This window comes from Nonomuraea sp. NPDC050663 (assembly GCF_044456985.1).
Classification (GTDB): Bacteria; Actinomycetota; Actinomycetes; order Streptosporangiales; family Streptosporangiaceae; genus Nonomuraea.
In genome coordinates this window covers 390,083-442,468 of sequence record NZ_JBITGL010000005.1, presented here as the reverse complement: position 1 = coordinate 442,468, position 52,386 = coordinate 390,083, and the positions used below count along the sequence as shown (strand labels likewise).

Here is a 52,386-nt window from a genome sequence, read left to right as displayed (position 1 = left end):
CGTACGGGTCATGAAGGCTGCTGGGTGGCGGTGACGAACTTCGCGATGAGCGGGGCGATCTCGGGGAGCCTGTCCTCCAGGGCGAAGTGCCCGGTGTCGAGCAGGTGGAGCTCGGCCGACGGCAGGTCGCGCAGGTAGGCGTGGGCGCCGGGCTCGGGGAAGAACGGGTCGTGGCGGCCCCACACGATGAGCGTGGGCGGGGTGTGGGCGCGCAGCCATTCCTGCCAGACGGGGTACCTCTCGACGTTCGAGTGGTAGTCGAAGGCGAGGGCGAGCTGGGCTTCCTGGCGTCCCGGCAGGTCGAGGAAGTGCTGGTCGAGGGTCCAGCCGTCGGGGGCGACGAGGGCGGGGTCGCTCACGCCGGTGAGGTACTGGCCGCGCGTGCCGTCCAGGGTGAGCAGCGAGCGCACCACGTCGGCGTCGCCCGGCACGTCGGGGCGCAGGGCGATGAAGGACCGGGCGGCCTCCGACAGGCCCTCGGTGTAGGCGTTGCCGTTCTGCACGATGAGCCCGGCGATCCACGACGGCCGGCGTACGGCCAGGCGGAAGCCGACGGGCGCGCCGAAGTCGAAGACGTACATGACGAAGCGCTCGACGCCGAGCCGCAGCACGAAGCCCTCGATGATGTCGGCCAGCCGGTCGAAGGAGTAGGTGAAGCCCTCCGGGGCGACGGTGTGGCCGAAGCCGGGATAGTCGGGGGCGATCAGGCGGTATCGCGTGCCGAGGGTGTCCATGAGGCGGCGGAACTGGTGAGAGGCGGAGGGGAAGCCGTGCAGGAGCAGCAGGACGGGGGCGTCGGCGCGGTCGGGGACGGATTCGCGGTAGAAGACGCGCACGCCGTCGACCTCGACGTGGCGGTGTGCGATGCGGGGTACGGCAACCATGACTAATGCCTCCAGATGCTCTGATGCGTTAGTCACATTACTAACGCATCAGAACACCTGCAAGCATTAGAATTTCAGGAGAGCCCGAGCTTCTCCCTGATGGAGGTCTGCACCTCGTCGACCGACTGGGCCGCGTCGACGGTGAAGACGTACTCCTTGCGCCGCAGCAGGTCGAGGATGGGATTGGTCTTCTCGTCATAGATGCGCAGCCGCTCCGCCAACGCCTCCTCCGTGTCGTCCGCCCGCTGGACGAGGTCGTGGCCGCACACCTCGCACACCCCCTCCTCGGCCGGGCGGTCGTAGATGAGGTTGTAGTCCATGCCGCAGTTGGGGCACAGCCGGCGGGCCAGCACCCGGCGCCGCACCTCCTCGTCGGGCAGGTCGAGGTGGATGACGCCGTCGATGTCGTAGGACTCCAGGAAGAACTCGGTCTGGCGCCGGTTGCGGGGGAAGCCGTCGATGATGAAGCCGTAGTTCCAGTCGTGCTGCTCCAGCCGGTCGCGCACGATCTTCTCCACGTGCTCGTCGCCGATCAGCTCTCCGGCGGCCATCGTCCGGCGGACCAGGGCGCCGAGCTTGGTGTGCTGCTGCACGTGCCAGCGGAAGATGTCGCCCACGTTGATGTGGACCAGGTCATACGCCTTGGCCAGCAACCCGGCCTGAGTGCCCTTGCCGCTGCCCTGGACGCCGATGATGAGGTACTTGCGCATGAACAAGAAGAGATATCAGAGCTCAGGCGACCCGCGCGATCCAACGCCGCTGCCACGGCATCTCGACGGCCCGCCGGTGGTAGTGGGCGCGTGTCCAGGTGACCGCGTCGGCCAGCGGAACCCCGGACAGGACCGCCAGGCACGCGATCACCGTGCCGGTGCGGCCGATCCCACCCCCGCAGGCCACCTCGACCTGCTGGCCGGCGAGCGCACGGGTGTGCAGGTCGCGGATGAGCGCCACGGCCCTGTCAGGGTCGCTGGGCACCCAGAAGTCGGGCCAGCGCAGGTAGGAGTGTTCCCAGGCGGGCTCGAAGGGGGCCAGGTAGAGGCCGTAGTCGACGGGCTCCACGGCGCCGCCGGATCGGCGCAGGCCGCGCCCGCGCACCCGCGCCCCATCGGGCAGTTCGACGACCTTCATGATCTGCAGGCTATGCCCGCCGTTTTCGCCGAGCCACCGCGTTCGCCACCCGCTTAAGGGCCGAGTCGCCCTATTTGCGCACGTGCACCCGTACCAGCGTGCCCAGCTCGTTGTCGCACACCTCGCGCCGGATCTTGCCCACGAGCTCGCGGTCGAGCTTGCCCACGACGGCCCCCAGGTCCGCCGAGGCCCGGCAGGTGATCCCGATCCGCAGCCGGTCCGCGTCCCCCACCACCCGCACGGAGGTGGCGCTCACGCCCTCGAGGTCCTTCAGCCCCACCGTGAGCATCGCCGCCCCGGTCTCGGTCCGCTGCCCGACCCGGCCCCACCCGAGCGACAGCAGCAGCCAGCGCAGGCACACGAGGGTCAGGAACACCAGCAGCAGCGCGAAGAGCCACAACATCCAGGACCGGTCGGCCACGCTGTCGGCCAGTCGTGGCGGAACCACCTTGGTCTTGGGCGCCAGGTGGGTGCCGCGCAGCCAGACGAAGCCGCCGAACAGCAGCAGGACGAAGCCGACGACCGTCAGCCCGATCCGGTTGCCCGCGTACTGCCGCATCAGATCCCCCTCCTGCGCAGCCGTACGACGACCTCGCCGCCGCACAGCGCGCCCAGCGCCGCCAGCCTGTCGCCCACCGCCGTGCCGACCTGGCGCAGCAGGGACCCCGGGCAGTCCTCCCGGGTGATCACGGTGACCTCGATCGTGCGCCGCCGCAGCTGCACACGCGCTTTGGTGACCCCTTCGACCTGCTGCGCGACGTCGCGCAGGCTGCGGCGCAGCCCGGAGCGCGTGATGCCGATGACGATCAGCGGATCGGCGGTCTCCAGCGGCGCGAGCCGGGTACGGCCGGGCAGCGCGGCCAGCAGCAGCATCCCCATCCCGGTCGCGGCGAGCACGAGCCCGGCGACGGGCAGTTCGGCCCACACGTGCCTGCCGCCCAGTTCGATGAGCTCGTCCAGCGGCAGCAGCCCGAGCGGGGATCCCATGAGCGCGCAGACGAGTTCGACGGCGAGCAGGCTCAGCGAGACGGTCAGGAGGGTGGCGAGCGCCACTCCGGCGGGGGTGCGCGCGGGCCGAAGTGCCCGGGTGGACCTGCGGCGCGGAGCTTCACCCGCCGTGCCCGTGCCGAGGAGTCTGTCCTGGAGTGTGGAGGTCACACCGATCAGAGCTACACCCGGCGCCTGTGCCCGCGCGCCCGCACCCGCCGCCGGTTTCCCGGATCATTACCAGACATGAATCCAACTCATATTCATTTGCCCCATATGTCGTTACGCTGCTCGTATGGATGACCGCCAGCGCTACGACCGTGCCACCGCCGCGCTAGAGCCGCCGTTCGCGATCGTCGACCTCGCGGCCCTGCGGGCCAACGCGGCCGACCTCGTACGGCGCGCGGCGGGCAAGCCGATCAGGGTGGCGAGCAAGTCCATCCGCTCCCGCTCCATCCTCGAACGAGTGCTGGCCACCGAGGGCTTCCAGGGCATCATGGCCTTCACCCTGCCCGAGGCGTTGTGGCTGGTCGAGCAGGGCTTCACCGACGTGCTCGTGGCCTACCCGACCGTCGACAGGACGGCGCTCCAGCGGCTCACCGAGGACCCCCGCGCGGCACGCGAGATCGCGATCACCATCGACAGCGCCGAGCACCTCGACTTCCTCACCGAGCTCGGCCTCAAGCACGAGATCCGCATCTGCCTCGACATCGACGCGGGCTTCCTCGCCTTCGGCGGCCGGTTCCGCGCCGGCGCGCTGCGCTCCCCCGTCCGCACCCCCGACGAGGCCGCCGACCTGGCCGCCGACATCGCCAAGCGGCCGGGCCTGCGCCTGGTCGGCCTGCTCGCCTACGAGGCCCAGATCGCGGGCGTCGGCGACAACCCGCAGGGCAACGCCGCCTTCACCCGGGTCGTCCGGGTGATGCAGGCGCGATCGCAGCGCGAGCTCGTCATGCGCAGAGGCCGCATCGTGAACGCGGTGCGCCACTTCGCCGACCTGGAGTTCGTCAACGGCGGCGGCACCGGCTCGGTCGAGAAGACCGTCCGCGAGAAGGCCGTCACCGAGGTCGCGGCCGGCTCGGGGCTGTTCCACCCGCGCCTGTTCGACCACTACCGCAGCTTCACCGGCCGCCCCGCCGCGCTCTTCGCGCTGCCCGTGGTGCGTCGCCCAGGCCCCGAATGCGTCACGGTGCTCGGCGGCGGCTACATCGCCTCCGGCTCCCCCGGCGCCAGCCGCCTGCCCCAGCCGTACCTGCCCGCCGGGCTGCGCTTCTCCCCCGACGAGGGCGCCGGGGAGGTGCAGACCCCGCTCATCGGCCAGCCCGCCCAGGACCTGGCCGTCGGCGACCGGGTGTGGTTCCGCCATGCCAAGTCGGGCGAGCTGTGCGAGCGCTTCGACACGCTGCACCTCGTCGACGGCGAGGAGATCGTGGAGCGCGCCCCCACCTACCGCGGCGAGGGCCAGACCTTCCTGTGAGCCGGCGCTCCCCTGAGCCGGCCCTTGCTGTGAGCTAGCGCTTCCTGCGGCGGCGCAGCAGCACGATCGCCGCACCCACCACCAGCACCGCGCCCACCCCGATCAGCACCGGCGCCAGGTTCGGCTGTTCTTCGTCCCACAACCCGTCGGGATCCTGGCCCAGCTGGACCGGCTTCTGACGCACCCCCAGCGCGTCGCCCACCGAGGCCACGAACGCGTTGGCACGCTCCTTGACGCTCTCCACGCTCCGCTCGGCGACCCGCTTGGGGCTCACCCGATCGGCGATGGCGTCGACGGTGTGCGCCAGCTCGGCCCGGGTCTTGGCGATCCGCGCCTCCAGCTCATCGGGGTCGGTCGTCTCGGCCATGACTCTCCTCTCGCCCAGGGTGATCAGTCTGTCAGCTCGTCACGGGTAGGTTAACCACATGACCGACACCAGACTCGAACCGGGTGACGCCGCGCCCGAATTCACGCTGACGGCCGCCGACGGCAGCAGCGTCAGCCTCGCCGACTACCGGGGCAAGCGGGTCATCCTCTACTTCTACCCCGCGGCGATGACGCCCGGCTGCACCAAGCAGGCCTGCGACTTCCGCGACAACCTGGCCCAGCTCACCTCTGAGGGCTTCGTCGTGCTCGGCGTGTCGAAGGACGCTCCCGCCAAGCTCGCCAAGTTCGTCGAGCGCGACGCGCTGACCTTCCCGCTGCTGTCGGACACCTCGCTGGAGGTGCACAAGGCCTACGGGGCGTTCGGGCTGAAGAAGCTGTACGGCAAGGAGATCGAGGGGGTGCTCCGCTCGACCTTCGTGCTCGACGGCGACGGCAAGGTGGAGCTGGCCCTCTACAACGTGAAGGCGACGGGGCACGTGGCGTCGCTGAAGAAGAAAATCGGCCTCGGATAGGGCGCTAAGCTAGCAACACCCGTAGCGGTGTAGCGGGCGTGGCGGAATGGCAGACGCGCCAGATTTAGGTTCTGGTGGTGAAAACCGTGGGGGTTCAAGTCCCCCCGCCCGCACTCCTGGGGTCACTCGACCGGCAGCGATTCCAGTCGGCCGCCGTCCTTGAACGGATTGATCGGCCCGCTGCACGGCACGCCGTTCGCGTAACACTCCACCGGCCCGTGCCACCGCACACTCGGATGCTCACGGTCGCCGCGGTCGTCGAGTGCCGCGACGAGCGAGCCGCCGAGCAGCACCCCCAGCACCAGCCCGGCCACGCCCGCGCCGATCAGCTGGAAGTCGCGCCGCCGTAAGACGCTGCGAGGCGCGGCGGGTTCAGGCTGGTCGTCGACGTGGTCCAAGGGCGCCTCCGGCGGTAACTCGCCGTAGGTCAGCCGCTCCGTGGAAGGAGCCGGGCCGCGCGGCGCTTCCTCTTCGCCGCGCGGCCCAACATTGCGATCATGATCTGCCGTCACGATCTTCCCCTTACTCACTCCCCTTGAGAGGAGCATGCCGGACGAGGGGTAAAACTCGCGTAAGACCGCAGTCGTACCGCATTCTCCGCCTGAAGGCGGACCCGACCACCCTCGCGGCTCCATATCGTGAAGAGGTGTTCGGCAGGGTACGCGCGTGGTCGAAGCGGCACAGCAGGGTGATCGATGCCATCAAGCTGTCGCCGCTGCTCTTCATATGCCTGATGTATCTGGAGTCGTACACGGCGATGCAGGGCTTCGCCCCGCAGCCGGGCACCTACGTCGGCGCGATCGGCTACCTGGCCCTCACGGCGGCGCTCATCACCCCGCTGGTCTGGCGGCGCGACCGCTACCGGCTCGTGTTCACGATCGTCTCGCTGCTCTGCTTCGCCCAGTGGCTGGCCCAGGTCCCGATCCTGCCCGCGAACTTCGCGGTCATCGTGGCGCTCTACTCCATGGCCCTGCGCGACACCTTCCGCTGGGCTCTGGCGGCGATGCTGGTGGCGGAGCTCGGGGTGTTCCTGGGGTTGTCGCAGTGGGACCGGGTCACCTTCAGCCAGTTCTTCAGCTTCTCGATCCTCGTGGTCACGGTGTGGCTGGCCGGGCTGTACTCCAGCACCCGCCGCCGCTACGTGGAGGGCCTGGAGGAGCGGGCCGAGCGGGCCGAACGGGAGCGCGACCAGCAGGCCAAGATAGCCGCGACGGCCGAGCGCACCCGCATCGCCCGCGAGCTGCACGACGTCGTGGCGCACAACGTCAGCGTGATCGTGGTCCAGGCCGACGGCGCCGCCTACGCGCTCGACCGCGACCCCGAGCTGGCCCGCCGTGCCGTACAGACCATCTCGAAGACCGGGCGCGACGCGCTGGCGGAGATGCGCCGGCTGGTGGGCGTGCTGCGCCAGGACGAGACGGCCACCGACTACCTGCCGCAGCCGGGCCTGGCCCAGCTCACCGACCTGGTCAAGGGTGCCGGGCTGCCGGTGGAGCTGCGGGTCGCGGGCACGCCGCGCGGCCTGCCGGAGGGCGAGCAGTTGACGATCTACCGCATCGTCCAGGAGGCGCTCACCAACGCGCTCAAGCACGGCGGTCCGGGAGTCAGGGCGCTGGTCGAGCTCGACTACCGGGGACCGGAGGTGATCGTGAAGGTCACCGACGACGGCCGCGGGGCGGGGGCGCCCGCCGGGGGCGGCGGCCACGGCCTGGTCGGCATGCGGGAGCGGGCCTCCATGTACGGCGGGGCGGTCACGGCCAGGCCGCGGCCGGGCGGAGGCTTCGAGGTGTGCGCCCGCCTCCCGATGACGGAGGCGGCATGATCAGGGTGATGCTGGTCGACGACCAGGCGTTGCTGCGCATGGGTTTCTCCATGGTGCTGGCCGCCCAGCCCGACATCGAGGTGGTGGCCGAGGCCGGAGACGGTCAGGAGGCGCTCGACCTGCTGCGGAGCGTCGAGGTCGACGTGGTGCTGATGGACGTGCGCATGCCCCGCATGGACGGGGTGGCCGCGACGGCCAGGATCACCGGCCCGAAGGTGCTCATCCTGACCACCTTCGACCTCGATGAGTACGCCTACGCGGCGGTCCGCGCCGGGGCCTCCGGTTTCCTGCTCAAGGACGTGCCGCCGGACGACCTGGTCAGCGCGATCCGCACCGTGCACGCCGGTGACGCGGTGGTCGCGCCGAGCACGCTGCGGCGCATGCTGACCGAGTTCGCCGCGCACTCTCCCGAGCCCGTGAAGGTCACCGAGGAGCTGACGGCCCGCGAGCACGAGGTGCTGCTGGAGGTGGCGCGCGGCCAGTCGAACCAGGAGATCGCGGCGATCCTGCACGTGGCGGAGGCGACGGTCAAGACGCACCTGGGCCGCATCCTGGCCAAGCTCGGCCTGCGCGACCGCGCCCAGGTCGTGGTGTACGCCTACGAGCACGGCCTGGTCACGCCTCGGCCGAAAGGCTGATCCGGGTAATCGCCAGGCGCACGCCAAGTCCCTCCTGCGGTCCCATGGTTACGGCAAAATGCGCTTCTACCTTGGGTCACATGACGAACGTGAGCACGACAGCAGTGACCGCGAAGGGGCTGTCCAAGGTGTACGGCAGGGGCGATGCCGAGGTGCACGCCCTGCGCGAGGTGAACGTGGCCTTCGACACGGGCGCCTTCACCGCCATCATGGGCCCGTCGGGTTCCGGCAAGTCCACGCTGATGCACTGCCTGGCCGGGCTCGACACGGTCACCGCCGGTACGGTCCACATCGGTGACGTGGAGCTGACAGGGCTGAGCGACAAGCAGCTCACCCTGCTGCGCCGCGACCGCATCGGCTTCATCTTCCAGGCGTTCAACCTGCTGCCGACGCTGAACGCCGAGCAGAACATCCGCCTCCCGCTCGACATCTCCGGGCGCCAGCCCGACCAGCTGCTGTTCGACAGGGTCGTGGAGACGGTGGGGCTGAAGGACCGCCTCAGCCACCGCCCGTCGGAGCTCTCGGGTGGCCAGCAGCAGCGCGTGGCCGTGGCCCGCGCGCTCATCAGCAAGCCGCAGGTGATCTTCGCCGACGAGCCGACCGGCAACCTGGACTCGCGTAGCGGCGCCGAGGTGCTGTCGTTCCTGCGCACCAGCGTGCGCGAGCTGAGCCAGACCATCGTCATGGTCACCCACGACCCGCTGGCCGCCTCCTACGCCGACCGCGTGGTGTTCCTGCGCGACGGCTCGCTGGTCACCGAGATCTTCCGGCCGACGCCGCAGAGCGTGCTCGACACGCTGATGAAGCTGGAGGCGTGAGGTGCTGAAGACGACCATGGCCGGGTTGCGGGCGCACAAGCTGCGCCTCATGCTCACCGCTCTGGCCATCGCGCTGGGCGTCGGCTTCATCGCGGGCACGTTCGTGCTGACCGACACCCTGGAGGCCGGGTTCAAGCAGGGGGTGACCGCTTCCGCCGAGAAGATCACCGTCGCCGTGATCGCCGGGCCGGACAAGCGGCTCACCGCCGCCGACCTGCAGCGGGTCAAGGAGACCGACGGCGTCGCCGACGCGCAGGGCCTGGCCGGCGGTGAGGCTCTGCTGCTCGGCAAGGACGGCAGGGCCGTCGGCGACTATCCCGCCCAGGCCCTGTCGGTCTCCACTGGTGATCTGAACCGCACCACCCTGGTCTCCGGCGCGCTGCCCGCGACCGGCGACCAGGCCATCGTCGACGAGAACACCGCGCGGGCCCAGGGCTTCAAGGTCGGCGACACCATCACCGTCCTGGACGCCAAGCAGGCCAAGCACGACTTCACCGTGGTCGGGATCTTCGATCCCGGCATCGACCAGGCGGTCACCGCCTTCGGCGGCGTCGGCTACACCCTGGAGACCGTCCAGAAGCTGACGGGCGTGAAGGGCTTCCACGAGATCGACGTCAAGGGCGCCGACGCGGCGGTGCTCAAGCAGCGCATCGAGAGCCAGGGCTACACGGTGCAGACCAGCGCCGAGCTGGCCGACAAGCTGGCCAAGAGCGCGGGCATGGGCACCGAGCAGATCGGCATGGCCCTGCTGCTGTTCGGCCTGGTCGCGATGATGGTGGCCGCCCTGGTCATCTACAACACCTTCAACATCCTCATCGCCCAGCGCACCCGCGAGCTGGCGCTGCTGCGCTGCGTCGGCGCGACGCGCGGCCAGGTCTTCGGCTCGATCCTGCTGGAGTCGGTCGTGGTCGGCCTGCTGTCCTCGCTGATGGGACTGGCCGTCGGGTACGGCCTCGGCGGCGGCGCTCTGGCCGTGCTCGACGCCTTCGACGCGCCCCTGCCCACCGGTGCGGCGGCGTCGCTGCAGCCGGCCACCATCGTGATCTGCCTGGTCCTCGGCCTGGTCGTCACGGTCGGCGCCGCGTTGCTGCCGGCGCGCACGGCCACCCGGGTGGCGCCGATCGCGGCGCTGCGCAGCCAGGTGGAGGAGCAGACCTTCAGGGCGGGCCTGCTGCGCACGCTCTCGGGCGGGCTGCTCCTGCTGGCCGGGCTGGGCCTGGCCGGATACGCGCTGACGATGAAGGTCGGCGAGGTGCCCACGCTCGTGGTCGCCATGACCGGCAGCTCGCTGATCTTCCTGGCGATCCTGGTGCTCGGCCCGATCCTGGTCAGGCCGCTGTCCGCGCTGGTCGGCTGGATCCCGCGCACCCTGTTCGGCGTGCCCGGCCGGCTGGCGGTCGACAACTCCTCGCGCAACCCGCGCCGCGCGGCGACCACGACCATCGCGCTGACCATCGGCGTGACGCTGATGACGCTCATCTCGGTGATCACGGCGTCGTCCCGCGCGTCCATCGGGGCCGAGCTGGACCAGCAGTTCCCCGTCGACTACATGATGGAGTCGCGCTCCGGCGAGGGCGGGATCCCGCGCAGCGTGGCCGCGGCCCTGCGGGAGACGCCCGAGCTGGCCGACGTCATCGAGATCCGTTCCGCCGAGGCGGGCAAGCGCATGGTGGGCGCCTTCGAGGGCCCTCTGCCATTCACCGTCGAGTCCGGCTCGATGAAGGAGCTGGCCCCCGGCACCGCGGCGATCGCCGCCTACCTCGCCAAGGACGAGGGGCTCAAGGTCGGCGACAAGCTCGAGATCACCACGAAGCGGTCAGGCGAGGTCGCGCTGGAGGTGGTCGCGGTGATGGGCGACGGCACGCCGCTGCCCGGCATCGTGGTCGGGGCGGGCGCCTTCGACGACTACTTCGGCAAGGTCGGCGACTCGATGCTCGCCGCGAACGTCAAGGCCGGGGTCGACCCCGACCAGGCGCGCAAGGCTCTCGACAACGCGCTGGAAGCCCATCCGGCGGTCCTCGTGCAGAGCACCACCGACATGCGCGGCGAGTTCGAGGACTCGCTCGACATGGCCCTGATGATCATCACCGCGCTGCTCGGCCTGGCCGTGCTCATCTCGCTGGTCGGCATCGCCAACACGCTGTCGCTCTCGGTCCACGAGCGCACCAGGGAATCGGCGCTGCTGCGGGCGCTCGGCCTCACCAGGCCGCAGCTGCGCGGAATGCTCTCGGTCGAGTCCCTGGTCCTCGGGCTCGTGGGCGCGCTGATCGGCGTCGGGCTCGGCACGGCATTCGGCTGGCTCGCGGTGCGGTCGTTGCTCGACAACGTCTCGTTCGTCCTGCCGTACACGCAGGTCGGGCTGCTGATCGTGGTCGCGGGCGTGGCCGGGGTGATCGCCTCGCTGCTGCCCGCACGGCGCGCGGCCCGCGCCTCGGTGGTGGGCGCGCTGGCCTCGGGCTGAGCCCGCGGCTAGCGCAGGGTCGGTCCCGGCCAGTGTTCGGCCACCGTCTCGGGTTCGAGCAGCGGCCGGATCGACACCTCGCCCGTCGTGCGGTCGATCACGATGCACCCGGCGCCGATCGTCTCGGGCAGGGCGCCGGGATCGCCGTCGTCGCGGGTCCAGGCCACGTATCCGCCGTCGAAGGCGTGCAGCCCGACCGGCAGGGCCTCGTCCCGCACGCCGTTGAAGTACTCCTCGGCCAGCGCCCTGGCCTGCTCCAGCCTCATCCGGCCCGCCCCCGCCGGTCGAGCACCGCGCAGAACAGCCCGGCCGCCGACGGGTAGCAGGGTTCCACGGCTGGCAGGCCGCGCTGCGCGTCGATCCAGATCACCTCGCCGCGGTGGTTGACGGCGTTCCAGGCATGCGAGCCGCCCGTCGACCACCGCCCGACCAGGACGGCCGAGGCCCCGTGTCCGGCCTCCGTCAGGCGGCGGGAGATCGACGGGTAGGCCTGCCGCCCCGGCCCTTCCGGGACCAGCGGCTGGCCGAGCCAGGCCTGCATGCGCGAGGCCGCGCCCGTCTCGCCGGTGAGCAGCGGCCTGCCCACCCGGTCGTACTCCGGCTGTCGCGGCGCGGCCACCGCGGGCTCGCCGTGCCAGGTGGAGATCACCGCCAGGGCGCAGTCGGCGGCGTTGCCCGCGCGGAACGGGTCGCCCGCCGGTCCCTCGGCGTTGATCAGCCGCACCCACGTGCTGCGCGGGTCGGCGAAGCGGGTGCCGGCCGGGAGCGCGCGGGCCAGGTCCTGCTCGGCCTGCGGGTCGGGCCTGGCCAGGCCGCCAGGGGTCCCGTACGGCCGGCAGCCGGACAACGCCGGAGGCCGGTCGTCACGATCGAACCAGTCGACCTGGCCGGGTTCCGGCGCGCTTGGCCGTCCATCCTGCTCCCCCGCGGCGGCCAGCTCGTAGTCGAGCCAGCGCACCCCGTCGGCGACCACCGGGTTGTAGGCGCCCTCGGCGGGCGTGCGGTCGCGAAACACGCCCCCGATGCTAGGGGCGGCAACCGCCACGCGCCCGGGGACTTGGCGCAGTCGTGAGGGATTCCCACCTGCCCTACCAGGATCAATCCACGGAAACCGTGACGGTGTGCCAGCCGGTCGCGCCGTCGGGAGCGGGCGAGGCACGCTGCTCGGTCTGGGTGTAGCCGGTGCTGTCGGTGGCGCGCACCTCGATGGTGTGCTCGCCCGCCGTGGCGTCCCAGTCGATCGACCACTGCCGCCAGGTGTCGGGCCCCGGCACCTCGGCCAGCCGCGCCTGGCGCCACGGTCCGCCGTCGACCCTGACCTCCACCGCGTCGACGCCCTTGTGCTGCGCCCAGGCCACCCCGGCGACGGTGGTGCGGCCGGGGGCGAGGTTCGCCCGGTTCCTGGGCAGGTCGATCCGCGACTGGGTCTTGATCGGCCCCTTCTCCGACCACCCGCGGGTCGACCAGTAGGCCTTGTCGGCGTCGAACCTCGTCACCTTGAGGTCCACCACCCACTTGGTGGCCGACACGTAGCCGTACAGCCCTGGCACGACCTGCCTGACCGGGAATCCGTGGGCGACCGGAAGCGCCTGGCCGTTCATGGCCACGGCGAACAGGGCGTCGCGGCCGTCGGTGACCACGTCGAGCGGGGTTCCGCAGGTCCAGCCGTCGTGGGAGGTCGACAGCAGCATGTCGGCGCCCTTCTGCACGCCGACCTCCTTGAGGATGTCGGCCATCGGCACCCCGAGCCACCGGGCGTTGCCCGCGTAGGGCCCGCCCACCTCGTTCGAGACGCAGGTGAGCGTGACGTCGGCCTCGGTGAGCGGGCGCTTGAGCAGGTCGTCGTAGGTGAGCTCGACCGGGCGGTCGACGAGCCCGTGGATGCGCAGCCGCCACTGGGCGGGTTCGATGCGCGGCAGCAGCAGGGCGGTGTCGACGCGGTAGAAGTCGGCGGTGGGAGTGACGAAGGGCGACAGCCCCGGCAGCTTGAGGTCGGCGCCCGCCGGGAGCGCCGGAGCGGGGCTGGCCGCCCGTGGCAGCGGGATCGCCTGCCTGGCCTGCTCCACCTGCGAGCCGCCCGACCAGGCGCGGCCCAGGGCGGTGCCGGCGCCGGCCACCAGCGTGCCGCCGACCGCACCGGTCAGGAACCTGCGCCTGTCGAAGACGCCCTGGTCGGTCGGGCTGGACAGGGCAGGCTCGCCGGGTGGGGACGCGCGTCGCAGGAGCCAGCCGAGTGCCCAGGTCGAGGCGAGGATGCCCACCACAGCGGGAAGCACGTCGAAGGGCCCGGCGGAGGGGCGGGTGAGCACCGCCCAGGCTCCCACGGCGCCGAGCGCGGCGAATCCGGCCCTGCCGTACCCGAGCCTGGTCCGCGACAGGACGCCGAGCGCCGCGGCGGCCAGGGCGAGGACGACGAAGACGCCGGCGACCAGGACGGTCTTGTCGTTTTCGCCGAAGGTCCTGATCGCCCAGTCCTTCAGCCACGCGGGCGACAGGTCGACGACGGCGTCGCCGACCGCCACCACGGGGAAGGAGGCCGGGTTGACGAATCCGGCCAGCACCTGGGCCGCGCCCAGGCCGACCGCCCCGGCGACGAGGCCCGTCACGGCGCCCGCCCAGGCGGGGACGGCAGAAGTGTCGTTCACATTCAGAAACTACGCCCGAGAGGCCCGCCCGGATCTTACGACGCGGTTACGTCAGGACTTCGCGCACCACGGGGACCAGCGCGCGGAAGGCGAGGCCCCGGTGGCTGATGGCGTCTTTCTCCGCCGCCGTCAGCTCGGCGGTGGTGCGCTCGGAGCCCTCGGGCACGAAGATCGGGTCGTAGCCGAAGCCGCCCGTTCCGCGCGGCCCGGAGATGACCGTGCCGCGCAGCACGCCCTCGACCACGCGCTCCTGGCCGTCGGGCAGCGCGAGCGCGGCCGCGCAGACGAAGGCGCCGCCGCGGTGCTCGGCGGGGACGTCGGAGATCTGCGCCAGCAGCAGGTCGAGGTTGGCCTGGTCGTCGCCGTGGCGGCCGGACCAGCGGGCCGAGAAGATGCCCGGCATGCCGTTGAGCGCGTCGACGCAGAGGCCGGAGTCGTCGGCGACGGCCGGCAGGCCCGACTGCTGGGCGACGGCGTGCGCCTTGAGCAGGGCGTTCTCGGCGAAGGTGAGCCCGGTCTCCTTGACGTCGCCGATCTCGGGGAAGGCTTCCAGCCCCACGATGTCGAAGTCGAGGATGCGCCGGAGCTCGGCGATCTTGCCGGCGTTGCGGGTAGCGAGCACGATCCTCATGGGCGCAGCGCCTCCTGCTGCAGCTCGGCCAGCTGGGAGCAGCCGGAGACGGCCAGGTCGAGCAGCTGGTCGAGGGTGCCGCGGTCGAACGGCGCGCCCTCGGCGGTGCCCTGCACCTCGACGAAGGCACCGGAGCCGGTCATGACCACGTTCATATCGGTGTGGGCGGAGACGTCCTCGGTGTAGCACAGGTCGAGCATCGGCACCCCGCCGATGACGCCGACCGAGACCGCCGAGACCGAGCCGACCAGCGGGTCGCCCGGGCACATCTTGCGCTTGCGCATCCACGCGACCGCGTCGGCCAGCGCGACGTAGGCGCCGGTGATGGCGGCGGTGCGGGTGCCGCCGTCGGCCTGGAGCACGTCGCAGTCGAGCACGATGGAGTTCTCGCCCAGGGCCTTGAGGTCGAGGCAGGGCCGCAGGGAACGGCCGATCAGCCGGGAGATCTCATGGGTGCGCCCGCCGATGCGGCCCTTGACCGACTCGCGGTCGTTGCGGGTGTTGGTGGCACGCGGCAGCATCGAGTATTCGGCCGTCACCCAGCCGAGCCCGCTGCCCTTGCGCCAGCGCGGGACGCTGTCCTGAACCGAGGCCGCGCAGAGCACCTTGGTGTCACCGAACTCCACCAGCACCGAGCCCTCGGCGTGCGCCAGCCAGTCACGGGTGATCGTGACGGGGCGGAGTTGATCGGGCGTGCGCCCATCCGTTCGAGACATGCTGATCAGCCTAGTCCCCTGACAGATCGCACTTGACCCGTTGCCTACGAACAGGGATCCTTACGCAATGACAACGGGGGTGTTGCGGAACCCCGATTTCCGCCTCTTCCTTACCTCCCACATATTGAACGAGACGGGAGCCAACGTGGCGAGGGTGGCCCTGCCGCTCGTCGCCGTGTTGTCATTGAACGCCTCCCCTCTCGAAGTGGGACTCTTAGCCGCCGCGCAGAGCGTGGCCACCCTGGTGCTCGGGCTGCCTTCCGGCGTCTGGGTCGACCGGTGGCGCCGCCGCCGCGTCATGGTGGTCAGCGACGCGTCGCGGTTCGTGTTGCTGTCGGCGATCCCGCTGCTGTGGTCGCTCGGTCTGCTCAATATGACGATCATGTACGGCATCGCGTTGCTGCTGGGGTGCGCCCAGGTCTTCAACGACGTAGCCGACCAGACCTATCTCCCCGACCTCGTGGCCAAGGAATCCTTGCCCGACGGCAACTCCAAGCTCCAGATGGTGCGCAGCGCCGGCTTCGGCATCGGCCCCACCATCGGCGGCGCGATCGTCCAGGCCGTCGGCGCCCCGCTGACCATGATGGCGATGGCGATCTCGGCGCTCGGCTCGGCGATCAGCCTGTCCCTCATCAAGTCGCCCGACCCGCGCCCCGAGCCCCACGAGAGCCGCGGCCTGGTCAAGGACGTGGGCGAGGGCCTGACCTTCCTGATGCGCGAGCCGGTGATGCGCATCAACATCCTCGTCAGCGCGGCCACCACGCTGTGCGTCAGCGGCGTGCTCGCCCTGGGCGTCATCTTCCTGGCCGACACCGTCGACCTCGCACCCGGCGTGATCGGCCTGGTGCTCGTCGGCGGCGGCATCGGCGGCGTGGTGTCGGGCCTGCTCGGCAAGCGGCTGGTCGACCGCTACGGCACCGCGCGCATCACGTGGATCCCGCTGATCGTCACCTCGCCCTTCGCCCTGCTGCTGCCGATGACCGAGGCCGACTGGCGGATCAGCTTCTACATCATCACGTCGGCGATGATCACCTTCGGCATGACGCTGTTCTCGATCGGCGCGCTGACCTACCGGCAGAACGTCACCCCGTCGCACCTGCTGGGCCGCGTCAACGCCGCCAGCCAGTTCATCACCTGGGGCATGGTCCCGCTGGGCGGGCTGCTCGGCGGCGTGCTCGCCACGCACCTGACCGTGCGTGGCGCGTTGTGGGTGCTGATGACCGGCAAGGTGCTGGCCGCGGTGCCGATCCTGTGGTCGCCGCTGGTGCACGTGCGCGACTTCGACCAGATCCAGGCCGGCTCCTGAGGCTCAGGCCAGCTCGTACACCGCTCCGCTCCTGGCCAGCTCGATCGGGCCGTCGTAGCCTCCGTGCGCGGCGTCGTCGAGCACCCTCGCCGTGTCGTGCCAGGGCACCAGGTGGGTGAGGACCAGCCTGCCCGCCCCGGCCTTGGCGGCGTGCTCGGCCGCCTGCCTGCCCGACAGGTGCAGGTCGGTGGGCAGGTCGGGCTGGTCGAGGAAGGACGCCTCGCACAACATGAGGTCGACCCCGTCGGCCAGCCGTACGAGCTCGTCGCTCTGGCCGGTGTCGCCCGAGTAGGCGATGGAGCGACCGCCGTGCGCGACGCGGAAGCCGTACGCCTCGACCGGGTGGTTGACCAGGCCGGCGGTGACGGTGAACGGGCCGACCTCGAACGTGCCCGGCGCCAGCGCGCGGAAGTCGAAGGCGGTCTCCAGGGCGGGCTCGTCGGGCATGCCGTACGCGTCGGCCAGGCGGCGCGGGGCGTCGGCGGGCGCGTACACGGGCACGCGGGGGTAGGGCGCGGCCGGGCCGTACGTCCTGACCACGTGGTATCCGCACAGGTCGAGGCAGTGATCGGCATGGAGATGAGACAGGCAGATGGCGTCCACGTCGTAGAGGCCGATATGGCGCTGGAGTGCTCCGAGCGCGCCGCTGCCGAAGTCGAGCAGCATCCGGAATCCCTCGGCTTCGAGGAGATAGCAGGATGCCGGGCTGTCGGGGCCGGGGAAGCTGCCCGAGCAGCCGACGATGGTTACCTTCATCGAATCCTCCCGTTAGGAGTACTTCCCCCCACAGGAGCGAATTCGACCGCGACGATCTCCGGGCCCAGGAATCGTCGCCCTAGCTGGGCGAAGAGGTCGGAATCGCCGGTGGCGCGGAAACGGTGCCGGGGGGTGGCGTCGCTTCCGGCCGCCAGGCCGCGATCATGCAGGATGCGGTAGACGTCCTTGGCCGTCTCGTCCGCGCTGGAGACCAGCGTGAGGCCGTCGCCGGCGACGTAGGAGATCGCGCCGGTGAGCAGCGGGTAGTGGGTGCAGCCGAGGATGAGCGTGTCGCACCCGGCGTCCCGGACGGGCGCCAGGTAGCCGCGCACGACGTCGATGAGCTCGTCGCTCATCGTCTCCCCGCGCTCGACGAACTCCACCAGGCGTGGGGCGGCCACGCCGGTGAGCTGGACGTCGGGGGCGGCGGCGAAGGCGTCGTCGTAGGCGAGCGACGCGATGGTGGCGCGGGTGGCGATGACGCCGACCCGTCCGTTCCTCGTCGCTCGTACGGCGCGCCGGGTGGCCGGCTGGATCACTTCGACGACGGGAACGTCGTACCGCTCTCGCGCGTCGCGCAGGACGGCTGCGCTGGCGCTGTTGCAGGCGATGACGAGCATCTTGACGCCCGACTCGACGAGGTGGTCCATCACCTCGAGCGCGTAGGCGCGCAGTTCGGCGATCCGCTTCGGGCCGTACGGCTGATGCGCCGTGTCGGCCACGTAGGTGATGGACTCGTGGGGCAGCTGATCGATGATCGCCCTGGCGACCGTCAGGCCGCCCACCCCGCTGTCGAAGACTCCGATGCTCGCATCTGGCACGACTCAGAGGGTAGGCGACCTTTCACCGCTGGTCAGCGTAAGAATGCTCACAACCACCGGGTGTCCCGGTGCGTATCGGGCGTTACTGTGGCACGCCGCCCACGGTTACGGGGTCAGCCCCTGCCGACCCTGGCGAGCTGGCGCGACTGGGCGACCAGCCTGCCCGCCGAGTCCCAGACCTCGACCTCCTCGTCGAACCAGCCGTCGGCGATCAGCCGTCCGCCGCCCAGCAGGGTCAGCCAGCCGGGGGCGGGCAGCGCGCGAAGGTGCCAGGTCAGGTCCACCGTCGGCGCCCAGCCGCGCAGCCCCGCCGAGAACACCACAGGGGGCAGGGCGTCGACCGCCAGGGCCAGGACGAACGGGTCGGGGTCCTGCGGCTCGGTCATGCGGAAGTGGGCGCGCGCCTCGGGCCGGCCGGTCGGCTCGCCCTTCAGCCAGCCGATCGTCGGCGGGTCGAAGCGCATCTCCATCTGGGCGTTGAGGGTCATGCCCGATTCCGGCTTGGGATCGGGCAGCCTGACGCAGTCGTCGGGCGGCGGCATCAGATGCTCGGGGCCGCCGGTGTAGACCACGTCCTGCTCGGCGGGCAGGGTCGCCGTGGTCACCAGGGCCTCCAGGTGGGCGACGTCGTCCTTCACCAGGGTGGCCCTGGTGAAGGCCGCCGTCCTTCCGGCCTTCAGCTGCTGCACGATCACGCGGGCGGGCCCCGGCGTGGGGGCCTTGAGGAACTGCGTGGTCGTGCTCACCGGATGCTCGTGCGGCGAGGCGTCCACCACGGCGCGCAGCAGCACGGCCATGAGATAACCGCCGTTCAGCGGACCACCGATGGAGTAGCCCGGGTCGAGACAGACGTCATAGGTGGTCTCGTCAACCCTGATGGCCTGCGTCGCCTCGTCGAACTTCGTCATGCACCCACTCCCGAATTATGTTCTAGTAAAGACATACTCTACGGCATCGGGTCATCCACCTGTCTACCTGGGGAAACGTGACAGAGTTCGGCACATGACGGGGGTTTCTGAGCTCATGGGGCAGTGCGTATGGGATCAGCACGGGGTGCTGGTCGGTCACATCGTGGACGTGCGCCTGGTCAAGAACAAGGAGGCCGCCACTCCCGCCCTGATGGGCCTGGTCGTCTCGACCAACCGCGCGCCCTGGCTGTACGGGCTCACGCGCGAACGCAACGGGTGGTTCTCGGACGTGCTGGCGAAGATCGTCTATGCGCGCAGCATCTTCGTGCCCTGGGAAAGCGTCAGTGAGTACGGGGAGGGCGAGGTGCACATCAAAGCGTCGAGAAAGGATCTTTCTCGCATATAGCGCTCTGCAAGCGCCTATAAAGCAACATCAGCTACCTTACATCTGGCCGAAAAGTCCAATTTGTGAGTTGAGTGATGTCTGCCAACACCCCCTCAGGCAACGGTCCGGAGTACGACCCCACCGTCGCTTACCGTTGGAACCAGGGGCAGGAGCCCGAGAACCCGCCCACGATGCCGCTTCAGAGCGGGCAGCAGCCCTATCCCCCGCAGCAGCCTGCTTACGGCCAGCCCTCGCAGTACGGGCAGCCGCCGCAGCAAGGGCAGGCTCCGCAGTATGGGCAGTCTTCGCAGTATGGACAGCAGCAGCCTTCTCATGGCCAGCAGCAGCCGTACGGCCAGGCCCCGCAGTACGGAGCCCAGCAGCCCCAGTACGGCCAGCAGGCCCCGCAGTACGGGCAGCAGGCGCAGTACGGCCAGCAGCAGGCCCCGCAGTTTGGCCAGCAGGCGCAGTACGGCCAGCAGGCGCAGTTTGGGCAGCCCTCCTCCGGCCAGGAGTCCCTCCAGTTCGGTGGCCCCGAGCCCGGCAAGAAGGGCCGCAAGGGCTGGATCGTGGCGATCGCCGCGGCGCTGGCCGTGGTGCTGCTCGGCGGTGGCGCCTGGGCGGTAGTGAGCGCGACCGGCCTGCTCGGCGGCGGCACCCAGCCCCACGACGTGCTGCCCGGCAACGCCATCGGCTACGTGCGCTTCGACATCAACCCCGACGCCGGGCAGAAGGCCGCCCTCCTGGCCCTGTCCCAGAAGTTCACCGTCACCAAGGGCAAGCTGTCCGGTGACGACCCTCGCAAGTCGCTCTTCGAGGCGATCCAGAAGGACAGCGAGGACCTCAAGGGCGTCAACTACGCCGCCGACGTCGAGCCCTGGCTCGGCGACCGGCTCGGCATCGCCGTCCTGCCCAGTGGCGGCGAGGAGCCCGGCGTGGCGGTGGCCGTCCAGGTGACCGACGAGACCGCGGCCAAGTCCGGCATCGCCAAGCTGGCCGGCAAGGACGCCAAGTTCGGCCTGGCCTTCCGTGACGGCTACGCGATCATCACCGACACCCAGGCCAACGCCGACAAGCACGCCACGGGGCCCACGCTGGCCGAGAACACCAACTTCAGCGACGACTTCGCCGCGCTCAACGGCGACGGGATCCTGTCCTTCTGGGCCGACTTCGGCAAGCTGATGGACCTGGCCAAGGCCGAGATCCCCGCCGAGCAGCAGCCGCTGGTCGACCAGATCAAGAACGCCCGCCTGGTCGGCGCGCTGCGCTTCGACAGCGCCTTCGCCGAGCTGACCGGCCTGATCCGCGGCTACAACGGCGGCGTCGAGGGCGACCTGGTCACGGCCGACCTGTCCAAGCTGCCCGCCAGCACCGCCGGCGCGATCTCCGTCTCCGGCCTGGACCAGATGGTCACCAAGTTCTGGTCCACCTACGAGAAGACCATCACCGCCGCCGACCCGACGGCGACCCAGATGATCGAGCAGTTCAAGCAGCAGGCCGGCATCCAGATCCCCGGCGACCTGGCCACCCTGCTCGGCAAGAACCTCACCGTCGCGGTCGACTCCGAAGGCCTCGACGGCGAGATGCCCAACGTCGGGCTCCGCCTGACCACCGACCCGGCCAAGGCGCAGGCGCTGCTGGACAAGATCCAGAAGCTGCTCACCGACTCCGGCCAGCAGGTGCCCCAGTTCGGCAAGGTCTCCGGCGACGGCGTGTTCACGGTGGCCACCACCGACGCCTACGCCAAGAAGCTCAACGAGGAGGGCACGCTGGGCGACAACGAGACCTTCACGACGGCGATCCCCGACTCGGGCAACGCCACGTACGCCATCTTCGTCGACCTCGACAAGATCGAGAAGTTCTACCTCGGCTCCCTGGAGGGCGACGACAAGGCCAACGCGGCGGCGCTCAGGGCGGTCGGCATCTCCAGCGCCCAGAACGGCGACACCACCACCTTCTCCCTGAGGGTGCTCTTCAACTAAAGGTCCTCCCGCGCAGCGGCCGTCCCCGGTTTCCGGGGGCGGCCGCTTCTCTGTGCGCGCACGTCAAGATGAGGAAATTTCTTGACCAGGGTTTATTACAGCTAGTTACTGATCACATTACTCCGTGTGCTGAGGATCGGCTGCTTCAAGGGCTGGGCCGGCTTCGCCCCCGTCGACGTGCTGGCCGCGGAGTGGTCCGTCCTGTCGATGGAACTGCTGGCCGCGTGTCTGGCGGCGCGGGTCAGGGTGCTCGTCGACGCCGCGGGCACGCCCCGGGCCAGGTGCGCCGAGACGGTCAAGCGCATCGGCGGTCGCGCCGCCTACGTCAGCGACGGCCCGGCCCGCCCCCGGCCGCTCGCCGAGGCGCTGACGCGCCGCGTGGACGTCGTCGTCACCGGCCCGGTCGAGGAGGCGGCGCCGGCCGCGGCGGGCATCTGGCACTACGGCTGGCGGCCCGGCCGGCTCCAGGAGCTGGCGGGCGCGGCCGCCGCCGGGCTCGTGCTCGCGGAGAGCACGGCCCCGCTGGTGGTGGAACTGCTCAGGGACGGCACGTCCACGATCAGCAAGCCGGACGACGCCCCGGGTGAGGTGCGTGCCGAGGAGGTGCGAGCATGTCTGACCGGCACGTTTACCACGCCCGGCATCGTGGTCGATCTGGCGGCGGTCAGGGTGAGCCAGACGGGGCAGGACCGGGTCAGGCTGGACCCCCCGGCGGGGCGCCGCCCTCCTCCGCGGGAGGAGAGACAGATGCTGATCATCGACGGGGCGGCCTACGAGGTCAGGGTCTGAGACGCTGGCAGGCCCTGCTCGGCGCCCTGCTCACCCAGATCGCCTTCATCCTCCTGCTGCGCCACAGCACGCTGCCGGCCTGGGCCGACGCGGCGATCGTGGTCACGCTCGCGCTGCTGTTCGCCCGCTTCGCCCTCACCCTGCTGCGCCGGGCCTTCCCGCTCGACGCTCTCTCGCGCGGCGACAACGACGTCATCAACGGCACCTTCGCCATCGTCGGCTCCGTCTACGCCATCCTGGTCGGCTCGGCGATCATGGTGGTGTGGCAGGGCTACACCCAGACCCAGGCCACGATCGTCAAGGAGAGCAACGCCGTCGTCATGCTCGGGCGCATGTCGCGCGGCTTCTCCGCGCCGATCCAGCGGCAGGTCCAGGGGGCGGCCCGCACCTACCTGCGGCTCGTCGTCCAGGAGGAGTGGCCCCTCATGGCCTTCGGCCGCTCCAGCGAGCGCGCCGACGCCACGCTCGTGGAGATCTGGAGCGCCTACACCGACATGGAGGACCGCGAGCGTGCCAGCCCGCTCTACAGCCACTCGCTGACCAAGCTGAACGAGCTCACCGACAGCCGCCGCCAGCGCATGCTCGCCGCCGGTGACCGGGTGCCCGGCCTGGTGTGGGTGATGTTGTACATCGGCGCCGCGGCCAAGCTCGCGACCGGCAGCCTGTTCGTGGTCCGCAGCCGGGGACTGCACCTGCTGCTGATCGGCGTGCTCGCCGGGGTGCTGATGCTCTCGCTCTACATCGTGTCCGCGCTCGACGGGCCCTTCGACCGCAACCTGCCGGTCTCGCCCGAGCCGTTCATCAGGGCGTGGACCGGCATGCCCCCGCTGGAGGTGTGATGCGCGCCGTCCTGGCGGTCGTCCTCGTCCTGGCCTCCGGATGCTCGCAGGCCGAGGTCCTGCGCCGCGATCCCGTCAAGGTCGGCATCTTGCACCCGCTGTCCGGCATCCTGTCCGTCCCGGAGCGCCCCGCGCACGACGGCGCGCTGCTGGCCATCGAGGAGCTCAACGCCGCCGGCGGCCTGCGCGGGCGCCAGATCAGGCCCGTCGTCCTGGACGCGGCCTCCGAGCCCGTGGCCCAGGCCACCCGCCTGCTCGCCGCGGAACGGGTCAGCGTCGTCTTCGGCGGCCACGCCTCCCCCGTCCGCAGGCAGCTGACCCCGCTCTTCGAGAAGCATCGCGGCCTGCTCGTCCACCCGGCCGCCTACGAGGGCATCGAGAACTCCCCGAACGTCGTGCACGTCGGGGCGACGCCCAACCAGCTCGTCCAGCCCGCCATGCGCTGGCTCAGGCAGCACCTCGGCCGCACCGTCTACCTCATCGGCTCCGACGACCTGGCCTCGCGCGCCGTCAACGCCATCGCCCGCGACCAGCTCACGCAACTGGGCGGGCGGGTCCTCGGCGAGGCCTACCTGGGCGCCGACGCGTCGGCCCTGCCGGTGCTGGTGCGCGAGATCATGACGTCACGTCCGCAGGCTCTCGTGTGCAGCATCGCCGGGCCGGTCGTGGTGTCGTTCCTCCACGAGCTCACCCGGTTCGGCCAGACCCCGCGACGCCTGCCGACACTCTGGCTCCCGCCCGCCGACCCCGACGCCGCCCCGCCCGGCGCCTACGTCGCCCGCTCCTACTTCCGGGAACTGCCGGGCACGGCCAACCTCTCCTTCGTGCACCGCTTCCGCCGCCGCTTCGGGCCGCAGGCCGCGATCACCGACGCCGCGCAGGCCGCCTACGCGGGAGTGCACCTGTGGGCCCAGGCGGTGCTGCGCACGGGCTCGGCCGAGCCGTCCGTGGTCTCCGCGGCCCTGCGCGGCCAGGGCGTGCAGGCGCCGGAGGGCATGGTGTGGGTGGACGAGGAGAACCTGCACACCTGGCGCACCGCCCGGGTGGGCCGGGTGCGCGCGGACGCGGGGGTGGAGGTGGTGTGGACCTCCGAGGCCACGCTGAGACCCGTGCCCTACCCGGTGTTCAGGCCGCATCGCGCCTGGACCGACCTGGTGTCGGCCCTGGCGCGACCGTGAACCGCGGTGCGTGGGCTCAGGCCCAGAGCTGGCCTTCGAGGCGGTCCTCCGCCTCGTCGAGCGTGCCCTCGTAGGCGCCGGTCGACAGGTACTTCCACCCGCCGTCGGCCACCACGAACACGATGTCGGCCCGTTCCCCCGCCTTGACGGCCTTGGCCGCCATGCCGAGGGCGGCGTGCAGCGCGGCGCCCGTGGAGATCCCGGCGAAGATGCCCTCCGCGGCCAGCAGTTCGCGGGTACGGCGAAGCGCGTCGCCCGAGCCCACGGAGAAGCGGGTCGTCAGCACGGACTCGTCGTACAGCTCGGGGATGAAGCCCTCGTCGACGTTGCGCAGGCCGTACACCAGCTCGCCGTAGCGCGGCTCGGCGGCGACGATCTGCACCCCCGGCACCTGCTCGCGCAGGAACCGCCCGACGCCCATGAGGGTGCCGGTGGTGCCGAGCCCGGCCACGAAGTGGGTGATCGCGGGCAGGTCGGCCAGGATCTCAGGGCCGGTGGTCTCGTAGTGGGAGCGCCAGTTGGCCGGGTTGCCGTACTGGTACAGCATCACCCACGAGGGGTTGTCGGCCGCGAGGCCCTTGGCGACGCGCACGGCCTCGTTGGAGCCGCCCGCGGCCGGAGAGGAGATGATCTCCGCGCCCCACATGCGCAGCAGTTGCCGCCGCTCCTCCGAGGTGTTCTCGGGCATGACGCAGATCAGCCGGTAGCCCTTGAGCTTGGCCGACATGGCCAGGGAGATGCCGGTGTTGCCGCTGGTGGGCTCCAGGATCGTGCAGCCGGGGGTGAGCAGGCCGTCCTTCTCCGCCTGCTCGATCATCCACAGCGCGGGCCTGTCCTTGATCGACCCGGTCGGGTTGCGGTCCTCCAGCTTGGCCCAGACACGCACGTCGTCGGAGGGCGAGAGGCGGGGCAGGCCGACGAGAGGAGTACGGCCGACCGAATCGATCAATGAGTCGAACCGCATGACTAGGCCATGCCTCCGGCGACCGCCGGAAGGACGGTCACGGTGTCGCCGTCGGAGACGGGCGTGCCGAGGCCGCCCAGGAAGCGCACGTCCTCGTCGTTGAGGTAGACGTTGACGAAGCGGCGCAGGGCGCCCTTGTCGACCAGGCGGTCCTTGATGCCGGGGTGGTTGCTCTCGAGGTTGGCGATGAGCTCGTCGAGCGTGGCGCCCTCGGCGGCGACGGCCTTGGCACCGTCGGTGTAGGTGCGGAGGATGGTCGGGATACGGACTTCCACAGCCATGATCAATCCTTGTGTCGTTGGTGATGGACCGGTCGCGAGCGCGGGCTCAGCGACAGTCGTAGACGACGACAGAAGGAGTGTGCGCGAAGAGGTAGCTCTGTACCACGGCGGCTGCGCTCCTCATGATGGTCAGTTTATCCGGACTTCTTCTTCGGTGATGACGCCGTCCACAATGCGGAAAGAACGCAGCTCCGCCCTGGTTTCATCCCGGGTGGACACCAGCACGTAGTGGGCGTCCGGCTCGCTCGCGTAGGAAACGTCGGTGCGCGAGGGGTAGGCCTCGGTGGCGGTGTGCGAGTGGTAGATGACCACCGGCTCCTCGTCGCGGTCGTCCATCTCCCGCCAGACCTTCAGCTGCTCCTTGGAGTCGAAGCGGTAGAAGGTGGGCGAGCGCTCGGCGTTCTCCATTTCGACGAAGCGCTCCGGCACGCCGTCGCGCCCGGCGATCACCCCGCACGCCTCGTCGGGGTGGTCCCGGCGGGCGTGCTCGATCATCTTGTCGACCAGCTCCTGCGAGATCTCCAGCATGTGCTGGAAATTACCACCCGGGCTACCAGAGGGCTCGGACGAGGGTGTCCTGCAAGTAGGTGAGCCAGTCGTACATCACGAACGCCGGATAGCGCGGATCGTCCTCCGACATGGTGGCGATCTCGTCGTGGACCTCCTCGGTGACCTCGAGCCGCGTGCCCAGCGTCAGCCGTACGTCGTTGAGCGCCCGCATCCACGCCTGCGCCTGCTCAGGGGTCAGCTCGGTGCGCCCGGCCTGGGCGGTGTCGAGCATGGTCTGGGCGTCGGCCCGCTTGGCCTCGCGCAAGGAGGTCTCGGTGTAGCGGCGGAACTCCGCCGCCTGCTCCTCGTCGCTGTAGGCGCTGGGGAACAGCCGCGCCAGCACCGGGTCGGAGGGCGCCTCGCTGGAGCCGATGCCCAGCGCGCGCTCCAGCGGGTCGTCGCTGACCTGGCCGGGCTCGACCATGCCGAGCACCATCGTGACGAGGGAGCGCAGGATCGACGCCTCGGCGGGCTCGAAGTGGGCGATCACCCCGCCGCCCTTGCGCGGCTTGAATCCTGAGCTCATGTCAGTGGACCGAGTCCTGCTGGAGTGTCGCCCACAGGCCGTAGGAGTGAAGAATCTGCACATCGCGTTCCATCTCTTCGCGCGTGCCGCTCGACACGACGGCCTTGCCCTTGTGGTGCACGTCCATCATCAGCTTCTCGGCCTTCTCCTTGGAGTAACCGAAGACGGTCTGGAAGACATAGGTCACATAAGACATGAGGTTCACCGGGTCGTTCCAGACGATGGTCACCCACGGCAGATCGGGCCGGACGTCCGATGACGGACGCTCGACGGCGATTGGAGCGGTGCTACCCACATCCCCGAGTCTGCCCTATCTGGGCCGTAGTCTCGACTCGTGACTATGACCATGAGCACTGCGTTGCTCACAGATCACTATGAGCTGACGATGTTGCAGGCCGCGTTGCGCAGCGGGGCCGCCCACCGGCGCGCGGTCTTCGAGGTCTTCGCCCGCCACCTGCCCGGAGGGCGGCGGTATGGGGTGGTTGCGGGCACCGGAAGAGTCCTGGACTCGCTGGAAAGTTTCCGATTCCGCCCGGACGAGCTGGAGTTCCTGGCCACGGCGGTGGATGCGCAGACTCTAGAGTTTCTCGCCGATTACCGATTTTCCGGGCATGTGTACGGCTACCGCGAAGGAGACGTGTACTTCCCCGCCTCCCCGATCATGGTCGTCGAGGGCACCTTCGCCGAAGCGGTCCTCCTGGAGACGCTGATCCTGTCGGTCCTCAACCACGACTGCGCCATCGCCTCGGCCGCCTCCCGCATGACCACGGCCGCCGCCGGCCGGCCGATCATCGAGATGGGCTCGCGCCGCACCCACGAGTGGGCCGCCGTCGCCGCCGCGCGGGCCGCCTACATCGCGGGCTTCTCCTCCACCTCCAACCTCATGGCCGGGCGCCTGTACGGCGTGCCCACGGCGGGCACGGCCGCGCACGCCTTCACCCTGCTCCACGACTCCGAGCCGGCCGCCTTCGAGGCGCAGGTCGCCACGCTCGGGGCCTCGACCACCCTGCTCGTCGACACCTACGACGTGCCGCAGGCCGTACGCACCGCGGTCGAGGTGGCGGGCACCAAGCTCGGCGCGGTCCGCATCGACTCGGGCGACCTGGCCGTGGCCGCCCAGGAGGTGCGCGCGCAGCTCGACTCGCTCGGCGCCTTCTCCACGCGCATCCTGGTCACCTCCGACCTGGACGAGTACGCCATCGCCGCACTCGCCGCCGCGCCCGTCGACGGCTACGGCGTGGGCACCTCCGTCGTGACCGGCTCCGGCGTGCCCACCGCGGCGCTCGTCTACAAGCTCGTCGCCCGCGAGACCGTCACCGGCAAGCTCGAGCCCGTCGCCAAACGCTCCGTCGGCAAGCCGTCGCGTGGCGGGCGCAAGGAGGCCTACCGCCTGCTCGACGGCGCCGGGCGCTACGAGACGGAGTACGTCACCACCTCGGGCACCGCCCCCGAGGGCGGGGTCCCGCTGCTGCACCAGCTCGTCCGCGACGGCGAGGTGATCGGAGCCGAGCCGCTGGAGGCCGCCCGCGCCCGGCACAGGGAGGCCGTCGCGCTGCTGCCGCAGGAGGCGTTGCACCTGGGACGCGGCTACGCGGCGATCCCGACGGAGTTCGCCTAGGGCGACACTCCGCCACAGCCCGGCTCGCCGGAACGACCCGGGCGGCGGCGTAAAGTCGGACTTGTGAGCACTGCGCTGATCATCGTCGATGTGCAGAACGACTTCTGCGAGGGCGGCAGCCTCCCGGTCTCCGGCGGCTCCGAGGTGGCCGCCGGGATCACCCGGCACGTCGCCGACCACCCCTACGACCACGTGGTGGCCACCCGCGACTACCACGTCGACCCCGGCACCCACTTCGCCCGGGAGCCCGACTACGTCACCACCTGGCCGCCGCACTGCGTGGTCGGGACGCCCGGCGCCGACTTCCACCCGGCCTTCGACGTGGCCGCCGTGGAGGAGGTGTTCAGCAAGGGCTCCCACGCCGCCGCCTACAGCGGCTTCGAGGGCGCCTCGGGCGACGGCCAGACCCTCGCCGAGTGGCTGGGCGAGCGTGGCGTGCACTCCGTCGACGTGGTCGGCATCGCCACCGACCACTGCGTGCGCGCCACCGCCCTCGACGCGGTCAAGCACGGCTTCGCCACCAGGGTGCTGCTCGGCCTGACCGCCGGCGTGGCCAAGGAGACGACCGACCACGCGCTGGCCGAACTGGACGAGGCGGGAGCCGTCCTCGAAGGGGCACCCATCCTCAGGTAAAGCACCCACATACACAGCGTTTCCGCGCTATGACGGTGAGTGACATTTTCGCTCCTGTGAGGTCTGCATGCTCACTACCGCTCTTGGCGCGGCCTGGCTCCTGCTCGCTCCCGTGGCCCTGTGGTTCCTCATCCGCGGCCGCGCCCTCGCCCGCGTCGCCGCGGTGCTCGGGCTCGGCCTGCTGGAGGCGGGCACCATCGTTCTCACCCCGTCCCGCCCCGCGCCGGTCGAGGTGGTCGCCTCGCCCGTCACGCCCGCCGTGCGGCCCGCGCCCGCGCCCGCCGTCTGCGCGGAACGCCGCCCGGTGCCCTCGCACGCCAGGATCGCCGGCTCCCACCTGACCCTCGCCTGGACGGCCGCCCCCGACGAGTGCGGCACCGCCCTCGTCATGCTCCGCCACAAGGGCAGGAAGCTGCGCGTCTGGGTCCACGAGGGCCCGCTCGACGGCCACCACACCGGCGTCAGGACCGCCCCCGTGCGCGTCACCGGCGGGCAGGCGACCGTACGGCTCGCCGTCGACGTGCCGCCGCGCACCCGCACCCTCGACGGCCGCACCGACGAGGTCATCCCTCACTGATCGCCCGCCCGGGAGCGGGTGAGCCCGGCCTGGCTGCGCCGCGGTTCGGTGGACGATCTTCACCCAGCGTGCACCCCCGCCCCCCATGGCCGCACAAAGACGCCCTTCCCTCACGCCTCCGTTCAGGTTACCGTTATACGTGTAAGAAGAATCTTTCAGGTGTAGGAGAGTTGTGACACCGACGGGCGGCGAGCTCCTCGCGATGTTGTCGGCGCTGGCCAACCCCCTGCGGCTGCGCATCGTCGCCCAGCTCGCCGGAGGACGCGACTACGTCAGCCACCTGGCCCGCGAGATCGGCATCAGCCGCCCGCTCCTCCACATGCACCTGCAACGGCTGGAGGCCGCCGGGCTGATCGTCGGCAGCCTGGAGCTGTCCGACGACGGCAAGGCCATGAAGTACTACGAAGTCGTGGACTTCGACCTCCACCTCACCGCCTCGGCGCTGGCCGAGGCCGTACGGACCCTTCCTCCCACGGACCTGGAGAAGACCTGATGGACCTCACGGCGGCCGAGCCGGCGACCTGGCCGGGCACGGTGCTCACGCTCGGCCTGCTCACCCTGGCGCTGGTGCTGCTCATCGCCATCGCCGCGACCGTCACCGAATTACGCAAGCTCAAGACGTCGGCCGCCACCCAGGACGACCTGCGCCAGCTGGTGCGCCGCTACGAACAGCTCGCCGAGCACCACCTCGACGCCCAGCAGCGCGTGGCCGCCGACCTCGCCGACCTGCGCACCCGCGCCGCCGCGATCGAGCAGATCCTCCGCACGGTGGAATGAGGCGACCTCCCATGAAGGCGATCACACAACGTTCGTACGGCCCCGCCGAGACGCTCACCCTCGACGACATCGACCCGCCCGTCGCCGGAGCCGGAGAGGTGCTGGTCAGGGTGCACGCCTCCTCCGTCAACCACGCCGACTGGGCCACCATGACCGGCGTGCCGTACCTGGGCCGCCTGGCCTTCGGCCTGCCCGGCCCCCGCGCCAAGGTCAGGGGCAGGGACCTCGCCGGAACCGTCGAGGCGGTCGGCGCCGGAGTGACCCGCTTCCGCCCCGGCGACGAGGTGTACGGCGAAGCGGAATCCGGCAGCTTCGCCGAACACGTCGCCGTCCCGGCCGGCAGACTCGCCCCCAAGCCCGCCCGGCTCACCTTCGAGCAGGCGGCAGCCGTACCCCTCGCCGGTTACACCGCCCTGCACTGCCTGCGCAAGGGCGGGATCACGGCCGGTCAGCACGTCCTCGTCAACGGCGCGTCCGGCGGCGTCGGCACCTTCGCCGTGCAGATCGCCAGAGCTCTCGGCGCGCACGTGACCGGCGTGTGCAGCACGCGCAACGCCGACCTGGTCACCTCGCTCGGCGCCGACCACGCCATCGACTACACCCGCGAGAACTACACGCGCGGATCGCGGCGCTACGACCTGATCCTCGACATCGCCGGCAACCACCCCCTGTCCGCCCAGCGCCGGGCTCTGACGCCCACCGGCACCCTCGTGCTCTCCAGCGCCACCGGCGGCCGCCTCCTCGGCCCCATGGGCCGCGTCATCGGCGCACTCGCCCGCGACCGGTTCGTCAGGCACACCCTGCTGTCACCCCTCGCCGTGGTCGACGCCCAAGGCCTGCACGACCTGTCGCAACTGCTCGAAGCCGGCCAGATGACCCCCTCCATCGAGCAGACCTACCCGCTGGACGAGACGCCCGACGCCATGCGCCACTTCGGCGTACGGCACGCCCGCGCGAAGATCGTCATCGCCGTGTCCCGGTGAAATGCGGCAAACACGCCTCCAGCCCTTCCACGTCCACCGCGACCGGGCTGGAGAACGCCGCCCGCTCCAACCTCAACCGCCTGGCCACCGCCCTGCTCCCGCGCACACTGTGCACCGACAGACCATCGGGCTCGTAGCCCAGCCTGCGGGAGACCGCCAGCGAGGCGGCGTTGTGCTCGAACGCCGACGAGATCGCCGACAACGCGCCCAGCCCGGCGAACGCCAGATGCAGGACCGCCGCCCGCATCTCAGTGCCCAACCCCCGCCCTTGGTAGCGCCGGCCCAGCCAGGAACCGGTGTGCACCTCGCGGGTGACGGCGAAGTCCGTCGCCGACAGGTCCTGCACGCCGATCGCCTCACCGTCGAGGACGACGGCGAAGTTGCAACACCACCGCTCGGGACGCCACCTGGCCATCTCGCCCAGTTGGGACAGGACGACGGTGCTGGGAAGGTCACGGGGCGCGGTGTCGGTCCAGGGAGGGATGAACGGCATCTCGGCCGGGTCGTGGATGCCCTCCAGGGCACGATCGGCCAGGTGATCCAGGTCGTCGTAGGTGGGGAGGCGGAGCAGGAGGCGCGGGGTGGTCAGGCGCAGGGAGAACAGGGGCCAGTGGCGGGGCATGGGGTAAAAGTCTTCTAGAGCGGCGGCACCTGGTAAACCCCATCCACCACGGGGCGGGCCACCTCCCAGGCCACCCGCCCGCGCCGCCACGTACACCCGCCACGAGGCCCCACTCACCGCGCCGGGTCGGCGAGACGAGGGACGGCGGGACTCGGCGCGTCCCGGACGGCGACCAGCCAACGCCAAGCGACGACGCCCAGCCACCAAGCCCGCCCCCAACGGCAACTGCCAGAGGCCCTCAGCCCGAGCAGGACCGGGGGCGGGCGGGTGGGCGGGCGGGGGGCGGGAAGGAGGGGGAACGGCTCAGCGAGACCGCTGGGTGGCCCAAGCCCTGATCTTGGCGATCCGCTCCTGGATCTGTTCAGCCGTGGCCTGCGCGATCGGCGGCCCTCCGCAGGCACGCCTCAGCTCCGAGTGGATGACCCCGTGCGGCTGCCCCGTGCGGTGGTTCCACGCTCCTACGAGGCCGTTCAGCTCCCGCCGCAGCTCCGCGATCTGCTCGTGCGGCGACAGTTCCACGGGTGCCGACACCGGCTTGGCGCGGCGGGCGGCCTGCTGGTCGGCCTGGCGCTTGCGTAGCAGCGTGGCCACCTGGTCGGGCTCCAGCAGCCCGGGAAGTCCGAGGAAGTCCTCCTCCTCGGCGGATCCCACTTCGGCTCCGGTGCCGAACTCGCCGCCGTCGAACAGCACCCGGTCGAACGTCGCATTCGTCTCCATCGTCTCGAACGGCAGCTCGTCGCCCAGGACGTCGGGGTTGTCCTGTCGGCGGTTGGCGTTCTCGAGCAGGGAGTCGTCGAGCCCGTCTTCCGGTTGGCGCTTGTTGAGGACGTGGTCGCGCTCGGCCTCCATCTCGTTGGCCAGCCCGAGGAGGTTGGGCACGCTCGGCAGGAACACCGAGGCGGTCTCGCCGCGTTTGCGCGCTCGCACGAAGCGGCCGATGGCCTGGGCGAAGAAGAGCGGGGTCTGGGTGGAGGTGGCGTAGACGCCGACGCACAGGCGCGGGATGTCGACGCCCTCGGAGACCATGCGGACGGCGACGATCCAGCGGTCCTGGGAGGCGGAGAAGCCCTTGATCTTCTTCGACGCGCCGGGGTCGTCGGACAGGACGATGGTGGCGCCCTCGCCGCTGATGTTGCGCAGGTGTTTGGCGTAGGCGCGGGCGGTCTCGTGGTCGGTGGCGATGACGAGGCCGCCGGCGTCGGGCACGCCTCGCCGTACCTCTGTCAGCCGCCGGTCGGCGGCCTGGAGCACCTGGCGGATCCAGTCGCCCTTGGGGTCGAGCGCGGCGCGCCAGGCCTGGGAGAGCTGGTCCTTGGTGAGGGGTGTGCCGAGGGTGGCGGCGATCTCGTCGCCGGCCCTGGTGCGCCACTTCATCTCGCCGGAGTAGGCCAGGAAGATGACGGGGCGCACGACGCCGTCGTTGAGGGCCGGGCCGTAGCCGTAGGAGTAGTCGGCGCGGCTGCGCTTGAAGCCCTCTTCGTCCTCCTCGTAGAGGACGAAGGGGATGGGCGAGTCGTCGGAGCGGAACGGGGTGCCGGTCAGCTGCAGGCGGCGGGTGGCGGGCTCGAAGGCCTCGCGGATGCCGTCGCCCCAGGACTTGGCGTCTCCCGCGTGGTGGACCTCGTCGAAGATGATCAGCGTCTTGCGCGCCTCGGTGCGGGCGCGGTGGAGCGCCGGGTGCATCGCGACCTGGGCGTAGGTGACCGCGACGCCGATGTAGTCGCGGGAGGTGGCGCCCTGGCTGTTCTTGAACTCGGGGTCGATGCTGATGCCGACCTTGCTCGCGGCGTCGGCCCACTGGCGCTTGAGGTGCTCGGTGGGGGTGACGATGGTGATCGCGCGGATGACGCCCATGTCGAGCAGCTCGCTGGCGATGCGCAGGGCGTAGGTGGTCTTGCCCGCGCCCGGGGTCGCGACGGTGAGGAAGTCGCGTGGCTGGACGCGGGAGTAGAGATCGAAGGCTTCCTGCTGCCAGGCGCGCAGCTTGGGGGCGGTGCCCCAGGCGGCCCGGTCGGGGTAGGAGGGCGAGAGGTGGGATGCCGCGAACGTGCTCACGCGGCCTCCTCGCGAAGCTGTGGGTGCCCCTGGGATCGGATGGGCACCGTCATCACCTCTGGGTCTTGTGGGCTCAGCTCTCTCACAGTGACCCAAGGGTAATCGGCGGCACCGACAAGACGTGCCGTGCACGACCAATCCTGGCCAAGATCTCCCCCGCGTGATATGAGCGTTATTTGACGGTGTTCATGAGGCTGTCGAGGGCCTGTCTGGCTGTGGGTTCGTCCGGCTGGAGCAGACCGACGAGCAGGATCTGGGCGGCGCCGCGGGTGACAAGAGTCACACGGAGGTAGGCGGGGCGGTTGACCACGTCGTCGTACTCGGCGCGGATCGAGCGGCTGGTGGGCGTGTCAGCGACGACGGCCATGCGGTCGCCCTGGAGGAGCAGGCCGGCGTAGTCGTCGGCCAGGGTCTTCACGTCGGCGCCGGTGACTTTTCTGATCATGAGCAGCGCTCCGCCGTCGTCGCGCGCAGCGGAGGTGAAGCCGGTCACCGGGGGTACGGCGGCCTCGCGCCAGCCGGGCGGGAGCTGGAGGGTCAGGCCCGCTTCCGGGTCGGCCAGGACGGTGTCGGGGGCGCTGGGGGCGGGCAGGCGCAGCAGGACGGTGGCCAGACCGGCGACGAGGCCGCCCGCGAGGGTCAGCGCCAGCAGCGCGCCGAGGCGGCGGCCCCACCGGCGCCGCCGGGCGGTGGGGGCGCGGTATTGCCTGGTGGGAGCGGTGGGGGTGCCGTGGATGCGGGCCGAGGGGGGTAGGGATTCCTCCCAGGGGAGGTGACGCTCCTCGAAAGCACCGGTGCCCTGCGAAGGGCGGTCCCAGTCGTCGTACGCCCCTCGGCCCCCCGTACGGTCCCAGTCCGTGTCGTATCCCGCCCCCCGGCCCCCCGTACGGTCCCAGTCCGCGTCCGGATCCCGCCCGTGTTCCGACGGCCGGTCGACGTCGCGAGAGGCCGTACGGCGAAGGCGCGGGTTCCACGGTGGATCGTCGCCGCCTTCCGCGGGCCAGACGCGATGATCGTCCTCCATGACACCTCCCTGTCCCGAGGTTTACCACTCGGAACGGCGCCGGTCAGGGAATCCGTGATCGCTGGGGCGACGGGGGCAAATGAGTCAGTCTTTGACCCGTCCGGCCACGCTGACGCCGACGACTCCGACGACTGCCATGAGCCCGACCACGACGACGAACCCGGTGGCGAGCTGGTCCGGCTGGTGCCCGATGACGTTGACGATGGCTCCCGCGATCCCGGTGGCCAGGGCGGAGCCGAGCATGTCGGTGACGGACAGGGCGGCGGAGTTGGCGCCCTGCTCGTTGGCGGGTGACTGCTTCATGGCGGTGACGCTGACGGTGGCCATGCCGAGGCCCATGCCGAATCCGGCGATGATCCACGCGGGCACCATGATCCACCCGGTCACGGCGGGGATCATGGCGGCGGTGGTGACGAGTGAGCCGAGGGTCACGAAGGCGGCGCCGCGCCGGATGCGGGTGTGGGCCGGGACGACCTTGCGGCTCTGCAGGTAGGAGCCGAGTGACCAGCCGAGCGCGCCGAAGGTGAGCGCCATGCCCGCCTGGACGGTGCTGAAGCGCTTGACCTCCTCGAGCACCAGCGGGATGTAGGTGTTGACGCCGAAGAACGCCGCCGACAGCAACCCGCGCATCATGATCGTGGTGGGTAGGCCGCGGCCGAAGCGCATCGCGCCGGGCGGCAGGAGTCTGGGCAGTCCGAGTACCAGCGCGACCAGGCCGACGGCGGCCATGATGATTCCGGCGACGGGTGAGGTCTGCAGGCCGGTGAGCCCGGCCAGGAGGAGGGCGGCGCCTCCGGCGGTCGCGGTGGCGGCGAGTGACATGGGCAGCGGCCTGGAGCGCGGCCCGGTGGACGGCTCGCCTGCCGTACCTGCGGTCTGGCGCAGGGCGGGCAGCAGCATGACGAGCGCGGGCACGACGAGCGGGATGATGCCGTAGAAGACCCAGCGCCAGCTGAAGGCCTCGGTGACGAATCCGGCGACGGCGGGGCCGACCATGGCGGGCACGACCCAGGCGGCCGACAGCGCCGCGAAGACCTTGGGCCGGGTGTCGGGCGGGTAGACGCGGGCGACCATCACGTAGATGGCCACGATCGTGGCTCCGGCTCCGAGGCCCTGGACGGCGCGGGCTCCGACGAAGACCATCGCGTGACCCGCCGCACCGGCCAGCGCCATGCCCGCGACGAACAGCCCGACGCCCACCAGGAACGGCACGGTGTGGCCGCGCCGGTCCGACCAGAGTCCGGCCACCACGTTGGCGAAGAGGCTGGCGATCAGGAAGGCGGAGAAGCTGATGCCGTACAGGTTGAGCGCGTTGAGCTCGGCGGAGACCTTGGGCATGGCGACGCCGACCGACATGCCCTCGAAGGCGATGAGGGTGACGACCAGCAGGATGCCCAGCGTGGCGGTGCGGTACTGGGGACCGAAGATGCGGGGAGGTACGTATGGAGCGTCAAGAGTCTTCGGTGCTGTCACCCATCTAGGGTAGGCGATCCGACATTTCCGGTGATGACCGGTATGCGGCCCACATTTCGTGCATTCGCGATCCCTGGCCCGCGGTGAACTCCTGCATGCACCGGTCGTGGGCGTAGTCCATGAAGTTGTGGATGGGATCGCTGCCGGGCGCCCTGCAGGTGTCCTTCGCCGGTGGGCAGCCCTCCGTCGGCGACCCTTCGTACGGGGTGTCGTCGACCCCGTCGCCGGGCGCCGCGCAGCCGTTCTCGAAGGTGTGGAAGAGCCCCAGCCAGTGCCCGATCTCGTGCACGCCGGTGTAGCCGAGGTTGAAGTTGCGCAGCGAGCCGCCCGGCAGGCTGCGCCAGTCGATGACCACGCCGTCGTTGACCGGCGCGCCCTTGTACCAGTGGGGATAGGTGGAGTACCCCAGCACCAGCTCGCTCAGCTGGGCGATGTAGAGGTTGAGCGTCTCGGGCCCGCCCTTGCGCAGTTCGCCCTTCATCGCGCGCTCGTGCAGCAGCGGGTCGACGAACCAGTCGGCCTGCTGCTTGACCGCGATGCCCTTCAGCTCGAAGCGCACCCCGGTGTCGGGCCCGCCGTACTGGCCGCTGTAGGCGGCGTTGAGCGTGGCGACCTGATCCTTGATCGCGGTGTCCGGCGGCCGCCGGCGGCCGTCGGTGAGCACGTGGACCCACAACGGCACGGTCAGCTTGGCGGCCGGTGCGGGCGCGCCTTCCATCCGCTCGGCCAGGTCGGCGAGAGCGTCGGTGACCTGGCCGGGCGTGGGTGCGTACGGCTCGGGCAGCCGCGAGGTGCGGGCCGCCACGCGACAGCCGGATCCGGGCTCGGCCTGGACGGCCACGGCGGGCCAGGAAGCAAGCAGGCACACCAAAGTGACGGCGGTCGCGCGCCGAGCCATGCGGATCCCCCGTTACGGCATGAGCAAGTAGGTACTGTGACCGTAGCTCCACCGAACGTGATCAGCCGTGAGCAACACTCACTCGTTGTCGGGCTCTCCGTCGGGCAACCCCTCGTAAATCTCCTTGCACTCCGGACAAACCGGGAACTTCTTCGGATCCCGGCTGGGCACCCACACCTTGCCGCACAGGGCGCGGATGGGCGTGCCGGTCACCATGGCCTCGGTGATCTTGTTGCGGTCGGCATAGTGGGCGAACCGCTCGTGGTCCCCGTCGCCGTGCGAGGTCTGCGGCGTGGTTTTCTGCTCGGGGAGGATCTGCGTACTCACCTTGACGAGTTTATGCCCGCTCGGGCCAAGGCCGGGATCCAGCCCAGGGCGAGTCCCCACAACAATCCCGCGAGCACCGCGCCCGCCAGCTGTCCGGCATACGCGCCCAGCGACGAATGCAGCGCCGCCGACATCGCCACGGCACGCAGCAGGTTGGCCGCGACGGCCGCCACGACGAAGACGCCCCAGGTGCCCCAGAAGCCGCGCCTGGCCCGCCACACCAGCACGACCAGCACCGCCGCTGCCACCAGGTCGGCGAGGAAGAGCCCCCACGGCGTCTCCCCCAGCGGCACGATCCGCAGCCCCGGCAGGCCGTACGGCGCGCCGACGGCCGACAGCACGGTCAGGTAGCCCACCCGCGTGGCCAGGACGGCGCCGAAGAGGCCGAACGCCAGGACGATCACCGCGGTAACGATCCCGGCGAGGCTATTGCGAACAATGCTCATGTTCGGCAGGCTAGCGGCCACCCGAATCGGAGGCAATGGTCGATGAAGCGCACCGGTCTGGCCGTCATGGCGGTCATCCTCATCGCGGGCGGCGTGGCGGCGGCCACCCGGTCCGTCCCCGAGCCGATGGCCCGCTTCATCACCGACGACCGGGGCCGCGCGCTGATGCTGCACGGTTTCAACACCGCCAGCAGCGCCAAGGGCACCCCCGACGGCCTGCCGAAGCTGACCGAGGCCGACGTCGAGCGCGAATACGCCGACATGGGCACCAACTTCGTCCGCTTCCTCCTGCAGTGGCGCGCGGTCGAGCCCCAGCCCGGCGTCTACGACATGAAGTACCTGGACCAGGTGGCCGAGCGGGTCGCCTGGTACGGCAAGCGCGGCTACCACGTGCTGCTCGACATGCACCAGGACCTGTGGGGCAACTCGATCACCCCCGGCGGCGAGGCGGGCAACGGCGCGCCGCGATGGGCCACCCACATGGACGGCCTGCCCGTCGCCACCGGCCACTGGACCTGGGAGATGTACTACCTGGAGCCGGGCGTCATCCGCGCCTTCGACCACTTCTGGAACACCACGGGCGAGCACCCGGAACTCATGGACCGCTACGCCGGAGCCTGGAAGGCGGTCGCCGCCCGCTTCAAGGACGACCCGGCGGTCATCGGCTACGACCTGATGAACGAGCCCTGGGGCGGCTCGCTCCAGGGCGCCGCGTTCGAGAGCGGCCCGCTGGCCGAACTCTACCGCCGGAGCATCAAGCAGATCCGCACCGTCGACCCCGCCAACTGGATCTTCGTCGAACCCCAGGCCGTCGGCGTCAACTGGGGCCTGCCCACCGCGCTGCCGTCCTTCGACGACGACCGCGTCGTGCTCGCCCCGCACCTGTACCCCCTCCCCCTCGACCTGGGCGACGGCTACGAGGGCGGCTCGCGCGAGTGGACCGACCGCACCGTCGGCTGGTGGAAGGAGAACATGCTCCGTACGGCGGAGCGGCTCCAGGCCCCGATCGTGCTGGGCGAGTTCGGGCTCGACATGACCAAGCCGGGCTCCTCCGAGATGGTGGAGTCCGTGCTCGACCTCAGCGACGAGCTCGGCATGGGCCGCGCCTACTGGTCACGCGACGACGGCTCGTGGGGACCGTACACCGGCGGCAGGCCGGGCCCGCTGGTCAAGGTCATGGATCGTGCCTACCCGCGGGCGATCGGCGGCAGGCCCACCCGGATCAGCGCCGAGCCGGGCAGGCTGACCGTGGAGTTCGAGGCCAACGGCAGCGGTCCGACCGAGATCTACCTGCCGGCCGACGAGTTCCCCGAGGGCGGCACCGCCTCCACGGGCACCGCGTCGTGGGATGCGGCCCGCCGGATCCTCACCGTCCAGACACCCGCCTCCGGGCGCGTGCAGCTCGTCGTCACCCCTGGTCGGACGTGAGGGCGCCGTAGTAGACCCAGGCCCCTTCGTGGCGGGTGAAGCGGCTGATCTCGTGCATCTCGCCCTCGGCGCCGCGCTGGTGGAAGCGGGCGCGGAACTCGACGGTGCCCTCGGTATGGAAGGGCGAGCCGCCTTCCGCGCGCTCAATGGTCAGGCCGGTCCACTCCAGGCCGCGCTCGAAGTCGATGCGCTCGGGGCGGGTCGACGGGTGCCAGGTCTCGCGCAGGTAGGCGGCCAGGCGCTTGGCGTAGGCGCTGTAGCGCGAGCGCATGAGCTGCTCCGCCGTACCGGCCTTGACCTGGCCGTCGTGCAGCCTGCCGCAGCAGTCGCGGTAGGCGGCGGGCAACCCGCAGGGGCAGTTCTTCATGCCTGTAATTGTGTACGGCTCCCGCCAGGGATCTGGCGGGAGCCGTACGAGAAGGTGTCGATCAGCCGATGTGGACGGGAGCGTCCTCGATCTTGCGGCCGGACTTCACCAGCAGGGCCAGGCCCGCGGTGATGACCATGACGACGGTGCTGACGATGAACGCGGTGTGCATGCCGTCCATGAAGGAGTTGTGCACGGCGTTGGTCAGCAGGTCGACCGCCTGCTGCGGCTGGCCCTGGGTGACCTGCGGCGGCACGGTGCCGAACGCGGCGGCCTTCTCCAGCCCCTCGATCGCTCCGGGCGGGAGCGCCTGGGTGACCTGCGGGCCGAGGTAGGCGGGCAGCTTCTCGGCGATGGTGCTCGACATGACCGCGCCCAGGATGGCGGTGCCGAGGGCGCCGCCGACCTGCATGGCCGACTGCTGCAGACCGCCCGCCGCGCCGGCGAGCTCCATCGGGGCGTTGCCCACGATGATCTCGGTCGCGCCGACGAACACCGGCGACAGGCCGAAGGCCAGCAGGAGGAAGGGCAGACCGGTCGCGACGAACGAGGCGTCGACGGTCAGCTGCGACATCAGGAACATCGCGACCGCGGTGACCAGCAGGCCGGCCGCCATCGTGATCTTCGGGCCGAGCTTGCTGAGCAGCACCGCCGCGAGCGGCGAGGCCACGATCATGCCCGCGGACATCGGCAGCATGCGCAGACCGGCGTCGAGCGGGGTCAGGCCGTGCACGCCCTGGAAGAAGAAGCCCAGGAAGAACATGGCGCCGAACATCGCGAAGGCGACCATCATCATCAGGAACGTGCCGATGGAGATCGAGCGGTTCTTGAAGAGCGACAGCGGGATCAGCGGCTCACGGGCCTTGCTCTGCCACCAGACGAATCCGGCGCCGAGGATCACGGTCGCGGCCAGCCAGCCCAGCGTCTGGGCGTCGCCCCAGCCCCACTCGGGAGCCTTGATGATCATCCAGACGAGCGAGAACATCATGCCGGAGAGCAGGACGACACCGAGCCAGTCGACCTTGCCGAGGATCGAGGCGCGCTTCTCCTTGATGATGACGATGCCCATGATCAGGGCGATGATGCCGACCGGCACGTTGATGTAGAACACCGACTGCCAGCTGACGTTCTCCACGAGCAGGCCGCCCAGGATGGGGCCGGCCGCGCTGGAGAGACCGATGATCGCACCCCAGGCGCCCATGGCCTGGCCGAGCTTCTCCTTCGGGAACGCCCCGCGCAGCAGCGCCAGCGCGGCGGGCTGCAGCAGCGCGCCGAACAGACCCTGGAGCACCCGGAAGACGATCAGCATGGTCACGCCGCTGCTGAGCGCGATGGCCAGCGAGCTGACGGCGAAACCGGCGACACCGATCAGGAAGACCCGCTTGTGCCCGAAGAGGTCTCCGAGCTTGCCCGCCGTGATCAGGAAGACCGCCAGGGCGAGCAGGTAACCGTTGGTCACCCACTGCATGTCCTGCAGGGTCGCGCCGAGCTCGGCGCCCATCACCGGTGCGGCGATGCCCATGACCGTGCCGTCGAGCATGACCATGATGACGCCAAGACAGACCGCCAGCAGCGTCAGCCACGGATTGCCAGCCGGTGCGGCCGGGCTGTCCGACGGTGGCAGGCCCACCGTCTTCGCCTGCGCCATGAGTTCCCCCTCAACTACCTGCCCCATTTCAGGGCATACGTCTCTTAAGCCTCAGGTAATGTATGTCAGGGAGTGACAGATGACAAATGGGTTTTATTTTTCAGACCGTGACATCTGTCATACTGTGACAGGAAGGTTTCGAGGGAGTGACCAGCATGGGTCTGCGTGAACGCAAAAAGGAGAAGACGCGCCTGGCGCTTCTCGACGCGGCGCTCGACCTGTTCCTCGAACAAGGATACGAGACCACCACCGTCGAGCAGATCGCCGGGGTCGTCGACGTCTCCTCCCGCACGTTCTTCCGCTACTTCTCCAGCAAGGAGCACCTCGCCCTGTGGTGGCACGACCACGGCGAGGAGATCATGCAGGACTGCCTGCGCGACCGGCCCCTCGACGAGCCGCCGTTCACCTCGCTGCTGCACTGCGTGCGCGCGGTGATCGCCGACATGAGGAACTCAACGCCCGAAGACACCGATCGGTTCCTCAAAGTCCGCAAACTTTACGAAAGCAACCCGACGCTGGTCGGGCGGGCCGTGGCCAGAGGGTCGCTGACGGAGCTGCGGCTGGTGGAGGAGGTCGCCCGGCGCACCGGACGCGACCTGGCCACCGACCAGTTGCCGGCCCTGATGGTCGGGTTCGCGATGGCGGCCATGCGGGTGGGGTTCGAGTGCCCCGGGCAGGAGATCACCGACCTGGCGGAGCTGACGGGGCGGATGGAGGCGACCCTCGTGGTCGTCGAGGCCTCGTTCAGGCCCGGGTGGGACCTGGCCGCCTGAGCCGGTCCGCCAGCACCCCTTCGAGCGCCAGCGACAGCAGGCGCTCACCCCGACCTTCTGGCGCGGTCATCGCGATCCCCGTGACGAGCTGGAACAGGTCCTCGACCTCGACCCCCTCGCGCACCGCGCCCGCCGTCCTGGCCCTGTCGAGCAACCCCGTCGCCGCGCCGATCAGCCGCGCGTGGCAGTCGAACCCCGGGTCGTCCCCCATGCTCGCCGACAGGCCGCCATCGGTCCGGGCGTGCACCAGCAGCGCGCGCAACCACTCCGTCAGCGCCTCTCCTGCCGGCTCCGCGGCCGACTGCTCGGCCAGGGCGCACAGGCGCTCGATGCGTTCCCTGAAGACGGCCACCAGCAGGGCCTGACGCGTCGGGAAGTGCCGGTAGAGCGTGCCCGGCCCCACCTTCGCCCGCCGCGCGACCTCGTTCAGCGACGCTTCGGGCCCCTCCTCGGCGAAGACCGCCCTGGCCGTGGCCACGAGGTGGTCGTAGTTGCGGCGCGCGTCGGCCCTCATCGCGTTCTCCAGGGTTGCACAAGCGGAGCGGTTCTCCGTATCGTACCGGCCAGAGAACCGGAGAGCCTCTCCGCATATGAGGGAGTTCACGCATGCTTGGAAAAGTCGGCATCTGGACGTTCGCCCTGGACGCCCTGCCCGCCTCCCGCGTCGCCGAGACGGCCGCCGAGATCGAGGAGCTCGGCTACCGCACCCTGTGGTTCGGCGAGGGATTCGGCCGCGACACCGTCAGCCAGTCATGGATGACCCTGTCGGCCACCAGCCGCCTGACCGTCGCCTCCGGCATCGCCAACATCGCCCTGCGCGACCCCATCGCCATGGCCGCGGCCGAACGGTCGCTCAACGAGGCCTTCCCCGGCCGCTACCTGCTCGGCATCGGCGGACACCGCGTCAGCGACGAACCCCTGCACATGGACGGCTACAGCATCCCCAGCCGCGGCGACGCCGTACGGACCATGACCCGCTACCTCGACGCCATGGACGCCATCCCGCTCAGCTCCCCCGCGCCCGCCGACCCGCCCCGCCGCGTGCTGGCGGCGCTCGGCCCCAAGATGCTCGCCCTGGCCGCCGAACGCACCCTCGGCGCCCACCCGTACTTCGTCGGCGTCGAACACACCCGGCGTGCCCGCGAGATCATGGGACCGGGCGCGCTGCTCGCCGTCGAGCAGGCCGTCGTCCTCGACCCCGACGTCGACCGCGCCCGCGAGGTGGCCGCCCAGCACGTCGGCCTCTACGCCCAGCTGGCCCCGCACCAGATCGCCAACCTGCGCCGCCAGGGCTTCGACGACGCCGACTTCGCCGGCCCCAGCCGCCGCCTCGTCGACACGATCGTGGCCTACGGGGACGTGGACGTCGTGGAGAAGCGGGTGCGCGAGCACCTCGACGCGGGGGCCGACCACGTCTGCCTCCAGGTGCTCACGGCCGACCAGGACCGGGCGCCGCTGCGGGAGTGGCGCGAGCTCGCGCCCGCCGTCCTGGCGGGCGATCTAGAGTCCTAGCCATGGAGACGTGGAGCGACGACCGTGTCCGCGAGGCCGTGGCCTCCCAGCTGCCGCACCAGCGGGCACGCACGATCACCCGGCTGGGCGAGGGCGAGGACAACGTCGCGTTCGAGCTCGACGGCGAGCTGATCGTCCGGTTCAGCAAGGATCCCGACCCGGCGAGCCGGGCCGCGCGGATCGACGCCGAGGCCCGCCTGCTCCACTCCGTCGCCCGCATCTCGCCCGTCCCGGTCCCGGAACCGGTCTTCGCCGATCCCGCGCTGGGATGCCTCGGCTACCGCAAACTACCGGGGACGCCGCTGCTCGGCCTGCCCGTCCCAGCCCACGCCCCGGCGCGGCTCGGGGCGAGCATCGGCGAACTCCTCGCCGCGTTCCACGCCGCCCCACTGGCCTCGCTGGTGGACGTGGACGCCCAGCCGGGCTCGGCGTGGCTCGAGGAGGCGGCCGAGACGTACGCGGCGGTGGCGGGCGAGGTGCCGCACGCGTACCGGCCGCGCATCGAGGCCTTCCTCGACGCCCCGCCTCCCGGCGGCGACGGCTTCGAGCCGGTGTTCTCGCACAACGACCTGGGGATCGAGCACGTGCTGGTGGACCCGGCGACGCTGGCCGTCACGGGCGTCATCGACTGGAGCGACGCCGCTCTGTGCGACCCCGCCTACGACTTCGGCCTGCTGTACCGGGACCTCGGTCCGGCGGCGCTCGACAGCGCCCTGCGGGTCTACGGAGGCGACGGGGCGATCATGGAGCGGGCGGTCTTCTACGCGCGGTGCAGCGTGCTGGAGGACCTGGCCTACGGGATCGCCGCGTACGTGGACAAGAGCGTGGCCGCCTTCGACTGGCTGTTTCCCGCGTAGGCCGGACGGTCACCCCGTTTCGAGCCATCTCGCGATGAGGGGCAATCTCAAAGCGTGCTCGTCGAAATCGTGGAGGTTCCATTCGTCGCCGCGAAGGCCAGTGCCCCTCGCAGGCCTGCGCCGCTCCGCCCGCCGAGCTCTGACGGCCTCGGACAGGCCCTCGGCATCGCCCGTCGCCCTCTCATAGGCGTCGAAGGCCACGTATCCCAGGACCTCGAATTCGGGATAGTCCTCGTAGCTCCAGAGGTCCTCGGGGCGAGTCCGGCGGAACGCCAGCATGCGTGTCATCGCGGGGAGTTCGATCAGCCGATCGGGACACTCCACCACCAGCTCGTACGGATCACGACCCAGGCCGATCAGCCAGGCGACGAAGTACTCGAACCCGTCGAGGGATCCGGAGCCCATCACAGCCCAGTAGGCCGCGTACAGGTCCCATTCCCATGCACGATCCCGCGTGACATCCCACAGGGCTAGATAGTCGGCGATCTCGTCCACAGGCTTGTCGGCGAGTTGATCCGTCAGCCAGGCCACGCGATCCGCCCGAGTGTCCGTCACCGTGGCGGATCGCTCGATCAGCGCCCAGAATCCGTGAATGTCCACGACGGTGATCGTGGCACCGGGGCGAGCCCAGCGTAAAGATCACGCTGTCGAGCCCGGGAGACCATGCCCTGGGCGGATCAGTTCAGCGTCGGGTCGTCAGGGCAGGTGGCCACGAAGGCCAGCTCCCCCGGTTGCCGCCGCAACACCCGCCGCCACAGCCCCGCCGGGTCCTGGTGGAAGGTGTCGCCCATCTCGGAGTCGACCACGTACCAGGCTCCCTCCGCGATCTCCCCCTCCAGCTGCCCCGACGTCCACCCCGCGTAGCCCGCGAAGATCCGCATCTGCGCGATCTCTCCCCGCAGGATCTCCGGCGGCGCGTCGAGGTCGACCGTGCCGAGGCGCGCGACGGAGGGCGCCGCGGCGTGCAGGCGCCGCCAGCCGAGCGGTTCCTCGCCGCTGGGGACGGCGGCCAGGGCCAGGGCGCTGTCGGTCTGCACCGGCCCGCCTTCGAACAGCACGGGCGGCCCGGTCACCAGGGAGTCCCACACGGGCAGGACCTGGGTCACCGAGATCTCGCTGGGCCGGTTGAGCACCACGCCGAGGGTGCCGCCGTCGCGGTCGTGTTCGAGGATGAGCACCACGCTACGCCGGAAGTTGGGGTCGTCGAGCAGTGGTGTCGCCACCAGTAACCCGCCGACGTAGATCGCCTCCGCCATACATCCATGATGAGGGGTCTGACGGGCATCCCGCTCCCCCGAGCAAGTCATGTTACTTTCCGCAATCATATGGGCACGGTAGGTAGCAAAGATCACCGTTTCGGGGGCATGTCACATGATTTCACCACTCCGTCTTGCGCTGGCGGCCGTGCCGGTCGGCGCCGCCATCATCGTCCCCGGAATAGCCCTGGCCGAGCCGCCCCCGCTCAAGGTGGAGTTCAGCGACGTGAACTGCCGGTCGAACCAGGTCACGGTGACGATCACCAACATGGGTTCGAAGCGGACGGAGTACACGGTGCTCAAGGACGGCGAGCGCGTCGACCGCGGCGACCCCGACACCGGCGAGACCAACAAGGAGACGGTGACCGTCGATCCCCGCGACAGCGCCAGGATCACCGTGGTGAGCAACAACGTCGAGGTGGCCGAGGAGAAGGTCTACAACGACTGCAAGCGCAAGCCGTACCACCGCGACAACCACGACTGGGGGTACGGCAGGCGGCTGCCGTACACGGGGCCGCCCGCCGACCTGATGGGCAAGCTGGCCACCGGCGCGGGGCTGTTGATGGTCGGCGGCATCGCCTGGTGGATGAGCGCGATCTGGCCGCGCGAGACCTTCAGGTTCTAGCCCGGACGAAGGCTCCGGCGCGGGCGGCGGCCAGGACCTGGCCGGCGGCCCGCGCCGCGAGCTCGTCGGTGACCTCTTCCCTGGTGACCACCAGCCGGTAGTACAGGGGCGCGGAGACGGCCCTGATCACCTCCCCGCCGTCGGTCCCGGCGGGCAGTTCGCCCCTCTCGACGGCCAGGTCGACCACCCTCGCCCATTCCTCGATCCTGCGCGTGTAGAAGCCGTGCAGGGCTCGCGACGCCTCCTCGTCACACGTCGCCGCCGCGATCACGGCCTGGAAGGTGGCCCCCAGCCGCGGGTCCGTGATCGCCCCGAGGACGTTGCGGGCGTTCTCCAGCAGGTCTCCCTCGATCGTCCCCGTGTCCGCGTGGGGCGCCGACTCGGTGGCGAGCGAGTCCATCAGGTCGGCGACGAGCCCGGCGGGCCCGCCCCAGCGCCGGTAGACGGTCGTCTTGCCCACCCCCGCCCGCGCCGCCACCTGGTCCATCGCCAGCCCGTGAAATCCGCGCTCCACCAATTCGTCCTGCGTGGCCTCCAGGACGGCGGCGCGCACGCGTGCCGTACGACCTCCCGGACGCTGACTGCCCGACAAACGGGACTCCTGTTCCATTAGCAACCTCCTAGTGCTATCTTAACGGGAAATACCTCCCATTAAGGAGTCCCCACCGTGTTTCTCCAAGATCGCATGACCGGGCGCCAGAAGCTGGTGCTGACGTTGCTGCTCGGCTCGCAGTTCCTGCTCGCCGTCGACTTCTCCATCCTGAACGTGGCCCTGCCGGTGATCGGCGAGGGGCTCGGGTTCGCCCTGGCCGACCTGCAGTGGATCGCCACCACCTTCGCCCTGGCCGCGGCCGGGTTCACGCTGCTCGCGGGCCGGGTCGCCGACCTGTTCGGCAGGCGGCGGCTGTTCCTGGGCGGCATGGCGTTGCTCGGCCTGTCGTCACTGGTGGGAGGCCTGGCCACGGAGCCCGAGATCCTCCTGCCGGCCCGCATCCTGCAGGGCCTGGCCACCGCCGTCGTGACCCCCGCCGGTCTGGCCCTGCTGACCACGTCGTTCCCCGAGGGGCCGCTGCGCAGGAAGGCGCTGGGGCTCAACGGCGCGTTGATGTCGGCGGGCTTCACCTCGGGCGCGATCCTGGGCGGGCTGCTGACGGAGTTGCTGAGCTGGCGGTGGGCGTTCTTCATCAACGTGCCCGTGGCGGCGGCGGTGCTGGTGCTCGCCCCGATGGTCATCTCCGAGAGCCGCCCCGCCGAGCGCCCGCGCATGGACGTGCCCGGCGCCGTCACCGTCACCCTCGGCCTGCTCGCCCTGGTCTTCGGCCTCAGCCACAGCAACCTTCCGGCGCTCGCGGCGGGAATCGTGCTGCTGGTGGCGTTCTGGTTCGTCGAGCGCCGGGCCGCCGCGCCGCTGGTGTCGATCAGGGTGCTCAAGCAGGTCAAGTGGGCCAACCTGGCGGGCCTGCTGGCCTTCGCCACCGAGACCTCGCTGGTCTTCCTGATGACGCTCTACCTGCAGAACGTGCTCGGCTACACCCCGCTCGCCACCGGCCTGGCCTTCGGCGTGCTCGGCCTGGGCACGGTGCTCGGCGGCCTGCTCGCGCCCAGGATCAAGAGCCCCAAGATCCTGCTGTACGGCTTCGCGGTGCAGGCCGTCGCCACCGCCTCCCTGGCTCTGCTCGGCAGCGAATCAGGCTGGATCTGGCTGCTGCTCGCCGCCACGTTCGTCGGCGGCGTCGGCAACATGATCGCCATCGTGGGCTTCATGGTCAGGGCGACGAGCGTGCCCGACTCCGAACAGGGCCTGGCCACGGGCCTGGCGACCATGTCGCAGCAGGTCGGCATCACGATGGGCATCCCGATCATGAGCGCGGTGGTCGTGATGACGGACATCTCCACGGCCGTGCTGGTCAACGCCGCCCTGGTCGTGGCGGCGGCGCTGCTCCCCGCCAGGTCCCGCGCGAACGCCGGTTAGGCCTCGTGCTCACGACGGACAGGCTTCGCGCGGACCCCGGACGGGCCCCGCGCGAACGCCGGTCAGGCCTCGGTGAAGCCTCGTGCGCGGCCGCCCGCGGCCTCGCGGACCGCGGCGGCGACCACGGTGGCCACGTCGGGGTGGAAGACCGAGGGGATGATGTAGTTGGGCCCCAGCTCCTCCGGGGTCACCACGGCGGCCAGCGCGCGGGCGGCGGCCAGCAGCATCTCCTCGCTCACCCCGTCGGCCTGGGCGTCGAGCAGGCCGCGGAAGACGCCCGGGAAGGCCAGCACGTTGTTGATCTGGTTCGGGAAGTCGGAGCGGCCGGTCGCCACCACGGCGGCGTGCGCGGCGGCCTCGTCGGGCGCGACCTCGGGCTCGGGGTTGGCCAGGGCGAAGACCACCGCGTCGTCGGCCATGGTGGCGATGTCGTCGCCGGTGAGGATGCCGGGGGCGGAGACGCCCACGAACACGTCGGCGCCCTTGACCGCGCCGCGCAGGTCGCCGGAGTAACCCTCGGCGTTGGTGTGCTCGGCGATCCAGCGCAGCGACTCGTCGAGGTCTTCGCGCCCGGCGTGCACGGCGCCGAGATAGTCGCAGACGATGACGTTGCGCGCCCCGGCCGCCAGCAGCAGCCGCAGCACTGCGGTGCCGGCCGCGCCCGCGCCCGCCATGGCGATGCGCACGTCGGGCAGCTGCTTGCCGACCACGCGCAGCGCGTTGGTCAGGGCCGCCAGCACGCAGATGGCGGTGCCGTGCTGGTCGTCGTGGAAGACCGGGATGTCGAGCAGCTCGCGCAGGCGGCGCTCGACCTCGAAGCAGCGGGGGGCGGAGATGTCTTCCAGATTGATGCCGCCGAAGCCCGGCGCGATGGCCCGCACGATGGAGACGATCTCGTCGACGTCCTGGGTGTCGAGGCAGATCGGCCAGGCGTCGATGTCGGCGAAACGTTTGAACAGGGCCGCCTTGCCCTCCATGACCGGCAGGGCCGCGGCGGGCCCGATGTTGCCGAGCCCGAGGACGGCGGAGCCGTCGGTGACGACCGCGACGCTGTTGCGCTTGATGGTCAGGCGGCGCGCGTCCTCCGGGTTGCGCGCGATGGCCATCGAGACCCGCGCCACGCCGGGCGTGTAGGCCATCGACAGGTCGTCACGGTTACGCAGCGGCACCTTCGACTTCATCTCGATCTTGCCGCCGAGGTGCATGAGGAAGGTACGGTCGGAGACCTTGTGGATGACGACGCCCTCGATGGCGTCGAGCTGGTCGACGATCGCCTGCGCGTGGTCGGTGTCGCGCGCGGCGCAGGTCACGTCGATGCGGAGCTTCTCGTGACCCGCGTTGGTCACGTCGAGGGCGGTCACCACCCCGCCCGCCGACTCTACGGCGTGGGTGAGCTGGCTGACGGCCTTGCCGCCCGCCGGCACCTCCAGCCGGACGGTGATGGAGTACGACACGCTCGGGACCGTGGCCACGTCAATCCGCTCCTCAGCACTAAAAGGGTGCAGTCCATGGTGCCATCTCCGGAGCACTGCCTGGTGACGTGCGGCTAACGAAGAAGATTTTTCAGTTCAGCGCCTCTGCCGCGCTCGTGATGAGGTCGACGCAGACCGGGGCCGGGATCGTGGTGCTGTCGATCACCAGGTGGTAGTGGCAGGGATCGGCGGGATCGGTCCGGTAGAAGTGGCGCACATAGGCGGTGCGCGCCCGGTCGTTGTCGTCGATCACCTTGCGGGCCTGGCGTTCGCTGATCTCGGAGTAGGCGGCCGTCTGCAGCACCCGCCTGCGCACCGGCGCGTCGAGCCGGACGTGCAGCGCGCCGGGGACGTCGGCCAGGACGAGTGCCCCGCCGCGGCCCAGGAAGACGCCGCCCTGGTTGCGGGCGGACTCCTTCATCAGCTTCTCGGTGCGGCGCACGAACTCCTCCGGCGCGAGCGGCATCGCTCCGGGAACATACATGTCGACGCCGCCGAAGGTGACGGTCGGCAGGCGCATCGCCCCCGACAGCAGCCTCCCGAGGCCGTGTTCCGCCCGGTCGTCGTGGGCCAGCGCCTCCTCCAGCGTGCACCCGAGCTCCTCGGCCACGGCACTGGGGATCGCGCGGTCCACGAAGGGCACGCCCAGGCGTTCGGCCACCGCCGGGCCGATGACACTGCCGGCGGTGCCGTACGTCGCCGAGATCGTGACGACTCGCATAGGGCCAGGTTAACGCGGTGGTGGTGGCTCGGAAACGCCCTGGTCGAGATAATCCTGCGGGATCGTTCCGGGGGGCGAGCGCAGAAGGTCGCGAACGAGCTCGAAGTGCCGGGGGGCCGGCATGATGCGCAGGCTCTCGCCGATCTCCCGCTCGGCCCACTCGCGATGGGCCGGATCGTCCACCTTGCGCAGCTGGAGCTGCAGGAAGTTCACCCTGGTCGCCACCAGCATGGTGAAATCCTCCTGCCTGGCGACCCTGCCGGGACCGCCCTCGGCGACGTAGGAGTCGTACATGCGCCTCATCGCGCCGAGGTCCGGCTCCGGGCCGTCGCAGAACCAGTCGAACAGCGCCCCGGCCAGCTCCCTCGACGGCGTCGCCGTACCGAGGTTGTCCCAGTCGACCACGACCAGCTCGCCCCGCTCGTCACGCAGGACGTTCTCCGGGTGCAGGTCACGATGGCAGAGCACCAGCTCGTCCTGGTCGGGCGGGGCCAGCACCGCGCACAGCTCCGCCCAGCGCTCGGGGATCGGCGCCACGCGGTGGTACCAGGGGTGCTGCACGATGCCGTCGAGCTCCCTCCTGGCGGACGGCGCCGCCCGGTGCAGGCGGGCGAGCAGCGTGCCCAGCTCGGCGGGCAACCCGGCGTCGGCCAGGTCCACGCTCGTCAGCTCCAGCCACTCGTACAGGCGCAACCACGTGCCGTGGGGGGTGGCGACCAGGTGACGGCCCCGCCGGTCGGGCCGGCTCTGCGGGGACCTGACCCCGGCCTGCCCGGCGCGGCGGGTGAAGTCCAGCTCCATCTCGATCCGGGCGTCGCTCGGCGGGTCGGCGTAGATCTCCTTAAGCGCGTGGACGGCTTCGCCCGTCTCGACGCGCCAGATCTGCCCCAGCGCCCCTCGCGGGCCGCGCGTCACCCGCAGCGCCCCGCTCCAGCCGTACCGGCTGCGCAGGAACTCCTCGTCCGGGTGGCTCATCCCGGGGCTCCGCCGCCGTGCAGCGAGCGCTGGAAGTGCGCCGCGACCTTCGCCAGATGCTCGCCGTACGCCGCCTCAGCCGGCTCGTACCGTCCCTCCTCCTTGTTCTCGTAGGACGTCAGCCAGCGGTGGGCGGTGCTGTCGTCGTCGGCGGCGTCGCGGATCGCGCGCAGGATCACCGGGCGGTAGACCAGCTGGGCCCGCCACCCGCCGATGTAGCGGGCGGCGATGTGGGCCATCACGGGGGCGCGGCGGCCGTGCGGGTAACCAATCACGGTGACGGTCTCGTGGGCCATGCCCGCGAATCCGCCGACCACGTACAGTTTTGCGCCGGCGGGGAAGATCTTCTGGCTGCGATGGTGGGCGACGGGGCTGTTAGCGCTGTAGGGGTAGGGCATGAGGGTGCCGACGATGCACCACTCGGGGGCCGGCTCCTCTTCGGTCATCGCCCCATTTGACCATCCTGTCGGTGACGGGATCTAGGCTGCGCGCCATGGGTGTCTTGGTGGACTATTTCCTGATCGATTCCGACCAGGCGGCGGAACGCATCCTGGCGAGCGGTCCCGCGGGAGCGCGGCTGCCGTATCTCGACTGCAAGGGCTGGCTCGACGGGCCCGACGACCTGGCCGCCGAGCTCAGCGGCCGCGATTCGAGCGAGTTCGGGGAATGCCTGCCCGTGGCCGACGACGAGGAGTCGTCGGGGGTCGACCGGGTGGCGGACGAGGTCGTCGCGGCGCTGGCCGTGATCGACGACTCCCGGCTGCGGGAGTACGCCGACGACGAGTTGCTGGCCGACTACGAGATCGAGCGCATCACGGGGCTTCGGGATCTGGCTCGCGAGGCGGTGCGCCTGGGTCAGGGGATGTATCGCTGGACCTGCGTCTGATCGCCTCGAAGAGCTCCTCGCGCAGGGCAGGCGGGAGCTTGCGGCCCAGGTCCCGCGGCGTGACGAGGGCT

General features: G+C 70.6%; 64 protein-coding genes and 1 tRNA gene (2 of these 65 only partly in view). 27 read left to right on the top strand and 38 right to left on the bottom strand.

Features of this window, described 5'->3' with window-relative positions:
* A protein-coding gene (locus ACIBH1_RS19115; protein WP_397315117.1) for a hypothetical protein crosses the window boundary here: on the top strand, positions 1-34 show its final stretch. It extends 491 nt beyond the left edge of the window; the window shows 34 of its 525 coding nt (coding positions 492-525); its start codon lies beyond the left edge, outside the window; its stop codon occupies positions 32-34.
* On the opposite strand, the gene ACIBH1_RS19110 is transcribed toward ACIBH1_RS19115, so the two are convergent.
* The 5 genes from ACIBH1_RS19110 to ACIBH1_RS19090 all read right to left on the bottom strand — a co-directional run bounded on the left by ACIBH1_RS19110 (position 9) and on the right by ACIBH1_RS19090 (position 3,170).
* Positions 9-884: an alpha/beta fold hydrolase gene (locus tag ACIBH1_RS19110; RefSeq protein ID WP_397315116.1), complete on the bottom strand. Its 876-nt coding sequence runs from the start codon at positions 882-884 to the stop codon at positions 9-11. The genes ACIBH1_RS19115 and ACIBH1_RS19110 overlap by 26 nt on opposite strands.
* Before the next feature lie 74 nt (positions 885-958).
* The gene (locus ACIBH1_RS19105; protein WP_397315115.1) at positions 959-1,594 is read right to left on the bottom strand and encodes an adenylate kinase family protein; all 636 of its coding nucleotides are present in this window, start codon (positions 1,592-1,594) and stop codon (positions 959-961) included.
* Positions 1,595-1,616: 22 nt separating this feature from the next.
* Positions 1,617-2,012, bottom strand: coding sequence for a protein-tyrosine phosphatase family protein (locus ACIBH1_RS19100; protein WP_397315114.1), 396 nt, complete (start codon positions 2,010-2,012; stop codon positions 1,617-1,619).
* 70 nt (positions 2,013-2,082) lie between these two features.
* Positions 2,083-2,571, bottom strand: coding sequence for a hypothetical protein (locus tag ACIBH1_RS19095; protein ID WP_397315113.1), 489 nt, complete (start codon positions 2,569-2,571; stop codon positions 2,083-2,085).
* Positions 2,571-3,170 (bottom strand): DUF6286 domain-containing protein, encoded by a 600-nt coding sequence (locus tag ACIBH1_RS19090; RefSeq protein ID WP_397315112.1) that lies wholly within the window; start codon positions 3,168-3,170, stop codon positions 2,571-2,573. The genes ACIBH1_RS19095 and ACIBH1_RS19090 overlap by 1 nt, the downstream gene beginning before the upstream one ends.
* A 124-nt stretch (positions 3,171-3,294) precedes the next feature.
* Between ACIBH1_RS19090 and ACIBH1_RS19085 the strand changes: the two genes are divergently transcribed.
* Complete coding sequence (locus tag ACIBH1_RS19085; RefSeq protein ID WP_397315111.1) at positions 3,295-4,476, top strand: amino acid deaminase/aldolase; 1,182 nt, start codon at positions 3,295-3,297, stop codon at positions 4,474-4,476.
* A 34-nt stretch (positions 4,477-4,510) separates the two neighbouring features.
* Here the strand turns inward: ACIBH1_RS19085 and ACIBH1_RS19080 are convergent, their stop codons facing one another.
* A complete protein-coding gene (locus tag ACIBH1_RS19080) occupies positions 4,511-4,843 on the bottom strand; it encodes a DUF3618 domain-containing protein (RefSeq protein WP_397315110.1) in 333 nt (110 codons plus the stop codon).
* Between the two features lie 58 nt (positions 4,844-4,901).
* On the opposite strand from ACIBH1_RS19080, the gene bcp reads away from it, so the two are divergent.
* Complete coding sequence (bcp, locus tag ACIBH1_RS19075; RefSeq protein WP_397315109.1) at positions 4,902-5,375, top strand: thioredoxin-dependent thiol peroxidase; 474 nt, start codon at positions 4,902-4,904, stop codon at positions 5,373-5,375.
* A 32-nt stretch (positions 5,376-5,407) separates the two neighbouring features.
* Positions 5,408-5,488, top strand: a tRNA-Leu gene (locus ACIBH1_RS19070).
* Between the two features lie 9 nt (positions 5,489-5,497).
* Here ACIBH1_RS19070 and ACIBH1_RS19065 read toward each other — a convergent pair.
* Positions 5,498-5,887, bottom strand: a complete 390-nt coding sequence (locus ACIBH1_RS19065; RefSeq protein WP_397315108.1) for a hypothetical protein — start codon at positions 5,885-5,887, stop codon at positions 5,498-5,500.
* A 134-nt stretch (positions 5,888-6,021) separates the two neighbouring features.
* Between ACIBH1_RS19065 and ACIBH1_RS19060 the strand changes: the two genes are divergently transcribed.
* From ACIBH1_RS19060 to ACIBH1_RS19045, 4 genes are all read left to right on the top strand, one after another.
* Positions 6,022-7,197, top strand: a complete 1,176-nt coding sequence (locus ACIBH1_RS19060; RefSeq protein ID WP_397315107.1) for a sensor histidine kinase — start codon at positions 6,022-6,024, stop codon at positions 7,195-7,197.
* Entirely contained in the window at positions 7,194-7,835 is a 642-nt protein-coding gene (locus ACIBH1_RS19055) for a response regulator (protein ID WP_397315106.1), read from the top strand. The genes ACIBH1_RS19060 and ACIBH1_RS19055 overlap by 4 nt, the downstream gene beginning before the upstream one ends.
* Before the next feature lie 80 nt (positions 7,836-7,915).
* On the top strand, positions 7,916-8,653 hold the full coding sequence (locus tag ACIBH1_RS19050) for an ABC transporter ATP-binding protein (RefSeq protein WP_397315105.1): 738 nt from the start codon (positions 7,916-7,918) through the stop codon (positions 8,651-8,653).
* Position 8,654: 1 nt separating this feature from the next.
* On the top strand, positions 8,655-11,114 hold the full coding sequence (locus ACIBH1_RS19045) for an ABC transporter permease (protein WP_397315104.1): 2,460 nt from the start codon (positions 8,655-8,657) through the stop codon (positions 11,112-11,114).
* A gap of 8 nt (positions 11,115-11,122) precedes the next feature.
* Here the strand turns inward: ACIBH1_RS19045 and ACIBH1_RS19040 are convergent, their stop codons facing one another.
* The 5 genes from ACIBH1_RS19040 to rph form a co-directional block, all read right to left on the bottom strand.
* Complete coding sequence (locus ACIBH1_RS19040; RefSeq protein ID WP_397315103.1) at positions 11,123-11,380, bottom strand: hypothetical protein; 258 nt, start codon at positions 11,378-11,380, stop codon at positions 11,123-11,125.
* On the bottom strand, positions 11,377-12,129 hold the full coding sequence (locus ACIBH1_RS19035; RefSeq protein ID WP_397315102.1) for a toxin glutamine deamidase domain-containing protein: 753 nt from the start codon (positions 12,127-12,129) through the stop codon (positions 11,377-11,379). The genes ACIBH1_RS19040 and ACIBH1_RS19035 overlap by 4 nt, the downstream gene beginning before the upstream one ends.
* A gap of 82 nt (positions 12,130-12,211) precedes the next feature.
* On the bottom strand, positions 12,212-13,759 hold the full coding sequence (locus tag ACIBH1_RS19030; protein ID WP_397315101.1) for a molybdopterin-dependent oxidoreductase: 1,548 nt from the start codon (positions 13,757-13,759) through the stop codon (positions 12,212-12,214).
* Positions 13,760-13,805: 46 nt separating this feature from the next.
* The gene (rdgB, locus tag ACIBH1_RS19025) at positions 13,806-14,390 is read right to left on the bottom strand and encodes an RdgB/HAM1 family non-canonical purine NTP pyrophosphatase (RefSeq protein ID WP_397315100.1); all 585 of its coding nucleotides are present in this window, start codon (positions 14,388-14,390) and stop codon (positions 13,806-13,808) included.
* A complete protein-coding gene (rph, locus tag ACIBH1_RS19020) occupies positions 14,387-15,106 on the bottom strand; it encodes a ribonuclease PH (protein WP_397315099.1) in 720 nt (239 codons plus the stop codon). The genes rdgB and rph overlap by 4 nt, the downstream gene beginning before the upstream one ends.
* Positions 15,107-15,173: 67 nt before the next feature.
* On the opposite strand from rph, the gene ACIBH1_RS19015 reads away from it, so the two are divergent.
* Positions 15,174-16,412 (top strand): MFS transporter, encoded by a 1,239-nt coding sequence (locus ACIBH1_RS19015; protein WP_397315098.1) that lies wholly within the window; start codon positions 15,174-15,176, stop codon positions 16,410-16,412.
* A gap of 3 nt (positions 16,413-16,415) precedes the next feature.
* On the opposite strand, the gene ACIBH1_RS19010 is transcribed toward ACIBH1_RS19015, so the two are convergent.
* From ACIBH1_RS19010 to ACIBH1_RS19000, 3 genes are all read right to left on the bottom strand, one after another.
* Positions 16,416-17,168 (bottom strand): MBL fold metallo-hydrolase, encoded by a 753-nt coding sequence (locus tag ACIBH1_RS19010; protein ID WP_397315097.1) that lies wholly within the window; start codon positions 17,166-17,168, stop codon positions 16,416-16,418.
* Positions 17,165-17,989, bottom strand: coding sequence for a glutamate racemase (murI, locus tag ACIBH1_RS19005; protein ID WP_397315096.1), 825 nt, complete (start codon positions 17,987-17,989; stop codon positions 17,165-17,167). Before murI ends, ACIBH1_RS19010 begins: the two co-directional genes overlap by 4 nt.
* Before the next feature lie 113 nt (positions 17,990-18,102).
* Positions 18,103-18,897, bottom strand: a complete 795-nt coding sequence (locus ACIBH1_RS19000; RefSeq protein WP_397315095.1) for a thioesterase family protein — start codon at positions 18,895-18,897, stop codon at positions 18,103-18,105.
* A gap of 94 nt (positions 18,898-18,991) precedes the next feature.
* Between ACIBH1_RS19000 and ACIBH1_RS18995 the strand changes: the two genes are divergently transcribed.
* The 5 genes from ACIBH1_RS18995 (at position 18,992) to ACIBH1_RS18975 (ending at position 24,070) form a co-directional block, all read left to right on the top strand.
* The gene (locus tag ACIBH1_RS18995) at positions 18,992-19,303 is read left to right on the top strand and encodes a hypothetical protein (protein ID WP_397315094.1); all 312 of its coding nucleotides are present in this window, start codon (positions 18,992-18,994) and stop codon (positions 19,301-19,303) included.
* A 74-nt stretch (positions 19,304-19,377) separates the two neighbouring features.
* A complete protein-coding gene (locus ACIBH1_RS18990) occupies positions 19,378-21,264 on the top strand; it encodes a DUF3352 domain-containing protein (protein WP_397315093.1) in 1,887 nt (628 codons plus the stop codon).
* Positions 21,265-21,390: 126 nt separating this feature from the next.
* Positions 21,391-22,053 carry an acyclic terpene utilization AtuA family protein gene (locus ACIBH1_RS18985; protein WP_397315092.1) on the top strand — a complete coding sequence of 221 codons (663 nt, stop codon included), beginning with the start codon at positions 21,391-21,393 and terminating at the stop codon, positions 22,051-22,053.
* 98 nt (positions 22,054-22,151) lie between these two features.
* Positions 22,152-22,892: a hypothetical protein gene (locus tag ACIBH1_RS18980; protein ID WP_397315091.1), complete on the top strand. Its 741-nt coding sequence runs from the start codon at positions 22,152-22,154 to the stop codon at positions 22,890-22,892.
* Positions 22,892-24,070 (top strand): transporter substrate-binding protein, encoded by a 1,179-nt coding sequence (locus ACIBH1_RS18975; RefSeq protein ID WP_397315090.1) that lies wholly within the window; start codon positions 22,892-22,894, stop codon positions 24,068-24,070. Before ACIBH1_RS18980 ends, ACIBH1_RS18975 begins: the two co-directional genes overlap by 1 nt.
* 16 nt (positions 24,071-24,086) lie before the next feature.
* Here ACIBH1_RS18975 and ACIBH1_RS18970 read toward each other — a convergent pair whose 3' ends face one another.
* The 5 genes from ACIBH1_RS18970 to clpS form a co-directional block, all read right to left on the bottom strand.
* Complete coding sequence (locus ACIBH1_RS18970; protein WP_397315089.1) at positions 24,087-25,034, bottom strand: PLP-dependent cysteine synthase family protein; 948 nt, start codon at positions 25,032-25,034, stop codon at positions 24,087-24,089.
* 2 nt (positions 25,035-25,036) lie between these two features.
* Entirely contained in the window at positions 25,037-25,315 is a 279-nt protein-coding gene (locus ACIBH1_RS18965) for a MoaD/ThiS family protein (RefSeq protein WP_397315088.1), read from the bottom strand.
* A 129-nt stretch (positions 25,316-25,444) separates the two neighbouring features.
* Positions 25,445-25,843: a Mov34/MPN/PAD-1 family protein gene (locus tag ACIBH1_RS18960; RefSeq protein WP_397315087.1), complete on the bottom strand. Its 399-nt coding sequence runs from the start codon at positions 25,841-25,843 to the stop codon at positions 25,445-25,447.
* 22 nt (positions 25,844-25,865) lie between these two features.
* A complete protein-coding gene (locus ACIBH1_RS18955) occupies positions 25,866-26,390 on the bottom strand; it encodes a DUF2017 domain-containing protein (RefSeq protein ID WP_397315086.1) in 525 nt (174 codons plus the stop codon).
* A gap of 1 nt (position 26,391) precedes the next feature.
* Positions 26,392-26,685 carry an ATP-dependent Clp protease adapter ClpS gene (gene clpS / locus ACIBH1_RS18950; RefSeq protein ID WP_181611844.1) on the bottom strand — a complete coding sequence of 98 codons (294 nt, stop codon included), beginning with the start codon at positions 26,683-26,685 and terminating at the stop codon, positions 26,392-26,394.
* 45 nt (positions 26,686-26,730) lie between these two features.
* On the opposite strand from clpS, the gene ACIBH1_RS18945 reads away from it, so the two are divergent.
* The 6 genes from ACIBH1_RS18945 (at position 26,731) to ACIBH1_RS18920 (ending at position 30,978) form a co-directional block, all read left to right on the top strand.
* On the top strand, positions 26,731-28,008 hold the full coding sequence (locus tag ACIBH1_RS18945; RefSeq protein ID WP_397315085.1) for a nicotinate phosphoribosyltransferase: 1,278 nt from the start codon (positions 26,731-26,733) through the stop codon (positions 28,006-28,008).
* Positions 28,009-28,071: 63 nt separating this feature from the next.
* A complete protein-coding gene (locus ACIBH1_RS18940; protein ID WP_397315084.1) occupies positions 28,072-28,641 on the top strand; it encodes a nicotinamidase in 570 nt (189 codons plus the stop codon).
* Positions 28,642-28,708: 67 nt separating this feature from the next.
* Complete coding sequence (locus tag ACIBH1_RS18935) at positions 28,709-29,218, top strand: hypothetical protein (protein WP_397315083.1); 510 nt, start codon at positions 28,709-28,711, stop codon at positions 29,216-29,218.
* Between the two features lie 172 nt (positions 29,219-29,390).
* Positions 29,391-29,711, top strand: a complete 321-nt coding sequence (locus ACIBH1_RS18930) for an ArsR/SmtB family transcription factor (protein ID WP_397315081.1) — start codon at positions 29,391-29,393, stop codon at positions 29,709-29,711.
* The gene (locus tag ACIBH1_RS18925) at positions 29,711-29,995 is read left to right on the top strand and encodes a hypothetical protein (RefSeq protein WP_397315079.1); all 285 of its coding nucleotides are present in this window, start codon (positions 29,711-29,713) and stop codon (positions 29,993-29,995) included. The genes ACIBH1_RS18930 and ACIBH1_RS18925 overlap by 1 nt, the downstream gene beginning before the upstream one ends.
* An 11-nt stretch (positions 29,996-30,006) precedes the next feature.
* Entirely contained in the window at positions 30,007-30,978 is a 972-nt protein-coding gene (locus tag ACIBH1_RS18920) for an NAD(P)-dependent alcohol dehydrogenase (RefSeq protein WP_397315078.1), read from the top strand.
* Here ACIBH1_RS18920 and ACIBH1_RS18915 read toward each other — a convergent pair.
* From ACIBH1_RS18915 to ACIBH1_RS18885, 7 genes are all read right to left on the bottom strand, one after another.
* A complete protein-coding gene (locus ACIBH1_RS18915; RefSeq protein WP_397315076.1) occupies positions 30,959-31,600 on the bottom strand; it encodes a GNAT family N-acetyltransferase in 642 nt (213 codons plus the stop codon). The genes ACIBH1_RS18920 and ACIBH1_RS18915 overlap by 20 nt on opposite strands.
* 303 nt (positions 31,601-31,903) lie before the next feature.
* Positions 31,904-33,655 (bottom strand): DEAD/DEAH box helicase, encoded by a 1,752-nt coding sequence (locus ACIBH1_RS18910; protein WP_397315075.1) that lies wholly within the window; start codon positions 33,653-33,655, stop codon positions 31,904-31,906.
* Positions 33,656-33,827: 172 nt separating this feature from the next.
* The gene (locus ACIBH1_RS18905; RefSeq protein WP_397315074.1) at positions 33,828-34,679 is read right to left on the bottom strand and encodes a hypothetical protein; all 852 of its coding nucleotides are present in this window, start codon (positions 34,677-34,679) and stop codon (positions 33,828-33,830) included.
* A gap of 84 nt (positions 34,680-34,763) precedes the next feature.
* Positions 34,764-36,152, bottom strand: a complete 1,389-nt coding sequence (locus ACIBH1_RS18900) for an MFS transporter (protein ID WP_397315073.1) — start codon at positions 36,150-36,152, stop codon at positions 34,764-34,766.
* 4 nt (positions 36,153-36,156) lie between these two features.
* Complete coding sequence (locus ACIBH1_RS18895) at positions 36,157-37,050, bottom strand: zinc metalloprotease (RefSeq protein WP_397315071.1); 894 nt, start codon at positions 37,048-37,050, stop codon at positions 36,157-36,159.
* Between the two features lie 78 nt (positions 37,051-37,128).
* The gene (locus ACIBH1_RS18890) at positions 37,129-37,377 is read right to left on the bottom strand and encodes a DUF3039 domain-containing protein (protein WP_397315070.1); all 249 of its coding nucleotides are present in this window, start codon (positions 37,375-37,377) and stop codon (positions 37,129-37,131) included.
* A complete protein-coding gene (locus ACIBH1_RS18885; protein WP_397315069.1) occupies positions 37,374-37,823 on the bottom strand; it encodes a hypothetical protein in 450 nt (149 codons plus the stop codon). Before ACIBH1_RS18885 ends, ACIBH1_RS18890 begins: the two co-directional genes overlap by 4 nt.
* Before the next feature lie 42 nt (positions 37,824-37,865).
* On the opposite strand from ACIBH1_RS18885, the gene ACIBH1_RS18880 reads away from it, so the two are divergent.
* Entirely contained in the window at positions 37,866-39,251 is a 1,386-nt protein-coding gene (locus ACIBH1_RS18880) for a cellulase family glycosylhydrolase (RefSeq protein ID WP_397315068.1), read from the top strand.
* On the opposite strand, the gene ACIBH1_RS18875 is transcribed toward ACIBH1_RS18880, so the two are convergent.
* Positions 39,232-39,618, bottom strand: a complete 387-nt coding sequence (locus ACIBH1_RS18875) for a YchJ family protein (protein WP_397315066.1) — start codon at positions 39,616-39,618, stop codon at positions 39,232-39,234. The genes ACIBH1_RS18880 and ACIBH1_RS18875 overlap by 20 nt on opposite strands.
* Positions 39,619-39,679: 61 nt before the next feature.
* Positions 39,680-41,266 carry a DHA2 family efflux MFS transporter permease subunit gene (locus tag ACIBH1_RS18870; protein WP_397315065.1) on the bottom strand — a complete coding sequence of 529 codons (1,587 nt, stop codon included), beginning with the start codon at positions 41,264-41,266 and terminating at the stop codon, positions 39,680-39,682.
* A 155-nt stretch (positions 41,267-41,421) separates the two neighbouring features.
* Between ACIBH1_RS18870 and ACIBH1_RS18865 the strand changes: the two genes are divergently transcribed.
* Positions 41,422-42,039 (top strand): TetR family transcriptional regulator, encoded by a 618-nt coding sequence (locus ACIBH1_RS18865; RefSeq protein WP_397315064.1) that lies wholly within the window; start codon positions 41,422-41,424, stop codon positions 42,037-42,039.
* Here ACIBH1_RS18865 and ACIBH1_RS18860 read toward each other — a convergent pair.
* Positions 42,011-42,553, bottom strand: coding sequence for a TetR/AcrR family transcriptional regulator (locus ACIBH1_RS18860; RefSeq protein WP_397315063.1), 543 nt, complete (start codon positions 42,551-42,553; stop codon positions 42,011-42,013). The genes ACIBH1_RS18865 and ACIBH1_RS18860 overlap by 29 nt on opposite strands.
* Before the next feature lie 92 nt (positions 42,554-42,645).
* Between ACIBH1_RS18860 and ACIBH1_RS18855 the strand changes: the two genes are divergently transcribed.
* Complete coding sequence (locus tag ACIBH1_RS18855; protein ID WP_397315062.1) at positions 42,646-43,551, top strand: TIGR03620 family F420-dependent LLM class oxidoreductase; 906 nt, start codon at positions 42,646-42,648, stop codon at positions 43,549-43,551.
* A 2-nt stretch (positions 43,552-43,553) separates the two neighbouring features.
* On the top strand, positions 43,554-44,408 hold the full coding sequence (locus ACIBH1_RS18850; RefSeq protein ID WP_397315061.1) for a phosphotransferase family protein: 855 nt from the start codon (positions 43,554-43,556) through the stop codon (positions 44,406-44,408).
* Between the two features lie 9 nt (positions 44,409-44,417).
* Here the strand turns inward: ACIBH1_RS18850 and ACIBH1_RS18845 are convergent, their stop codons facing one another.
* Entirely contained in the window at positions 44,418-45,008 is a 591-nt protein-coding gene (locus ACIBH1_RS18845; protein ID WP_397315059.1) for a DUF4240 domain-containing protein, read from the bottom strand.
* 77 nt (positions 45,009-45,085) lie between these two features.
* Positions 45,086-45,664 (bottom strand): YqgE/AlgH family protein, encoded by a 579-nt coding sequence (locus ACIBH1_RS18840; RefSeq protein WP_397315057.1) that lies wholly within the window; start codon positions 45,662-45,664, stop codon positions 45,086-45,088.
* 115 nt (positions 45,665-45,779) lie between these two features.
* On the opposite strand from ACIBH1_RS18840, the gene ACIBH1_RS18835 reads away from it, so the two are divergent.
* Positions 45,780-46,289 carry a hypothetical protein gene (locus ACIBH1_RS18835; protein WP_397315056.1) on the top strand — a complete coding sequence of 170 codons (510 nt, stop codon included), beginning with the start codon at positions 45,780-45,782 and terminating at the stop codon, positions 46,287-46,289.
* On the opposite strand, the gene ACIBH1_RS18830 is transcribed toward ACIBH1_RS18835, so the two are convergent.
* Positions 46,279-46,899, bottom strand: a complete 621-nt coding sequence (locus tag ACIBH1_RS18830) for a TetR/AcrR family transcriptional regulator (protein WP_397315054.1) — start codon at positions 46,897-46,899, stop codon at positions 46,279-46,281. The genes ACIBH1_RS18835 and ACIBH1_RS18830 overlap by 11 nt on opposite strands.
* A 57-nt stretch (positions 46,900-46,956) precedes the next feature.
* On the opposite strand from ACIBH1_RS18830, the gene ACIBH1_RS18825 reads away from it, so the two are divergent.
* Entirely contained in the window at positions 46,957-48,261 is a 1,305-nt protein-coding gene (locus ACIBH1_RS18825; protein WP_397315052.1) for an MFS transporter, read from the top strand.
* A gap of 62 nt (positions 48,262-48,323) precedes the next feature.
* On the opposite strand, the gene ACIBH1_RS18820 is transcribed toward ACIBH1_RS18825, so the two are convergent.
* The 4 genes from ACIBH1_RS18820 to ACIBH1_RS18805 all read right to left on the bottom strand — a co-directional run bounded on the left by ACIBH1_RS18820 (position 48,324) and on the right by ACIBH1_RS18805 (position 51,875).
* Entirely contained in the window at positions 48,324-49,733 is a 1,410-nt protein-coding gene (locus ACIBH1_RS18820; RefSeq protein ID WP_181611813.1) for an NAD-dependent malic enzyme, read from the bottom strand.
* A gap of 91 nt (positions 49,734-49,824) precedes the next feature.
* Complete coding sequence (locus ACIBH1_RS18815; protein WP_397315051.1) at positions 49,825-50,454, bottom strand: AAA family ATPase; 630 nt, start codon at positions 50,452-50,454, stop codon at positions 49,825-49,827.
* Positions 50,455-50,463: 9 nt separating this feature from the next.
* On the bottom strand, positions 50,464-51,429 hold the full coding sequence (locus ACIBH1_RS18810; protein ID WP_397315049.1) for a phosphotransferase enzyme family protein: 966 nt from the start codon (positions 51,427-51,429) through the stop codon (positions 50,464-50,466).
* Positions 51,426-51,875 (bottom strand): hypothetical protein, encoded by a 450-nt coding sequence (locus ACIBH1_RS18805; RefSeq protein ID WP_397315048.1) that lies wholly within the window; start codon positions 51,873-51,875, stop codon positions 51,426-51,428. Before ACIBH1_RS18805 ends, ACIBH1_RS18810 begins: the two co-directional genes overlap by 4 nt.
* 47 nt (positions 51,876-51,922) lie before the next feature.
* On the opposite strand from ACIBH1_RS18805, the gene ACIBH1_RS18800 reads away from it, so the two are divergent.
* Positions 51,923-52,315, top strand: coding sequence for a hypothetical protein (locus tag ACIBH1_RS18800; protein WP_397315047.1), 393 nt, complete (start codon positions 51,923-51,925; stop codon positions 52,313-52,315).
* Here ACIBH1_RS18800 and ACIBH1_RS18795 read toward each other — a convergent pair.
* Positions 52,242-52,386, bottom strand: the 3' end of a protein-coding gene (locus ACIBH1_RS18795; RefSeq protein ID WP_397315046.1) for a pentapeptide repeat-containing protein. Its footprint extends 593 nt past the window's final position; the window shows 145 of its 738 coding nt (coding positions 594-738); its start codon lies beyond the right edge, outside the window — the gene reads right to left on this strand; it ends in the stop codon at positions 52,242-52,244. The genes ACIBH1_RS18800 and ACIBH1_RS18795 overlap by 74 nt on opposite strands.

Coding starts and splice junctions, on each gene's coding strand:
- ACIBH1_RS19110 (WP_397315116.1), bottom strand. CDS start 884: ATGGTTGCCGTACCCCGCATCGCACACCGCCACGTCGAGGTCGACGGC.
- ACIBH1_RS19105 (WP_397315115.1), bottom strand. CDS start 1,594: ATGCGCAAGTACCTCATCATCGGCGTCCAGGGCAGCGGCAAGGGCACT.
- ACIBH1_RS19100 (WP_397315114.1), bottom strand. CDS start 2,012: ATGAAGGTCGTCGAACTGCCCGATGGGGCGCGGGTGCGCGGGCGCGGC.
- ACIBH1_RS19095 (WP_397315113.1), bottom strand. CDS start 2,571: ATGCGGCAGTACGCGGGCAACCGGATCGGGCTGACGGTCGTCGGCTTC.
- ACIBH1_RS19085 (WP_397315111.1), top strand. CDS start 3,295: ATGGATGACCGCCAGCGCTACGACCGTGCCACCGCCGCGCTAGAGCCG.
- ACIBH1_RS19080 (WP_397315110.1), bottom strand. CDS start 4,843: ATGGCCGAGACGACCGACCCCGATGAGCTGGAGGCGCGGATCGCCAAG.
- bcp (WP_397315109.1), top strand. CDS start 4,902: ATGACCGACACCAGACTCGAACCGGGTGACGCCGCGCCCGAATTCACG.
- ACIBH1_RS19055 (WP_397315106.1), top strand. CDS start 7,194: ATGATCAGGGTGATGCTGGTCGACGACCAGGCGTTGCTGCGCATGGGT.
- ACIBH1_RS19050 (WP_397315105.1), top strand. CDS start 7,916: ATGACGAACGTGAGCACGACAGCAGTGACCGCGAAGGGGCTGTCCAAG.
- ACIBH1_RS19040 (WP_397315103.1), bottom strand. CDS start 11,380: ATGAGGCTGGAGCAGGCCAGGGCGCTGGCCGAGGAGTACTTCAACGGC.
- rdgB (WP_397315100.1), bottom strand. CDS start 14,390: ATGAGGATCGTGCTCGCTACCCGCAACGCCGGCAAGATCGCCGAGCTC.
- rph (WP_397315099.1), bottom strand. CDS start 15,106: ATGTCTCGAACGGATGGGCGCACGCCCGATCAACTCCGCCCCGTCACG.
- ACIBH1_RS19015 (WP_397315098.1), top strand. CDS start 15,174: ATGACAACGGGGGTGTTGCGGAACCCCGATTTCCGCCTCTTCCTTACC.
- ACIBH1_RS19010 (WP_397315097.1), bottom strand. CDS start 17,168: ATGAAGGTAACCATCGTCGGCTGCTCGGGCAGCTTCCCCGGCCCCGAC.
- ACIBH1_RS19000 (WP_397315095.1), bottom strand. CDS start 18,897: ATGACGAAGTTCGACGAGGCGACGCAGGCCATCAGGGTTGACGAGACC.
- ACIBH1_RS18995 (WP_397315094.1), top strand. CDS start 18,992: ATGACGGGGGTTTCTGAGCTCATGGGGCAGTGCGTATGGGATCAGCAC.
- ACIBH1_RS18990 (WP_397315093.1), top strand. CDS start 19,378: ATGTCTGCCAACACCCCCTCAGGCAACGGTCCGGAGTACGACCCCACC.
- ACIBH1_RS18975 (WP_397315090.1), top strand. CDS start 22,892: ATGCGCGCCGTCCTGGCGGTCGTCCTCGTCCTGGCCTCCGGATGCTCG.
- ACIBH1_RS18970 (WP_397315089.1), bottom strand. CDS start 25,034: ATGCGGTTCGACTCATTGATCGATTCGGTCGGCCGTACTCCTCTCGTC.
- ACIBH1_RS18965 (WP_397315088.1), bottom strand. CDS start 25,315: ATGGCTGTGGAAGTCCGTATCCCGACCATCCTCCGCACCTACACCGAC.
- ACIBH1_RS18960 (WP_397315087.1), bottom strand. CDS start 25,843: ATGCTGGAGATCTCGCAGGAGCTGGTCGACAAGATGATCGAGCACGCC.
- ACIBH1_RS18955 (WP_397315086.1), bottom strand. CDS start 26,390: ATGAGCTCAGGATTCAAGCCGCGCAAGGGCGGCGGGGTGATCGCCCAC.
- ACIBH1_RS18945 (WP_397315085.1), top strand. CDS start 26,731: ATGACCATGAGCACTGCGTTGCTCACAGATCACTATGAGCTGACGATG.
- ACIBH1_RS18935 (WP_397315083.1), top strand. CDS start 28,709: ATGCTCACTACCGCTCTTGGCGCGGCCTGGCTCCTGCTCGCTCCCGTG.
- ACIBH1_RS18925 (WP_397315079.1), top strand. CDS start 29,711: ATGGACCTCACGGCGGCCGAGCCGGCGACCTGGCCGGGCACGGTGCTC.
- ACIBH1_RS18920 (WP_397315078.1), top strand. CDS start 30,007: ATGAAGGCGATCACACAACGTTCGTACGGCCCCGCCGAGACGCTCACC.
- ACIBH1_RS18915 (WP_397315076.1), bottom strand. CDS start 31,600: ATGCCCCGCCACTGGCCCCTGTTCTCCCTGCGCCTGACCACCCCGCGC.
- ACIBH1_RS18905 (WP_397315074.1), bottom strand. CDS start 34,679: ATGGAGGACGATCATCGCGTCTGGCCCGCGGAAGGCGGCGACGATCCA.
- ACIBH1_RS18895 (WP_397315071.1), bottom strand. CDS start 37,050: ATGGCTCGGCGCGCGACCGCCGTCACTTTGGTGTGCCTGCTTGCTTCC.
- ACIBH1_RS18885 (WP_397315069.1), bottom strand. CDS start 37,823: ATGAGCATTGTTCGCAATAGCCTCGCCGGGATCGTTACCGCGGTGATC.
- ACIBH1_RS18880 (WP_397315068.1), top strand. CDS start 37,866: ATGAAGCGCACCGGTCTGGCCGTCATGGCGGTCATCCTCATCGCGGGC.
- ACIBH1_RS18875 (WP_397315066.1), bottom strand. CDS start 39,618: ATGAAGAACTGCCCCTGCGGGTTGCCCGCCGCCTACCGCGACTGCTGC.
- ACIBH1_RS18870 (WP_397315065.1), bottom strand. CDS start 41,266: ATGGCGCAGGCGAAGACGGTGGGCCTGCCACCGTCGGACAGCCCGGCC.
- ACIBH1_RS18865 (WP_397315064.1), top strand. CDS start 41,422: ATGGGTCTGCGTGAACGCAAAAAGGAGAAGACGCGCCTGGCGCTTCTC.
- ACIBH1_RS18860 (WP_397315063.1), bottom strand. CDS start 42,553: ATGAGGGCCGACGCGCGCCGCAACTACGACCACCTCGTGGCCACGGCC.
- ACIBH1_RS18855 (WP_397315062.1), top strand. CDS start 42,646: ATGCTTGGAAAAGTCGGCATCTGGACGTTCGCCCTGGACGCCCTGCCC.
- ACIBH1_RS18850 (WP_397315061.1), top strand. CDS start 43,554: ATGGAGACGTGGAGCGACGACCGTGTCCGCGAGGCCGTGGCCTCCCAG.
- ACIBH1_RS18840 (WP_397315057.1), bottom strand. CDS start 45,664: ATGGCGGAGGCGATCTACGTCGGCGGGTTACTGGTGGCGACACCACTG.
- ACIBH1_RS18835 (WP_397315056.1), top strand. CDS start 45,780: ATGATTTCACCACTCCGTCTTGCGCTGGCGGCCGTGCCGGTCGGCGCC.
- ACIBH1_RS18830 (WP_397315054.1), bottom strand. CDS start 46,899: ATGGAACAGGAGTCCCGTTTGTCGGGCAGTCAGCGTCCGGGAGGTCGT.
- ACIBH1_RS18815 (WP_397315051.1), bottom strand. CDS start 50,454: ATGCGAGTCGTCACGATCTCGGCGACGTACGGCACCGCCGGCAGTGTC.
- ACIBH1_RS18810 (WP_397315049.1), bottom strand. CDS start 51,429: ATGAGCCACCCGGACGAGGAGTTCCTGCGCAGCCGGTACGGCTGGAGC.
- ACIBH1_RS18805 (WP_397315048.1), bottom strand. CDS start 51,875: ATGACCGAAGAGGAGCCGGCCCCCGAGTGGTGCATCGTCGGCACCCTC.
- ACIBH1_RS18800 (WP_397315047.1), top strand. CDS start 51,923: ATGGGTGTCTTGGTGGACTATTTCCTGATCGATTCCGACCAGGCGGCG.